We start from the raw sequence: 41,561 nt of genomic DNA, 5'->3' as shown, positions 1-41,561 counted from the left end.
GCCCCCTCACCCGTGCCCGGGGGCCCCGGCCCCGCCCCCCGGCCCGCACGCGCGGCGGGGGTGCAAAACCCCCGCCCCGGGGGGGGGGGGGGGGGGGGGGGGGGGGCGCCCCCCCGGCGGCGGCGCGGCAGGCGGACCGCCGGGAAGGCGCCGGCAGGATGGTGGGATGCAGCGTGTCGCCGTCGTCGTTCAGCCCGGGATCCGGAGTTTCGACCTCGCCGTCATCACCGAGGTGTGGGGACCGGACCGCACCGCTCTCGGGGTGCCCGGGTTCGAGCTGCGCCGGTGTGCCGTGGAGCCCGGGGCGATCCCGCTGCCCGGCGGGCTGAGCCTCGCCCCCGACCGGGGGCTCGACTGGCTGGCCTCGGCCGACCTGGTGGTCGTGCCCGCGCTGGCCGACCCGGAGGACCCGACGCCCGAGCCGGTGCTGGCCGCGCTGCGGGCTGCGCACGCGAGCCGCATACCCGTCGCGGCCCTCTGCGCCGGCGCGTTCGTCCTCGCCGAGGCGGGGTTGCTGGAGGGCCGCCGGGCGGTGACCCACTGGTCCCTGGCCCCGCGCCTCGCCGCCCGCCACCCCGGCGTGGTCGTGGAGGACGCGCCGCTGTACGTCGAGGACGGCGGGCTGTGGACCTCCGCCGGGGTGGCCTCCGGGATCGACCTCTGCCTGCACCTGGTGCGGCGGGCGCACGGCGCCGAGGCGGCCGCCGCCATCGCGCGGTCCATGGTGACGGGCCCCTTCCGCGCCGGCGAGCACGCCCAGTACCTGGACAGGCCCGTCCCGGCCGCGGACCGCACGGCCGAGGCGCTGGCCGCCGTACGGGAGCGGGCGCTGCGCTGCCTGGACCAGCCGCTGGACGTGGCCACCCTGGCCCGCTGGGCCGGCATGGCCCCCCGCACCTTCGCCCGCCACTTCGTCGCCGCCACCGGCACCACACCGCACCGCTGGCTGCTGGACCACCGGCTGGACGAGGCCCGCAAGCTCCTGGAGCGCACCGACCATTCGGTACCGGAGGTGGCCCGGCGGGCCGGTTTCGCCAGCGAGGTGACCTTCCGCCAGCACTTCACCTCGTACGTCGGTCTCGGTCCCCGCGCGTACCGTGCGGCCTCTGCGGCCGCAGCAGCCGCTCCAAACACCCGGGAGAGTGTTAGAAAGGGCTCATGACCGGACGTTTTGGTCGCCAGCCGACCGGGTGGGGCTCGCGCCTGTTCGCGCGCCCGTCCCGGTGGGGCCACAGCGTCGCCGCCCAGGTCTTCGCCCTCACGGCGGTGATCGTGCTGCTGCTGATCGCCGCGGCCGCGTCGGCCCTGGTGATCCAGGCCGGGTACGACAGCGAGCGGGACGCCCGCGACCGGTCCCTCGCCGCCGCCGAGGCATTCGCGCACGCCCCCGGTCTCCCGGCCGCCCTGGGGTCGCCCGATCCGACCGCCGTGCTCCAGCCGCTGGCCGATGCCGCGCGGATCGCCTCGGGGCTGGACTTCATCGCCGTCATGACCACGAGCGGGATCCGCTACACCGATTCGCGGCCCGAGCTGATCGGGCAGCGCGCCAGTGACATCGCCCGCGCCGCCGCCGGGGAGTCCTTCACCGAGACCTTCCGGGGCAAGCCCAGCGACGCCGTCCGGGCCGTCGTCCCGGTGCGCGACGCGAGCGGGAAGGTGGTCGGGCTGGTGGGCACCGGCATAGAGGTGCGGAACGTGTCCGACACCGTCGAGGGCCAGCTGCCCCTGCTGCTCGGCGCGGCGGCCGGCGCGCTGCTGCTCGGCACGGGCGGCGCCGCCCTGGTCAGCCGGCGGCTGCTGCGCCAGACCCGCGGGCTGGGCGCCGCCGAGATGACCCGGATGAACGAACACCACGAGGCCGTTCTGCACGCCGTCCGCGAGGGCGTGCTGATCATCGGCCCCGATCACCGTCTCGACCTGGCCAACGACGAGGCCCGTCGCCTCCTCGACCTGCCTCCCGACGCGGAGGGGCAGCACGTCGGGGAGCTCGGCCTCGACCCGCGCACCGCCGATCTGCTCGCCTCCGGCCGGGCCGCGACGGACGAGGTGCACCGAGCGGGCGACCTGCTGCTGGCCGTCAACGTACGGCCCACGAAGCCGTACCGGGGCCGGCCCACCGGTACCGTCACGACCCTGCGCGACTCCACCGAGCTCGCCGCGCTGTCCGGGCGGGCCGAGGAGGCCCGCAGCCGGCTCCAGCTGCTGTACGACGCCGGGGTGCGGATCGGCACGACCCTGGACGTGGTGCGCACCGCCGAGGAGCTGTCGGAGGTCGCCGTGCCCCGCTTCGCGGACTTCGTCACGGTGGAGCTGCTGGAACCCGTACTGCGCGGCGACGAACCGCTGGCCGGGGGCCTGTACACGGAGATGCGCCGGGCGGCGATCACGGGGGTGCGCGACGACTCGCCGCTGCAGCCGGTCGGCGACCTCATCCGGTTCGTCGTGCCGACGGCCCCGATGGCCGCGGCCCTGGACGCCGGGCACGCGGTGCTCGCATCGGATCTGCACGCCGCCATGGGCTGGCGGGCCGACGACACGGCCGGTACCCGGGTGGCCCTGGACTACGGGCTGCACTCGCTGATCTCCGTACCGCTCCAGGCTCGCGGCGTCGTCCTGGGCATGGCGAACTTCTGGCGGGCCGCCGACACCCCGGAGGCCTTCGACGAGGAGGACCTGTCCTTCGCCGAGGAGCTGGGGGCCCGCGCGGCCGTCTCCATCGACAACGCCCGCCGCTTCACCCGGGAGCACGCGACCGCCGTGACCCTCCAGCGCAGCCTGCTGCCCCGGGTGCTGCCCGACCAGAGCGCCGTCGACGTGGCCTTCCGCTATCTGCCGGCGCAGGCGGGGGTGGGCGGGGACTGGTTCGACGTGATCCCGCTGCCCGGGGCGCGGGTGGCCCTGGTGGTCGGCGACGTGGTCGGGCACGGGGTGCACGCGGCGGCGACCATGGGCCGGCTGCGGACCGCCGTGCACAACTTCTCCACCCTGGACCTGCCGCCCGACGAGTTGCTCGGCCACCTGGACGAGCTGATCAACCGGATCGACCAGACCGACAACGGGGGCGACGGGCAGACCGGTGACGGCTCCGGGGACGGCGAGGGCGAGGGGCTGGGCGAGCGGGCCGGGGTGACCGGCGCGACCTGCCTGTACGCGGTCTACGACCCGGTCTCCGGCTACTGCGTGATGGCCAGCGCCGGACACCCGGGGCCCGCGCTCGTCCACCCGGACGGGCGGGTGGAGTTCCCCGAGCTGCCCACCGGGCTCCCGCTCGGCGTGGGCGGCATGCCCTTCGAGTCCGCCGGGCTGGCGCTGCCGGAGGGCAGCCGGCTCGTGCTGTTCACCGACGGGCTCGTGGAGGACCGCGACCGGGACTTCGACACCGGGGTGCGGATCCTGGCCGAGATCCTCTCCCGGCCCGGCCGCGACCCCGACCAGGCCTGCTCCGACGTACTGGCCACGATGCTGTTCCCGGTGCCGAGCGACGACATCGCCCTGCTGATCGCGGACACCCGGCGGCTGGAGGCGGACCGGATCGCCGAATGGGAGGTGCCGGGTGAGGCCTCGGCCGTATCCCGGGTGCGCAACGCGGGCGCGGCGCAGCTCGCCGCCTGGGGCCTGGAGGACATCTCCTTCACCACCGAGCTGATCCTCAGCGAGCTGATCACCAACGCGATCCGGCACGGGAGCGCGCCCGTGCGCGTGCGCCTGCTGCGCGACCGCAGCCTGATCTGTGAGGTCTCCGACGGCAGCAGCACCTCACCGCACCTGCGGTACGCGGCCACCACCGACGAGGGCGGGCGCGGGCTGTTCCTCGTCGCTCAGTACGCGGAGCGGTGGGGCACCCGTTACACCGACCGGGGCAAGGTGATCTGGGCGGAGCTGCCGCTCACCGGGGCCAAGGAGCCCCCGGCGGCGCCGCTGGACCTGGACGCCCTGGAGGACCTCGCCTGGTGACCTGTCCGGGCCCTGGCGGGTCCGGTGGTCACAGCTGCCGCGTACGGGCCAGGAGTACCGCCACGTCGTCCTGCGGGGCCACTGGCAGCAGGCGGGCGAGGATCCTGTCGCAGAGCTCCTCCAGCGGCCGCTCGGCCCCGTGCAGGGCCGCCGCCAGCTGGGCCATGCCCTGGTCGAGGTCGCGGTCGCGGGCCTCGATGAGCCCGTCGGTGTAGAGCACGAGCAGGCTTCCCGGGGGCAGCCGCACCTCCTCGGTGCGGAAGTCCTGCCCGCCTCCGGGGCCCGTGCCGGTGCCCAGTGGAGTGCCGGGCGGGCCGTCGAGGAAGCCGATGGTCCCGTCCGCGGCCACCACGGCGGGCGGCGGGTGCCCGGCGCGGGCGATCACGCAGCCGCCCGTGACCGGGTCGTGGACGGCGTACACGCAGGTGGCCATCTCGTCCGCGCCCAGGTCGGCCACGACGGCGTCGAGCGAGCGCAGCAGCCGGTCCGGGGGCACGTCGTGGCGTGCGAGGGTCCGTACGGCGGTGCGCAGCTGGCCCATGACGGCGGCGGCGTGGATGCCGTGGCCCATGACGTCGCCGATGACCAGTCCGGTGCGCCCGCCGGGGAGCCGGATGGCGTCGAACCAGTCCCCGCCGACGTCGTGGTCGCTGGCGGGCAGGTAGCGCCCGGTGAGTTCGAGGCCGGCGACCTCGGGCAGCGCGCTGTTGGTGAGGCTGCGCTGGAGGGTGAGGGCGGCCCGGCGCTGGGCGGTGAACATGCGGGCGTTGTCGATGTTGAGGGCGGCGCGTGCGACCAGCTCGTCGATGAGTACGCAGTCCTCCTCGTCGAAGGGTTCGCGGGTGCGCAGCCGGGTCACGGCGACGGCGCCGAGCACCTTGCCGCGGGCGACGAGCGGGACCATCCGGGCCGAGCCGAGGGTCGCGAGGTACTCGCGCAGGGCTCCCGCGCGCGGGTCGGTGATCAGCGCGGGGACGTCGGAGGAGTACAGGGCCATGGGCCGGCCCTCGGTGATGACCCGCTCGTACACGCTGTCCACGGGGAGCTGGAAGGTCTGTCCGGCGGCGAGCTTCGCGGTGGGCGCGGTCGGGTCGGGGAAGATGGCGGCGAGGCGGCGCAGGACGCCCCGGGAGGATCCCGCGGCGGCGGTGTCGTCGGGGTCGAGCACGGCCACCAGCAGTTGTACGTCGGCCGAGTCGGCGAGCTGCGGTACGAGGACCTCCGCGATCTCCTGGGCGGTCTGGTGGAGGTCGAGGGTGGTGCCGATGCGGGTGCCGGCCTCGGCGAGCAGGGCGAAGCGGTGCCGGGCCCGGTCCGCGTCGGCCTGGGCCCGCTGGCCCTCGGTGATGTCGATGAGGGAGGCGATCAGGCCGAGGGGCCGGCCGGAGCCGTCGAGCAGCGGGGCGTAGGAGCAGGACCAGGTGTGGTCGTGGTCGGGGTCGGAGGGGGTCCGCCCGGTGCGGCGTACGTCGACGACGGCCGTGCCGCGGTCGAGGACCTGCCGCATCGTGGCCTCCAGCGCGGTCGCGTTGACCCCGGGCACCACTTCGGTGAGGCGCCGGCCGAGGTGGTCGGCGGCGGGGACGCCGTTCATCCGGGCCAGGGCGTCGTTGACCCGCAGGAAGCGCAGGTCGGGGCCGAGGGTGGCGAGGCCGATGGGCGACTGCGTGAAGAGGCTCTGGAGGGCTGCGAGCGAGTCGCGCATGTGGAGGACCTCGGAGGTCTCCACGGCGACGAGCATGGCGCCGGTGCGGCCTTCCGGGTCGGCGGCGGGGACGATCCACATCTCCATCGGGACGCGGTGCCCGTCGCGGTGGCGCACGGGCAGGGTGCCGATGACCGTCTCGCCGGCCTGGACGCGCCGGGTCAGCTGACCTGCGAGTTCGTGGTTGGCCTCGGGGACGAGCACCTGGGAGCCGATGCGGCCGATGATGTCCTCGGGGCGGTGTCCGAGCAGCTCCTGGGCGGCCAGTGACCACTCCACGACCCGTCCGTCGGCGTCCTCCCGCCACAGGGCGATCGGCAGCAGCTCGCGCAGCACGCCCGCGTACCCGACAGCCGCGGCCGGCTGGTCCGGCACCTCGCTCGCCGACTGGTACGTGTCCAATGCACCAACCTCACCCCGGGGGGCCCGATTCCTACCGATTCACCCTATCCGAGGCGTGGGCGGGGGGCTCTGTGTCGGTCGCCCCGGCGCACGGGCGCGGCTGTTCGGGTGGCACGGGGCGCGGCGGGCCGACGGGGAGGCTCCGGGCACGGTATGTCCGTGTCATGACCGCCGCCACGATCGTCTACGTCCACGGCAACGGGAACAAGGTCCGCAAGGAGCTGCTCAAGTCCCAGTGGGACCGGGCTCTGTTCGGCACCGACATGGGGAGCGCCTCGCGCATGGCCTATTGGGCCCCGCTGCGCTACGAGGACCCGCTGCCCGACGACGAGCCCGACCCCCTGGCCGGCGACCCGGAGCCGCTGGAGGAACTCGTGGCGCCCGCGCCGCCGACGACTCCCGAACAGTTCATCGAGCGCACGCTGGCCGAGGCGCGCCTGGAGTCCGGCCCGCTGCCGGAAGGCCCGGCGGACGGCGCCGGCGGGGCGGACGGGGGCCCGGCGGACGGCATCCCGGGGACCGGCGCGGGCGGGGATCCGCTGGCCGGGTGGCTCGCGAAGATGACGTACTCGGCGGAGACCCTCGACCGGAGCCCGGTCACCGGCGCCCCGGCGGACCTGAACGAGGCGTTCCCGCTGCCCGGCTTCCTGCGCACGCCGCTCTTCGAGCGGCTGGTGGCCCTCACCTTCAAGGACGTCCACGCGTACTTCTTCGGCGGGGTCGGCGAGGCGATGCGGGACGTCGTGCGCGCGGAGCTGGCGGCGGTGGACGAGGGGCCGCTCGTGGTGCTCGGGCACAGCCTCGGCACGATCATCGCGTACGAGGTGCTGCGCGAGGCCGGACGGGACGTCAGCCTGTTCGTCACCGTGGGCTCCCCGCTGGGCATCACGGAGATCCAGGACCTGCTGGCGCACCCACCGGCGGTTCCCGCGGGCGTGGCGGCCTGGTCGAACGCCTCGGACCTGCGGGACCTGGTGGCGCTGGACCACTGGCTGCGGCCCGAGTACGGACCGCCGGCCCTCGTCACCGACCACCTGGTGGTCAACGACAGCGGCAACCACCACGGCATCCGCCGGTACCTGGCCACCGAGCCCGTCCGCACGCAGGTCAGGGCTCTGTTCGGTCATCTTGCGACCCCTGGGGGCTGATGGAACCATGAGGGGTATCAGCAGTCCGTCTTCCCGCTCCGCAGTGGCGGCCGCGGCTGTGCAGGTGCGCTATGTCGCTCACCGATACCGAATGGGACCTCGTCACCGAATGGGTGCGGGACTACCTGTTCGTCGAGGGTGAACCGCGCCCCCGTCTCCTCCAGTTCGGCTTCTCCGGAGAGTTCGTGGGCGGCATCCGCTTCGGCGGATCGAGCAGCGAACACGCCGTGGCGCTGGTCCGGGCGGTCCGCAACGACGGCCTCGACGCGCAGTTGCGGCTGCTGGGCGCCCTGGGCCGGCTCGACTCGCTGACCTCGCTGCCCGCCGGCGAGGTGGTCGTGCGGCTCCGACGGCAGCTGGAGGACGCCGCGAAACCACACGAACCGCCCCGCGACCACTATCTGACGAGCGTGCTGCGGGGCGGGGCCGAGGTGTTCATCGACCGGGCCGATCTGCGCGCGGGCCTGCGGGAGTTCGTGGAGGATCCCGAGAAGACGGTGCTGGTGGTCGACGGCGACCCGGACAGCGGGCGCTCCTACACCTACGCCCTGATCCGGCACCTGGGCGGGCACTGCGGGTTCCGTCCGGCCAGGGTGACCCTGAGCCGCACCTCGACGGCCGAGCAGGTGGTCGAGCGGCTCGCCGAGTTCGTCGCGGACGCGCGGGGCGGCGTCTCACCGTTGAATCCGACACGGTTGAACGATCCACTGCCGTCGATCGAAGCGGCCGTGCACCGCATCGTCAGCCAGGCCACCGCCGCCGAGGAACGGTTCTGGCTGGTCCTGGACGAGTGCGACAAGCTCGACGTCAACTCCGACGTCTGGGACTGCATCGGCAAACTCGCCCTGACGGTCTACGAACACGCCCCGGTCGGCGGGCGGAGCGCGCCCCGGCTCGTGCTGCTCGGCTATTCCTCCACGATGCGCCAGCTCCCTTACGAGATCCGCAAGAACGAGGTGCGCAACACGGCCCGGGTCGCCGGGGCGGAGGACCTGCGGCAGTTCTTCGGCGAGTTCTTCGCCGAGGCCCCTCCCCCGCCCGGGCGGCCGCCCCCGGACGAGCCGGGGACCGCGGCCCTGGTGGAGGCGGCCGTACCCGCCGTACTGCGGGCGGGCGAAGGCCCCGGCCCCGACAGCTACATGCGCAAGGTGTGCACGGCGGCCGAGGAGGCGGTCCGCCTCTACCGCTCCCTCGCCCCCGGCGATGACTTCGCCGCGCTGCTGGGCGAGCGGCTCCCGGCCGCGGCCCGCGCTCCCGGGCCCGCTCCGGTGACGGACCTGCGCCGCGCGTACCGGGAGGCCGCCTGCCTGCTCGGCCGGTTCGACCCGGCGCGGCTGCTGCTGCCCGGCGAGGAGCGGCCCTCCGGGAAGGCCGTGCTGGAACTGGTCCGGGACTGCCGGGCGGCGGGCACCCGCTCCACGCTCGCCTGGACGCTCGATCCGGAGGTCCGCGACACCGCGCTGGGCGGACTGGCCGGTCCGCGGGCCGCGTACCTCGCGCTGCTGGCCAACGCCGAGCAGATCCCGCCCGGCCCGGGCCCGGAACGCACCGCCCTCGCCTACCTCGGCGGAGCGCCCCCGGACCTGTCCGGGCAGGGCGCGGACGAACTGCCGCACGTCCTGCGGGCGGTGCTGTGGCTCGCCCGGATCCCGGGCGTCACCGGCGTCCCCGAACCGGCCGTCGTGCAACGGCTGCTGGAGCGCGCGCGGCTGCTCCAGCCGTTGGAGCGGCTCGTCCGGGACTCCTTCCAGGGGCGCGCCGCCGAACTCGCCGAGCTGCGCGCCTACGTCGACTCCGCCCCCGGCGACTCGGAGGCCCCGGTACTGGTCCACGGGCTCGGCGGGATCGGCAAGAGCACCCTGCTGGCGAAGCTGCTCCTGGACAGCCTGCGCGATTCCCCGGCCCGGTTCCCCTTCGCCTACGCCGACTTCGAGCGGCCCACCCTCTCGGTCCGCGAACCGGCGACGCTGGTAGCGGAGATGGCCCGCCAGCTCGGCATCCAGTACCCCCGCCACCAGGAGGAGTTCAACGCGCTGGCCCGGGAGTGCGAGGAGACCGCCGGCACCCACCGCGCCGAACAGGGCGCGGTCGACGAGCTGTACGGGCTCTCCACCACACGGGCCACGCTGGGTCGGCTGTCCTCCTCGGGGGTGCACGCGCTGGCCTCCGCCCGCGAGGCGGATCTGGCGCGGCGCCTCGCGCTGCTGGTCGTACGGGCCGTGGAGAGCCCGCCCGGGCGGCCGGAGCCGCCGCTGGTGCTGGTCATCGACTCCTTCGAGGAGGCCCAGTACCGCGGCTCCCCCGAGCTGGGCCGGATGTGGGCCGTGCACTCCGCGCTGCGGGAGGTGCATCCGCGGCTGCGGACCATCGTCTCCGGCCGGCTCCCGGCGCCGCACCCGGCCCGCCCCGTGCAGCCGCGGACCATGGAGCTCGGCGACCTCGACCCGGCGGCCTCGGTGGCCCTGCTGGTGTCCTGCGGGGTCACCGACGGGCGGCTCGCCGAGGAGCTCGCCGAGCGGGTGGGCGGGCATCCCTTGAGCCTGAAGCTGGCCGCGCGGGCGGCGGCGGAGGCGGAGGGGGGCGCCGCGGCGGAGCCGGAGGCGCTGGGCGAGCTGATCGGGAGCCTGCCGGCCCGGCGCCGGCGCTTCTTCCGCAAGGTCGACCAGCTGCTCATCCAGGGGACCTTGTACGAGCGGATCCTGCGGAGGATCGGCGACGAGCGGGTCCGGGCGCTCGCCCAGGGCGGCCTGGCCCTGCGGACCATCACCCCCGAGCTGATCCGCGAGGTCCTGGCCGAGCCGTGCGGCCTGGGGACGCTCCCGGACGGGGAGGCCGAGCGGTTGTTCGGGCTGCTCGCCCGGCTCGACCTCGTGGAGGACACCGGTCCGGGCGCGCTGTGCCACCGCGCCGACCTTCGGGCGATCATGCTGCGGCTGGCCGACCGGGCCCGTACCGATCTGATGCGGGCGGTCGGGACGCGGGCGGTCGCGTACTACGCGGCCCGTGAGGGGCCGCGGGCGCGGGCCGAGGAGATCTACCACCGGCTGCGGCTGAACGAGAGCCCGCGCACGGTGGAGCAGCGCTGGCTGCCGGGCGTGGAGCGGTTCCTCGAAGGGGCCGACCAGGACATGACAGCGCGCTCCGCGGCCTACCTGACCGGGCATCTGGGCGGCCACACCCCGGACGAGGTGATCGCGGAAGCCGACCAGGAGGACTGGGAGCGGATCACCGCCCGGGAGGTCGAGGACCTGCTGTCGCAGGAGTACGCCGAGACGGCGGCCGCCCGGCTCGCGCAGCGCCGTCCGTGGACCCCGGGAAGCCCGCTGCACCCCCTGTGGGTGGAGACCCTGGACCGGCTGGGCCGCCGCGCCGAGGCACGGGAGGCCGCCGACGCGGCCGTGGACGGCGCCGACCGGGCGGGCTTCCCCGAACTCCAGATGGAGCTGCTCCTGCTGTCGGCGCGGCTCGCGGAGGAGGACGGCGACCTCGCGGCGGCCGACGCCGACCTGGTGGAGGCCGAGGAGATCGCCACGGGACTCGGCCGGGACTTCGAGGCGCTGGGCGCGCTGCTGGCCCGCGCTCGGCTGACGGACGACTCCGGGGAGCGTGACCCGGAGGTCGGCGGCCTGCTCGCCGAGCGGCTGGGGCGGCTGTCGGACACCGAGCTGGCGCGACAGCCCGCGCTGGTCCGGGCGGCGGCCGCCGAGGTCTCCGGGGAGCACCCGCGGGTCCTGGAGCGCACCCTGGACGTGGTGGGCCTGCCCGATGTGGAGGAGGGCGTGCTGGACACGCTCGCGGAGGCGATCGGCCGGGCCGTGGCCCGCAGGCCGGAGCTGCGCGGCACCCTGCTGGACCTGCTGGAGGAGGCCGTCGGCCCGCCGGACGGGCCGACGGTGCGGGCGAGCAGCGGCACGCACGCCGGGATGGCGGGCATCCTGCGCGAGGCCCGCAGGCTCGGCACGCTCGACCCGCTCGCGCGGCAGCTGCTGGACCTGGACGACCGCGGCGGCACCCTCGCGTCGGGGGTGGCCGCGGCGATGGGCTCGGGCACACCGGGCACGGCCCCGCCCACGCACACACCGGCATCCGCATCCGCACCCGCACCCGCGGAGCGGCACCCGCACGAAGGGAACGGCCACAGAGCGGCCTGAGGGACCATGAGCGACCCGTACCTCCCGCCGGACGACATCGTGCGGCTGCGCGACACCGCGGTGGAGCAGGGGCTGACCGATCCGACGCTGCGGAGGCTGTTGTTCGAGGGGATCCTGCCGAAGTACCGGGGTTCGCTGCCGCTGCTCGCCGCGCCCGGCCCGCAGGTCCAGTCGGACCTGAACGAGATGAACCGGGTCGAGCGGCTGATCGACGGCACCGTGCCGCTGGCCGTGTGGCTGCGCAACGCCGCCGACCAACTCACCGACGCCGCCGCGCGGGACCTCGTACTGGGGGCCCTGGACCGGGTGGTGCGCGACGCGGCCGGCGAGCCCGACGTGGCTCCGGACGTGCCGACCGGCGAGACCAAGGAGGAGATCGTCTTCCGGGACGACACGGTGCCGTTCGCGTTCCTCGGCGGCGGGGCGCTGGCCGGCGCCTCCGTGGCCCGGGTCAAGGTCCTGCCGTACGAGGGCGGGGCGCTGCTCCAGCCGGTGGCCCTGCCGCACAACGGCACGGGCTGGCTGATCGCCCCCGAGCTGCTCGTGACCAACCACCACGTGGTCAACGCCCGCAAGCGCACGGCCGAGGAGCGCCGGGTGGCCGACCCCGCGGACCTCCTGCTCCAGGCGCAGGGCTCCCGGTCCCGCTTCGACTACGTGGGCGAGGACGACCCGGACGCCGAGGAGGCCCGGGCGAGCGGACTCGTGGCCTGGGACGAGGGGCTCGACTACGCGGTGCTGCGGCTGACGGGGACACCGCCGCGGCCCTGCCTGCGCGTGGCCACCGAGCCGTTGGCGGTGTCGGCGGACACGCCCGTGGCCGTCAACATCATCCAGCACCCGGGCGGGGAGCCGAAGCGGATCGCGCTGCGCAACAACCTGGTGTTCGAGGCGGACGAGCGGGACGTGCGCTACTTCACCGACACCCGCGGCGGCTCCTCCGGCTCGCCCGTCCTGACCGACGACTGGACGGTGGTGGCCCTGCACCGCGGCACCCGGCGGGTCTCGGACGTCAGCTTCCAGGGCAAGAGCACGGCATTCGTGAACGTCGGCACGCAGCTGAGCGCGGTCATGGGTCACTTGCGGGAGAACTTCCCGGAGGTGCACGCCGAGATCACGGCGGCCCAGTCGGCGCTGACACGGCCTCAGGAGGTGTGAGATGCGCGGTGGATCACCGGTTGCGACCGGGCCCGAGCAGGTCTTCACGGAGGACCTGCGGGCCGTCGCGGAGCGCGTGCGCGGGCTGCTGGAGGCGGAGGTGCCCGAGTCCGAGGAGGAGCTGCCCGCGCGGGAGGCCGCGGCCGAGCAGATCGGCCGGGCGGCCCGGGAGGAGCGGGCGAAGGTGCTCGGGGCGGGGGTGCGCGGGCTGGAGAAGCTGGCCGCGGGCCGCGCCGACGACATCGACGAGGACGAGTACTTCGGCGTCGAGGCGATCGTGCTCCTCGAGGGCCGGCCGGCGATCCTCGTCCAGGGCCAGGACTTCGCCTCCCAGCAGGGCGACTGGGCGTTGCTGGACGGGCAGCGGCCCGGCATCCGGCAGTCGATCGCACGGGTCGGCCGGGTGGAGGTCTCCGGTCACGCCGGACTGGACTGGCTGGGCACCGGGTTCCTGGTGTCGCCGTTCGCCGTGATGACCAACCGGCACGTGGCGGCCGAGTTCGCGCACGCGGACGGCCGGGGCGGTTTCGTCTTCCGGCAGGGCATGGGCGCGCGGATCGACACCGCGGAGGAACTGGGCGCGCCCGCCGGCGACGGCTCGTTCGAGTTCGACGTCACCGAGGTGCTCGGCATCCACCAGGACGTCGACATGGCCCTGCTGCGGGTCTCCCCGGCGAGCGGGGGCGGGGGTCCGCTGCCCTCCCCGCTCGCGCTGGCCGCCGACGCGCCGCCGGATCTGGTCGGGCGGCCCGTGTACGTGGTCGGCTACCCGGCGGCGGACGGCCGGCGCAACGAACCGGCGGCCATGAGCCGCATCTTCATGGACGTCTACAACGTGAAGCGGCTCCAGCCCGGCACGGCGACGGCCTTCCTGCCCGACGAGGACGGGGCCGGGGCGGGGGCCGGGGTGCGGGCCGGGGCCGGGTTCACGATGACGCACGACTGCTCCACGCTCGGCGGCAACAGCGGCTCCCCGGTCTTCGACCTCGCCGACCACCGGGTGCTCGGCCTGCACTTCGGGGGCAGGTTCGGCTCCGCCAACTACGCCGTGCCGCTGTTCGAGCTGACGGACGACCCGCTGCTGGAGCGGGCCGAGGTCAACTGGGTGTGAGGGTCCCGCCGGGCCCGGTGGTTCAGCCCAGGGCGACGGGGGCCTGCACCAGCGAGCCGTACTCGGTCCAGGAGCCGTCGTAGTTCTTGACGTCCGGGTAGCCGAGCAGTTCGTGGAGGGCGAACCACGTGTGCGAGGAGCGCTCGCCGATCCGGCAGTAGGCGATGACCTCCCGGTCGGGGGTGATGCCCTTGCCCAGGTAGAGCATCCGCAGCTCGTCGGCGGACTTGAAGGTTCCGTCGTCGTTGGCGGCCTGCGCCCAGGGGACGTTGGCGGCCCCGGGGATGTGTCCGGGGACCTGGGCCTGTTCCTGCGGCAGGTGCGGTGGTGCCAGCTTCTCGCCGCGGTACTCCTCCGGCGAGCGGACGTCGACCATGTGGATCCCACTGCCGAGGCTCTCCAGCACCTCGGTGCGCAGCGCCCGGAACTGCGGGTTCTCCTGGCCCGTCACCGTGAAGTCGGTGGGTTCGTACGTCCGGACGTCCCGGGTCGTCTCCCGGCTCTCCAGCTCCCACTTCTTGCGTCCGCCGTCGAGCAGCTTGACCCGGTTGAAGCCGCGCAGCCGCATGATCCAGTAGGCGTACGCGGCGAACCAGTTGTTGTTGCCGCCGTACAGGACGACCGTCGTGTCGTAGCCGACCCCCGCGTCGGCGAGCAGCTTCCCGAGCGCCTCGCGGTCCAGGTAGTCCCGGCCCACGGCCGTGTGCAGGTCGGTGGTCCAGTTCCAGCCCACGGCGCCGGGTATGTGGCCCTGTTCGTAGGCGGTGGTGTCCTCGTCCACGTCGATGACCCGTACCGTCCGGTCGTCCAGGTGCGCGGCCAGCCACTCGGTGTCCACCAGTGTCTCCGGATGGGCGTATCCGCTGCCGCTCATGGTCCGCTCCTCTCGTGTCCGTCCCTCTCGTGTCCGTCCCTCTCGTGTCCGTTCCTCGCGTGTCCGTTCCTCGCGTGTCCGTCCCCCTCTCGCGGACGTTCCGTCCGTCATGCGTGGGGCTTCAGGTCCTGGACGCCGCCGCTGATCACCGCCGTCACGGGGATCCCGGCGCGGTCGAGCAGCCCGGCCGCGATCATCGCCCGGCGGCCGGTGCCGCACACCACGTAGACCTCCTGGTCCCGGGGCAACTCACCGAGCCTGTGCGGCAGTTCGACGAGGGGTACGCGGAGCGTGCCGGGGAGCCCGTCCTCCGGTCGGCCGGGGCGGACATCGAGCACTCGCCGGCCGTCGAGGCGACCGGCGAGTTCCGCGGCGGCCGCGGTCCGGAAGGTGCGCAGCGGGCGGCCGGCGTCCGCCCAGGCGGCGACGCCTCCCGCCAGGTATCCGGCGACGTCCTCGTAGCCGATCCGCAGGAGTTGGGTCATCGCCTCGCGGGCCGCGTCCTGCTCCGGCTCGGGCAGCACCAGGACCAGTCGGGTGCCGAAGGGCACGATCTCGCCGACCAGGCTCGCGAAGCGGTCGTCCAGCTCGTCGCAGAGCGAGTCGGGCAGGTGGGCGGCGGCGAACTCGGCGCGCCCGCGCCCGTCGACGATCTGCGCACCGCCCCCGGCCAGCCCCTCCACGACGGCCGGGGTGAGCGGCCGGGGCGCGGGCGGGCCGCCCAGCACGTGGGGTCCCCTGCGGTTGATCGGCGCCATGTGGCGGTAGTAGGCGGGGTACGGCGGCAGGCCCGTCAGCCTCCCGCGGACGAACTCCTCCTCGTCGCGGGCGGTCAGTACGGGGTTGGTACGCCGTTCCGCGCCGACGGTGCTGGTCCGCTCCCCCGCCACCGGCCCGGCCGCGCAGGAGCTGCCCGCGCCGTGCGTCGGGAGCACCCGGGTGTCGTCGGGCAGCAGGGCGAGGCGGCCGAGGGTGCGGAACTGGGCGCGCGCGAGTTCCTCCGTGTGCGCGGGGCCGGCGAGGTCGGTGCGGCCCGCGTTGCCGACGAGGAGGCTGCCTCCGGTGAAGACGGCGGTCGGCGGCCGGGCGGTGTCGTCGAAGACGAGGTACGAGGTGTGCTCGGCGGTGTGACCGGGGGTCTCCATGGCCCGCACGGTCACGTCGCCGACGGAGATCTCGTCGTCCTCGGCGAGCGCCAGGTGGTCGAAGGCGTACGGTGCGCGGGCCGGGCCGGCCACCGTGGCGCCGGTCGCCGCGCGGACCTCCAGGGCGCCGGAGACGTAGTCGTTGTGCACGTGCGTCTCCAGCACGTACCGGATCCGCACCCCCCTGGACGTACAGGACTCCAGCAGCTCCCAGCTGTCGCGTTGCGGGTCGACCAGGGCGGCCTCGTCACCGCTGACGAGGAGATAGCTGGTGTCGCCGAGCGACGCGGTGGTCATGACCTCGATCTCGCTCATATCCCTCACCGCCCCGGGGCGGACTCGTCCGGCCCCTGATCGGGTTCCCGGTTCGCTAGACCACGACCACTTCGACCGAGGCCACCGGGTTGCAGCCGTAGCCGCGGGCGTTCCACGGCGCGCGCGGCGGCTGGGTGTCGCCGTGCTCGTCGGTGGCGCGGGCCAGCAGCCGGTACGGGCCGGGGCGCTGGGGGGTCCACCGGTAGGACCAGCCGGTCCAGGCGTAGGGTCCGGGCGGCGGCTCCAGTACGGCGTCGTTCCAGTCCCGGTCGCCGAGCCGGCCGAGGTCGCCCAGTCCGCCGCCGGGGGCGTCGTCGCCCTCGTACGCGGCCCTGACCTCGACCCGGCGCACGGACACGCCGTCGCCGGACCAGGCCCGGCCGCGGACGAGCGTCTCGTGGCCGCGGCGCACGGCGGCGTCGGGTTCGGGTTCGGTGATGAGGGACTTGACCCTGACGGTGGTGACGGGGCCTTCGGGGGTGCCGCGCGAGGCGGTGTAGACGTACTCCTCGGCCTGGAAGACCCCGGCGAACGGTTCGGTCACGGCCCGTGCCCCCACCAGCCACTTCACGTCGGCGACCGCGTACCGGCCGGGGACGACCAGGCGGACCGGGGCGCCGTGCTCGGGCGCGAGGGGCTCGCCGTTCATGTGGGTGACGAGGAGCGTGTCGGGGTGCAGGGCCGCGGCGAGGGGGAGGCTGCGTTCGAAGGGGGTGGGCAGCCCGTGCACGGTGCCGGAGTCGGCCCCGGTGAAGACGATCTCCACGGTGGCCGGGCTGATCCCGGCGCGGGCGGCGAGGGCACGGAAGGGGACGCCCGTGAAGTGCGCGCACCCCACGGCCCCCAGGCTCCAGGGCAGGCCCGGCGGGCGGGGGGTCATCAGGGCACGGCCGTTGCCCGCGCACTCCAGGACGGCGTCGAATTCCCTGCGCTCCAGCCCGAGCAGCTCCTCGTAGCCGATCTCGAAGGGCGTGGCGACCGCGCCGCCGAGGCGCATGCGCCACCGCTGGGGCGTGGTCTGCGGGATGCCGAAGTGGTCGCGTACGAAGAACGCCCCCGCCGGCGTGACGGGCTCGATCAGGGCGGCGGGCGGTGTCTGCGCGTTGTACGGCTCGGACGTGACCGTTTCGGGTGCCCAGGCGGTGGCTCCGGGTCCGCGGGAAATCGACCATGCGGTCATGGCAGCACCTTCGTTCGGGCTCGTTTCCGAGCACGACGCAGATCTCTTTCAGCTTACGTCCGGGAACCTCTTGACTCTGGACAAATAGGGAGGAAACTCATCTTTACACCGGATCACCGGAAAGAGCCGCAGCCGCCCTCTGAAGACGTTCAGAGGCCCGCGTGACCCTTGTCCAGGCTCTGGCCAGGCCCCCGGCGGACCGCGTTCGACCATGGGAGCCACCTGCGACGGCGGATGGCTCGTGGATCGACGCGACCGCCGGGGACTGTCTTGTTCGGGGACCGCGGGCGACCGGCACGGCGTCGGCCGCCCCGCCGCCCCGGGCCGCGGGGCGGCCGAGGCCGTGAACCCGGAACCCGGAACCCGGGGCCCGAGGCCTACGGCATGACGGCGGCGATGCCCTGCGCCAGGCGCGGGATCCGGTCCCCGGGGAGGCCCGCGATGTTGACGCGCCCCGAGGTCGTTCCGTAGATCGCGAACTCCCTGCGCAGCGCCAGCATCTGCGGCGGCGTGAGCGGCAGCATCGAGAACATGCCCTTCTGCCGCGCCAGCATCCGCGCCTCCGCGCCCCGGCCCAGCGCGCTGAGGTGCGCGGTCAGCACGGCCCGGTTGGCCGTGATGCGGCCCCGCATGAGCTCCAGTTCGGCCCGCCAGGCGGCCCGCAGCCCGGCGTCCTCCAGGATCGTGGTCACCACGGCCGCGCCGTGCTCGGGCGGCATCGAGTACTGCGTGCGGGCGGCGTTCTGCAGGGCGGTCTCGGCGTGCCGCGCGGCACCGGCCGAGGCGCCGAGCACGATGGCGCAGCCGACGCGGTCGCTGTAGAGGCCGAAGTTCTTCGAGCAGCTGACGGCGATCAGCATCTCCGGCACGCGCGCCGCAAGCATCCGGGTGGGCAGCAAGTCGGCCTCCAGCCCGTCGCCGAGCCCGTGGTAGGCGAGGTCGACGAAGGGCACCCAGCCGCCGCTGACCGCGGATTCGGCGAGCGCCTCCCAGTCGTCGAGCAGCGGGTCGACCCCGGTAGGGTTGTGGCAGGAGCCCTGGAGCAGGACGACGTCGTCACGACCCGCGCCGGCGAGCTCCCGCAGCACGCCCTCGGTGTCGAAGGCGCCCTCGGCGTCGCGCCAGCCGTACGTGCGCACCTTCAGTCCGGCGGCCTCCAGGATGGGCCGGTGGTTGACGTAGGCGGGGTCGCTGATCCACACCGTGGTGCCCGGCCGGGTCCGGCAGATCAGGTCGGCCAGCAGGCGAAGGGCGCCGGAACCGGCGACGGTCTGCACGGCGGCGGCCCGCTCGGCGGGGCCCCCGGCGCCCAGGACCATCGTCAGCAGGGCCCGGTTGAAGGCTGTGTTGCCGGACAGCCCCCGGTACTCCTTGGAGGCGGAGCGCTCCGCCAGCCGGATCTCGGCCTCCCGTACGGCGGCCATGACGGGCGTGCGCCCCGATTCGTCGCGGTAGACGCCGAGTACGAGGTTGAGGCGCTCGGGGCGCTCGTCGGCTCCGAACTCGTCGGTGAGGACCCACAGCGGGTCGGCGGGCGGCGGCGGGAGGAGCTCAAGCATCTGCGGGAACCTTGTGTCGTGGGCGGCGGTTGGCGAGGACGACGCCGGTGGTGATGAGCGGGACGCCGACGAGGACGGCGGGGGTCGGCGACTCGCCGAGTACGGGGATGGCGAGCAGGACGACGGCGACGGGGCTGAGGCTGCCGACGACGGAGCTGCGCTCGGCACCGAGGCGGCGGATGGCGAAGGCGTACAGCAGGCCGGCGCACAGTCCGACCCCGAGGCCCTGTACGACGAGGAACGTCGCGATGTCGGAGCCGGCCGCGTGCGCGAGGCCCGTCGGAAGCACCCCGGTCAGGACGAGGAGCCCGATGACCGCGAAGGAGGGCAGGCACAGCAGGCCGATCGACCCGACGGGATCGAGGTCGACCTCCTTGAGCCCGACCGTGTACAGCGCCCACAGCCCGCTGGCCACCAGCAGGATGCCGGAGCCGGCCAGTACGTCGGTGTCCACGGGGACCACGTAGCGCCAGACGAGGGCGGCCACGCCCGCCGCGATCAGCACCAGCCCGGCCGCCTGCGTGCCACGGGGCACGGTGCGCCCGCGGGCGATCATGAGCGCGGAGACGAAGAGCGGGACCATCCCGGGGACGATCGAGCCGACGAACGCGGCGGAGGTCAGGGCGCCGCCGTGCATCGCGGCAAGGAAGAAGGGCACCCCGGCGCCGCACACGATCTTGATCGCGGCGCCCGGCCGGACCGCAGCGATGCGGTGCCTGCGCCGCCACAGGGCGGGGGCCAGCACGACGAGGGGGACGCCGAAGCGGAGCAGGGCGGCGTCGGCCGGCAGCAGGGAGGAGGCGCTGAGCGCGCGGGCGCTGAGCGCGAAGGCGGCCCAGATCGCCACGGTCACGAGCAGGGCGGCCATTCCCTGGGCCTGCGGGGAGAGCCGGAGACGGCCGGCCGCCGCGGGGTGTGCGGCGGCGGCCGTGGTGTCGATGGCGACCAAGGGTGGCGGCTCCAGCTTCAGGGGCTCGTACGCGTACGGGTTCTCCGTACCCCCGCAACGCTAGGGCCTGGGCCGGGGCAGTCGATTGCCAGTTCTGCTCCCCGGACATACGTTTGGGGCAGAATCTGCCAAGGAACGCCAAGGAGCGCCGAGGAGTGGCCATGGACGCGGTCGATCTGCAGATCATCCGGGAATTGCAGGCCGACGGACGGCTCTCCAACCAGGACCTCGCCGACCGTGTGCGCCTCTCCCCCTCACCCTGCCTGCGCCGGGTCCGGCGGCTGGAGGAGGCGGGCCTCATCCGCGGCTACACGGCCATGGTCGACCAGGTCGCCTTCGGACTGCCGATCACCGTCTTCGTCCGGATCCGACTGGAACGCCACACGGCGGACGCCGTCCGCGCCTTCGAGGAGCACGTCCACGTCATCGAGCACATCCAGGACTGCTACCTGATGGCGGGCAGCAGCGACTACCTGCTCCGGATCGTCATCGAGGACCTGGAGGCGTACGAGTCCCTGGTGCGCGACCGGATCCACGCCATCCCCGGCATCGCCTCGATCGAGTCGAGCTTCGCGTACGGCAGCGTGAAGCAGTCCCGGACCTACCCCCGGCCCACGCCGGGCGCCTCCGCCCGCCGCCTCTGAGGCCCGGGCGCCCACGCCCCACCCCACCCCGCCCCGCCCCGAGCGGATCGCCCTTCGACGGTCCGCTCGCAGGCGTGCCCGCAGCGAGCCGCCGCATCCTACTCACGAGTACCGCATCTGCAAGGTAATTTCGCGGAATCCGTCTTACCTGCTCGCTTATCTGACTGATACATTCCGCAAGCGCAATCCGCAGCCTCCCGTCCGGGGCACCACCACCTCCGAATGAGGGAAGTCAATGCGAAAGATGCTCCTTCGGCGTCCTGTCGCCGGAAAAGCCCTGGTCCTGGGCGCCCTGCTGGCCCTGGCCGTACCCGGCTCCGCCTACGCCAACACGGTCGGCGTGACGGTCAAGACCCCCGGCGCCACCTCCGGCCCCGCGTCCACGTTCGCCGAGATCTCGACCAACGCCCACTGCAGCAGCGGCCTGATCTCCGGCGGCGGGATCAACCAGGCCATCGGCACCGGCACTTCGTCGAACGGCAACAAGATCAACGGCACCTCGCCGAGCCCCGACGGCAGCACCGAGTACACCGGCTCCACCGGTGTCGTCGGCACCGACGTGGCCTACTGGCTCGGCATCGGCGGCAGCGGCGGCGCGGTGAACGCCTCCTTCTCCAGCACCCCGTACGCCATGTGCTTCACCAGCAACCTGATCAACCACACCCAGGTGGTCATGAACAAGGTCGCCGGACCCACCACCGCGAGCACCGTCGGCCTGGTGACCGCGACCTGCCCCGCCAACACCCGGCTGCTCGGCGGCGGAGCCCGCATCACCCCGGCCAGTGTCGGCAGCCTGAAGCCGATCGCGAGCTTCCCCACCTTCAACGACTCCGCCCACGCCTACGGCCAGAAGGCCGCGGCCGACGGGGAGACCAACCCCGACTCCTGGAGCGCCGTCGGCTGGAACGGCGGCGGTGGCGACAGTGGCAACACCACCTACGCCTACGCCATCTGCAGCGGCAACAACATCGACATCAGCGGCACGACCGTGAAGGTGCGGTTCAGCGAGGTGAGCGGTCCGACCGCGGGCACCGCCGGTCTGACCACGAGCGTCGGCTGCGGCCAGAACGACGGAAAGCTGGTCAGCGGCGGCGCCGCGATCAGCGGAGGCTCCGTCACGACCACGAACTTCACCGGTCCGGGCTCCCAGGGCGACCACCTCAACGGCAGCTACCCCAGCGACTCGGGCGGCAACCCGGTCTCGGACGGGACCACCACGGCCTCGTACTGGTCGGCCTTCAGCCACACCGGCGCGCCCTCCTCGCCCAACACCTACACCGACGTCTGGGCGCTGTGCGCCAACGACGGCGTCTGAGCCTTCTCCCCCCGGCACTCCGTGTGCCTCATGTGTCTTCGTTTGGACCCCAGTTGAACATCTTCAGATCCAAGTCAGTGATGGCGGCCGGCGCGACCGGCCTCCTGGCGGCCACCCTCGGCGCACTCCCCGCCAACGCCGATGAGGCGGCCCCGGCGTCGCCCTGCGGCACCGGTGGCGTCTTCGCCTCGGCCACACCCACCTGCACCTACTCCGCCGTCGGCACGGACACCTTCACCGTCCCGGACGGGGTGACCTCGGTGACGGTCGACCTCTTCGGCGCCGAGGGCGGCAGCGCGGCCGGCTTCGTCTCCCCCGCTCCCCCGAACGACGGTGCCCCCGGCGGTCGGGGCGGCGAGACCCGCGCGAACCTGGCCGTCACCCCGGGCCAGAGCCTCCAGATCACCGTCGGCGGAATCGGTAGCTCGGGCACCTCCCGGCACGGCGAGTTCGCCCGGCCCGGCGGCACCGGCCACGGATCCGGCGGCGGCGGAGCCCACGGCGGCGGCGGTTCCGGCGGCGGCGCCACCGACCTGCGTACGGGCGCCTTCGGCGGGACCGACCGGATCCTGGTGGCCGGCGGCGGCGGTGGCGCGGGCAACGGCGGACCGCTGCTGGGCGGCGGCAACGGCGGCGGGCTCGAAGCGGAACCGGGCGGCCAGGGCGGCGGCCCGGCGGGCTCCGGTCTGCCGGGCGGTGGCGGAACCCAGTCCGCCCACGGCGCGGGCGGCCCCCGCAACAACTCCGTCGGCGCCCCGGGAGCCCCGGGCAGCGACATCGACTCCTGGGGCAGCAAGCCCAACCCCGGGAGCGGTGGCTCCGGTGGCAACGGCGGTATGGGCGGCAACGGCGGCGGCGGTGGCGGCGGCGGCTGGTTCGCCGGCGGCGGCGGCTCCGGCGGCGGCCGGCCCGGCAACTTCTACGGAGCCGGCGGTGGCGGCGGAAGCAGCTTCGCCGCGCCGACGGCCACCGACGTCTCCCTGCTCAAGGGCGTCAACCGCGGCAACGGCAAGGCGGTCGTCTCCTTCCGCTACGGAACCTCGGTCACCGTGACCCCGGACGAGACGGCGCCGCTGTTCGGCCACGAGGTCTCCTTCACCGCCACCGTCGGCTCGGCGAACCCGGCCGCACCCGCCCCGAGCGGAAAGGTCGTGTTCTCCGACGGGGTGACCCGCCTGGCGAGCGTGCCGCTCGACGGGGGCAAGGCGACCTTCCGTACGTCCGCGTTCCAGCCCGGCGAGCACCGGATCACCGCGGCCTACGAGGGCGACGACAGCCACACCCCGAGTGCGACGGCGGAGCCCGCCGCCGTCACGGTCGGCTTCAGCGAACCCTGCATCACCACGGAGCACGTCGGCGCCCTGACCGTCGCCGCGGGTCAGGCGCTCTGCATCGCCTCCGGCGGCAGCCAGACCGGGCCGGTCACGGTCCGGCCCGGCGGCTCGCTGGCCGTCTCGGACGCCCGTATCGCCGGTCCGTTCTCCTCCGAGGGCGCTGCCGCCCTGACCGTGTGCCAGTCCCGGCTGACCGGGCCGGTCACCGTCCAGGGCAGCACCGGGTACGTCCTGTTCGGCTCGGACCGCGAAGCTGCGGCCTGCCCCGGCAACACGGTCGAGGGCCCGCTGACCGTCGAGGGCAACACCGGCGGCATGACGGCTTCGGCCACGACCGTCACCGGCGCGGTCCGGGTCAACGGCAACAGCGGCAGCGGGCTCCTGCCCGAGGACGCCGTGCCGGCCTTCCGGGCGAACAGCGTCACCGGTCCGCTGCGCTGCGAGGGCAACGCACCGGCCCTCGACCACACGGGGACCCTGGTCCAGGGTCCCCGGACGGGACAGTGCCGCTGAGCGGTCACTCACCGCTGATCGGCCACCCGGCGCTGGGCGTTCACTTCGCGCCCAGCGCCACCAGGCCGTTCGTGCCCGCGCCGTACACCCGGCCGGCGCCCGCCCAGACGGGGACCGAGCCGTACGTCAGGGAGGGGTTCAGCACGTACTTCCAACGGGCCTTGCCGTCCTCGGCGTTCAGGGCCCACAGGTGGCCGCCGGAGTTGAGGTAGACGGTGTCGTCCGCGCTCAGGAGGGTGAGGGTGCCGGAGATCTGGTGCTCGATGTTGCCCGCCCAGCGGACGGCACCGGTGGCGGCGTCGAAGGCGTAGACGACGATGCCGACGGTGGTGAGGCCCTCGATGGCCTGCATCCCGGCGACGGCCACGGGGCTGCCCATGCCCGCGGCGTAGACGGTCTTCCCGTCCGGGCTCGCCACCACGGTCCCGAAGAGGGTCTTGGGAGCTCGCCAGCCGATCTGGCCGTTGGCCTGGTCGATGGCGTACAACCCGTCGGTCATGTGGAGGAAATAGCCGCCGGCGGAGGAGAGCGGCCCGTCGTTCAGCCGGCCCCGGGCGTCCTGCACCATCTGGTCGATCGTCGTCGCGCCGGCGCCCGGAGAGGGCTGCTCCCAGGCGACTTTCCCCTCACCGGCCGTCTCGATGCCCGCGATCTTGGCAGGGCTGCCGTCACTGTTGGCCGTCACCCACATCAGCCGCGTCCCGGAGGACGGCAGGAACGCCCTTCCCTGGCTGTACTTCACGTCCGGGTCCGAGAGCCGTACCTTCCAGGTGACCTTCCGCTCGGCCGGGTCCACCGCCCAGATCGTGGGTCCGCTCCGGAACTCGTAGCGTTTCGACGGCTCGGCGGAGGGGTTCACGGTGGTGGAGGACGTCGTGCCGGTGATGTAGATCTTCCCGCCGAGCATGCCCAGCACCGACACGCTGACCGCTGTTTCGCCCGGCACGAGCGACGACTGCTGGGGGTTCAGGGACAGGGTCCAGGCGTCGGCTCCGGTGTCCAGACGGATGGCCCGCAGGACCGACTCCCGTCCGCTCGCACCGCCCGTCACCACGGTGTACGCCGTGCCGTCGGCAACGGTCGCGACGAGGGCCACGAGACCTGCGAGCGGCCCCTCTGAGGTGAGGGCCACCGGACCCCAGACGGGAAGACCGGTCCGGCCGACGGCCCAGACGTTCTTGGCGCTGAGCGCGAGGACCGTCTCACCCTCGCCGGTGATCTGCGCGAGGGGCTCGGTGACCGGCGCCGTCCACAGCGGGGTCGCCGTCACGTCGGTTCCGAGCGGGCGCGCCGGGTCGGTCAGGGCGTGCCCGGACTTCTTCGCGTCACCCGGCCCGGCGGAGCGTCCGCGGGTGAGCCACAGCCCCAGCCCCGTGCCGCCGCCCGCCAGCACCACGGCCCCGCCGGCCACGCCGAGCAGCAGCGCGCGACGGCCGGGTCGGCCGGATTCGCCGTCCCGGGGGCCGGACTGCGGGCCGGACAGCGGGCCGGACAGCGGGCCGGGCTCCGGCCCGGACGGCGTTCCCGGCGGCATGTCCCGCAGCGGATCCGGCGGCGTTCCCGGCGGCGGCCCGGGCGGGGAGGACGGGACGGGCGGTGGGAGGGGCAGGGCCCGCGGGGGCGGGGCCGGAGCCACCTCGGGGGCCATGACCGCCGCGGCCGCCTCGATGGCCGCGGTCAAGGCGGGCGGGAGCCACGCTCCCGCCGGGGGCGGGGCCGCGCCCCGTTCGACGTACGCGACGACCTCGCGCGGAGTGGGCCGGTCGGCGGGGTCCTTCGCGAGGCACCCGGCGACCAGGGGCCGTAAGTCCTCCGGGACCGACGACAGGTCCGGCTCCTCCCGCACCACCCGCCGCAGGACGTCCACGGTCCGCCCGCCGTCGAACGGTCCCACGCCGCGCGCGGCGAAGGCGAGCGTCGTCCCGAGCGAGAACACGTCGCTCGCCGGGCCGACCCGACCGGCCGTGGCCTGTTCCGGGGACATGTAGCCCGGAGTTCCGAGGACGGTACCGGCGGCGGTGAGCACGGTCCCGTCCGCCGCCCGTGCGATCCCGAAGTCGATGACGTGCGGGCCGTCGAGCGCGAGCAGCACGTTGCCCGGTTTGAGGTCCCGGTGGGTCAGGCCCGCCGCGTGGATCGACTCCAGGGCTTCGGCGATCCCGGCGGCGAGCGCCCGTAACGCGGGCCGGGGCAACGGGCCCGCGAGGGCCACGGCCCGGCCGAGCGGGATGCCCGGGACGTACGCGGTCGCCATCCAGGGCGCCGGGTCCTCGGGGTCCGCGTCGACGACGGGGGCCGTGAAGGCGCCCGAGACGGCCCGCGCGGCCGTCACCTCGGCGCGGAACCTGGCCCGGAAGCCCGGGTCGGCGGCCAGTTCCGGCCGCACCAGTTTCACGGCGACCGTCCGACCGCCGGGCGAACGCCCCAGGTACACGGCGCCCATGCCCCCGGCGCCCAGTCTGCCGAGGAGGGTGTACGGGCCGACCCTGGGCGGATCCGTTGGACCCAGCGGGTCCAACGGGTGCGGCGGGTGCGGCGGGTGCGGCGTCTCCGGCGGGTTCGTCATCAGGATCCGTTCGCGTGCAGCGCGACGACCGTCGTCGTGTTCGGATTGGTGAGGCAGAGCCGGCCGTCGCCGGCGCTCCAGGCCAGGTTCACTGGATCGTTCCCTTTCCAACCGGTGTACTTCCAGCGGGGTTTGCCGTTCGAGGCGTCGAAGGACCAGAGCACGCAGTCCGCTCCCATCCGGTACACGTTGCCGTCGGAGTACAGCAGCCGGGCGCCGAGCGGGGCGGAGCCCGGGGCGTCGGCGGGCAGCGGCGTCCGCCACCTGGTCCTGCCGGTCGCGGCCTCCGAAGCGGCCAGTGAGAGGCCGCCGTCCGCGTCGCGCCACAGGGCGTAGACGACGGTGCCCTGTTCGTCGGTGGCGATGCCGTCCCCCCGGGCGGACGCCGCGACGGCCGAGGCTCCCGGCACCTGCCACGCCTGCTCTCCCGTCGCCGGGTCCAGGCCGGACATCACGCCCTGCGCGTCGACGAGCACGGCGTACCGCGCGGTGGCGGCGAGCGCACCCGGCCCGATCCGCTTGGACCAGGCGACGGCGCCCTTCGCGTCGAGCGCGACCAGCCGCTCGGGACCCGCGTACAGGACGCCGTCCCCGGAGTACGGCAGGGCTTGGAAGAGGGGCCGGGTCTCGGCCGTGCGGTACCAGGCGGTGGCGCGGGATCCGAGGTCCAGGGCCCACACGCCGTACCCCTCGGCGGCGGCACCGTTCGCGGGTGTCCGGGAGATCGCGTACGCGCGGCCGCCGCGCACCCCGCAGAAGGCGGAGGTCCCCGAGCCTTGCGCCTCGTTCAGGACGGCGGTCCAGGGGTCCTTGCCGTCGGCCATCCGGATGCCGAGCACGGCGGTCCTGGGGGGTGCTCCGGCCGCGCCCGCGATCGTGCCGCCCAGGTGGAGGCGGCCTCCGTCCACCGCGGCCGCGCTCCCCGGGTTGGGCCCGGTGACGGAGAAGGCGATGCCGTGGTCGTCGCCGTTCACGGTCCACTTGACGTGGCCCTGGTCGTCGAGGCCCCGGACCTGGCGCAGCATCACGCAGGCGACCGTGCCGTTCGCCGAGAACACCTGGGGACACGCGGCGGGCATGCGTGCCTGGAGGGCCAGCCTCGCGTCGAGGACGTCGTCCGCGGAGGGGCGCCGCGCGGTGGATCCCCCGGCCCGCTTGGACGGTTCCCGGTTCAGTGCCCACACCGTGCCCGCCACCGACCCGGCGAGGAGGGCCCCGCCCGCCAGGCCCAGGATGAGCCCGCGGCGGCTCGGGCCCCGGTCGTCCTCCGGCGGATCGGGTGGGGCGCCGGGGCCACCGGGGAGGACTTCCGTCGGGCCGGTGAGCGGCAGGGTCGGTGCGGGTGCGGGCAGCGCCGTGAGGGCCGCCCGCAGCGCGAGGACGTCGGCCGCCACCGGCCCCGGCAGCCAGCTCCGCTCGGGGCCGGGCCGGTCGGCGCGCGCGACGTGGGCGACGATCTCGTGCGGGGCGGGCCGGTCGCCGGGCTCCTTGGCCAGGCAGCGCCCGATCAGCGGCCGCAGGCTCGTGGGTACGGCGGACAGGTCCGGCTCTTCGTGGACGATCCGGTACAGGACGGCCGCCCCGGCCCCGTCGCCGAAGGGGCTCGTGCCGCTCGCCGCGAACGCGACCGTGGAGCCGAGGGAGAACACGTCGCTCGCCGGGGTGAGGTGATGCCCCGTCGCCTGTTCCGGGGACATGTAGGGCGCCGAGCCGACCACGGAGCCGGCCGAGGTGAGGACCGTGCCCTCGGCGGCGCGGGCGATGCCGAAGTCGATGACGTGGGGGCCGTCCAGGGCCAGCAGGACGTTCGCCGGCTTCAGGTCCCGGTGGATCACCCCGGCGCCGTGCACCGAGACCAGCGCCTCGGCGAGGCCCGCCGTCAGCATGCGGAGCGCGGCCCCGGGCAGCGGGCCGTGCGCGACGACCGCCCTGTGCAGTGAGGGGCCCACGACGAACGCCGTGGCCATCCAGGGGACTTCGGCGTCCGGATCGGCGTCCACCACGGGGGCCGTGAACGCCCCGGACACCCGCCTGGCCGCCGCCACCTCCCGCTGGAACCGGTCCCGGAACTCGGTGTCCCCGGCCAGTTCGGGCCGTACGACCTTCACCGCGACGGTCCGGCCGCCGGCGGACCGCCCGAGGTACACCGTGCCCATCCCGCCCGACCCCAGCCGTCCGGCCAGCGCGTAGGGCCCGATGCGTAACGGATCGGCGGCACCGAGTGGTTCCATCAGTCGAATCCCCTCCCCCTGAGGCCCTCAGGCTACGACGGCCGGGCCGTGCATCCCTTGGCGTCGGGATGACCACTTCCCGCTTCTCCACACCGTGAACACAGACCGGCGGGTGGAGGGCGGGACGGAAGGGGCTCGCCGCATCGGTCGCCTCGGCCCGCGTCGGCCCGTACGTGGTGTTCGACCGTCGCGACCGGCCCGGCCGCCCCAGGCGCGATGCGGCCGGTCAGCACTGCCCCTGTTCCTCCCTGGCGGCGCGCAGACCGAGCACGATGATGCGCAGGCCGTGCTCGAAGCCCGCGTCGCCGTCCGCGGAGAGCAGGGTGCCCACCACCTGGGCTGCCAGCGGGAACCGTTCGGCGTCGACGCTCCCGGCGACCCGCTCGGGCGAGTAGGGATTGTCGCCTCCGTACGCCGCGCCGGCATGGGCCTGTTCCTCGATGGTGTGGCCGATGGTGTAGTGCAGGAGCGCCGGGAGGCCGCGTGCGGCCTCGCTCAGGCCGAATCCCGCCTCGCCCAGGGTCTGCAGCACGAGCTCCACCGACTGGTACACGGCCGGGTGGTTCACATAGGTACCGGCGAGGACGCGGGCGCCGTCCCGGTGGCTCAGCATCACCTGACGCAGGTGGCGTGCCCAGTCGGCGATCCAGTCCTCCCAGGTCGTGGGATCGACTCGCGGAGTGAGCTTCTCCGCCGCCTCGACGTAGACCAGGGTGGCCATGGCATCGAGCAGTTGCTGCTTGTTCTTGATGTGCCAATAGAGGGTGGGGGCTCGAACGCCGAGCTCCTGCGCGACCACGCGCATGCTGAGCCCGTCGAGACCGACGTCGTCGAGCAGCCGCAACGCCGTTCGGGCGATCACCTCGGAGTTGATCTTCATCTCGTCCACTCTCCCCCCTCTCCGTCACTTGACACTCTAACACCGTTAGAGGCAGTCTCTAACGGTGTTAGAGACCAGGCCTTGGACGAGGGGGAACTCGGATGAGCGACACGAGGACGAACACGGACGTGGTGATCGCGGGCGCAGGACCGACCGGCCTGATGCTCGCCTGCGAACTGCGACTGGCGGGCGTCGACGTGGTCATCGTCGACCGGCTCCCGGAGCGCACCGGCGAATCGCGCGCCGGCGGTCTGCACGCCCGGACGATGGAGGTACTGGACCAGCGAGGCGGCCTGGACCGCTTCATGCGGGCCGGCACGCAGCGGCCGATCGGCCATTTCTCCGGGCTGTGGCTGGACTTCGACGGGCTCGAGAGCACGTACCCGAGGTCGCTGGCGCTCATGCAGTCGGCCGTCGAGCGGCTGCTGGAGGAGTGGGCCGAGGATCTGGGCACACACGTGCGCTGGTCGTCGGAGGTGACCGGGATCCGTCAGGACGCCTCCGGCATCGACATCGAAACGAGTGGGCCGCGAGCCGCCGGGCCGCCGCTGCGCGCCCGCTACCTGGTCGGCTGCGACGGCGGACGCAGCACGGTGCGCAAGCTCGCGGGCATCGGCTTCCCCGGCACCCCGGCGACGTTGACCGCGCTGCTGGGCGACGTCGAACTCGCCGATCCCCCGGCCGAACCGCTCTTCATGCAGCGGCGAGCCGGGGGCGACTTCTCGGTGTTCGCCTGGGAGCCGGGCTGGTACCGGGTGATCACCACGGAGCACGACCGTGTCGCCGGCAAGGGGGAACCGGTGACGTTCGAGGGGTTGCGGGAGTCGCTGCTCAGGATCGCGGGCACCGACTTCGGCATGCACAGCCCTCGCTGGGTCTCCGGGTTCGGTGACGCGGCACGGCAGGCCGACCGGTACCGGAACGGCCGGGTGCTGCTGGCCGGTGACGCGGCGCACATCCACTTCCCGGCCGGCGGCCAGGGACTGAACCTGGGCGTGCAGGACGCGGTCAACCTGGGCTGGAAGCTCGCCTCGGTGATACGCGGCCGGACGCCGGAGACCCTCCTGGACAGCTACCACTCCGAGCGGCACCCCGTCGCGGCACGCGTCCTGCACAACACCCGGGCCCAGTCGGCGCTGACCCGGCCGGGCCCTCAGACCGACGCGCTGCGCGACGTGCTGGGTTCGCTCATCGCGTACGACGACGTGAACCGGCACCTGGGCGGAATGATCACCGCACTGGACGTCCGGTACCCCGCCGCCGACGGCCACCCCCTGGCGGGCCGCCGGGTGCCCGACGTCGAACTGAAGACCGGCGACGGCCTCACCCGCGTCTTCGAACTGCTGCGCACGGCACGCCCCGTGCTGCTCGACCTGTGCGGCAGCCCCCGACTGGCGGCGGCCTTCGCGGGCTGGGCCGACCGGGTCGACCTCGTCGAAGCCCGGTCCGCGGTCGAGCGCTGGCCCGTCTGGCCGGCCGACGAGAGCCCCGCCCCGGCGGCGCTCCTCGTCCGCCCGGACGGCCACGTCGCCTGGGCCTCGGATGCCGGCGCCACCCTCGACACCGCCGCGCTCCGCACCGCCCTCACCACGTGGTTCGGCCCGGCCGCGGCCGGCTGAACCGGCACGTGGGCGCCGGCCGCACGTCACGCACGGGGGCCACCACCGGCTCGGGTCAGGGCCGTTGGCGCGCGAACGCCTCGTAGGCCGCCTCGTCGAAGAGGACGAAGAGGACCTCCTCGACGGACGTCTCGGTGGCACGCACCGTCTCGATCGCGATGCGTGCTCCGTCGTCCATCGGCCAGCCGTAGATGCCCGTCGAGATCGCCGGGAAGGCCACCGTGCGGGCGCCCAGCTCGTCAGCCACCCGGAGCGACTCCCGGTAGCACGAGGCCAGGAGTTCGGAACGGTCCTCCTCCTTCGACCAGACCGGGCCGACGGTGTGGATGACGTGCGCGGCCGGGAGCCGGCCCGCGGTGGTGGCCACCGCCCGGCCCGTCGGCAGGCCCTTGCCGTAGTGCGAGCGCCGCAGGTCCTCGCAGGCCTCGAGGATCTCCGGGCCGCCGCGGCGGTGGATGGCACCGTCGACTCCACCGCCTCCGAGGAGGGAGGAGTTCGCGGCGTTGACGATCGCGTCCGCCTGCTGAGTGGTGATGTCCCCCTGGACCAGGGTCACGCGCACCATGATCGTTCCTTTCTCGTCCGCAGTCGTTCGCGGCTCGTTCGCGGCTCCTTCGCGGCTCAGGACGCGGCGCGCAGCCGGCGCCAGACCGCCTTGGCCGCGTTGTGGCCGGACATCCCGTGCACGCCCGGCCCCGGAGGGGTGGCCGAGGAGCACAGGAAGACCGCCGGGTGGGCCGTCGTGTACGGGGTGAGGGAGAGCTTGGGCCGCAGCAGGAGTTGGAGTCCCGCGGCGGAGCCGCAGGCGATGTCCCCGCCCACGTAGTTGGGGTTGCGGGCGGCGAGCTGCGGCGGCCCGGCGGTGGCGCGCGCCAGGACCCGATCACGGAAACCCGGTGCGAAGCGCTCCAGTTGGCGTTCGACGGCTTCGGTGAGGTCGCCGTCCCAGCCCGCGGGGACGTGTCCGTACGCCCAGAACACGTGCTTGCCGGCGGGCGCCCGGCCCGGGTCGACGAGGCTGGGTTGCGCCGTGATGAGGAAGGGGTTGCGGGGGGCCCGGCCGCCCGAGGCGAGTTGCAGGGCCGCGTCGATGTCCCGGCTGCCCGGGCCGACCTGGACGGTGCCGGCGCGGCGCGCCTCCTGCGCGGTCCACGGCACGGGGCCGTCCAGCGCGTAGTCGATCTTGAAGACGGAGGCGCCGTACTTGTATCCGTCGTACGCGCGCCCCAGGCGGGCGATCCGGGCCAGCGCGGTCGGCGAGGTGTCGAAGACGTACGCCCGGGCCGGCGGGAGGTCGTCGAGCCGCTTGACCTCGAAGCCGGTGTGGACCGTGCCGCCGAGGTCGCGCAGGTACGCGGCGAGCGCGTCGGAGATCGACTGCGAGCCACCGCGCGGCATCGGCCAGCCGTTCGCGTGGGCGGCGAGGGCGAAGACCATGCCGACGGCGCCGGTGGCGATCGCGCCGAGCGGGGCGATGGTGTGCGCGACGAGCCCGGCGAACAGCGCCCTCGCCCGGTCGTCGTGGAAGCGGCGCAGCAGCCAGGTGGCGGGCGGCAGCCCGGCGAGCCCGAACCGGGCGAGGGTGAGCGGATCGCGGGGCAGCGCGGTGCTCGGCAGGGACATGAAGTCCCGGGCGAGGGTGTCCCACTTGCCCAGGAACGGCTCGACGAGACGCCGGTACGTGCCCGCGTCGCGCGGCCCGAAGGACGCGGCGGTCTCCGCGACCGAGCGGGACAGCACGGCCGCCGTGCCGTCGTCGAAGGGGTGTGCCATGGGCAGCGGGGCGTGCAGCCACTCCAGCCCGTACCGCTTCAGCGGCATCGTCGCGAAGACCGGCGAGCCGACGCCGAGCGGGTGGACCGCCGAGCAGGGGTCGTGCCGGAAGCCCGGGAGGGTGAGCTCCTCGGTCCTGGCCCCGCCGCCGACCGTCTCCCCGGCTTCGAAGACGGCCACCGAGAAGCCGCGCCGGGCCAGTTCAACGGCGGCCGTCAGCCCGTTGGGCCCCGCCCCCACCACGACCGCATCGAGAATCGACGGCACTTGCGACTCCTTCGTCCGGCGGCGCCTGCGCCTCCAGGATATTGCGCCCGCTCCGGCCGCCGGGACTGCGGCGGCCCCGGCGGGCGGTGTGTGTACGGGCTATTCCGAGCGCAGCAGGTCCCGGATGCGGAAGGTGGTGGCCTCGTCGCGGCCGATCGCGAAGGGCAGCGCGTTGTCCCGGTCCACCCGGAAGGGGACCCCGTCGACGGTGCTGTGCGTCCCGCCTGCCTCGGTGACCAGCAGCAGGCCGGCCGCGTGGTCCCAGGCCGAGGGCCAGGTGAAGGCCAGCGCGTCCACCTCGCCGCGGGCCACCTTCAGGTACTCCAGGCCCGCCGAACCGCAGGGCCGGGCCGCGACCCCGGGCACGTCCAGCCGGGACAGGACGCGCCTCTGCTCGTCGGTGGTGTACAGCGGGTGGGCCACGGCGACGCGCAGGTCGGCGCCCGGCTCGGGTGAACCGCTGTGGATCCGCTCGCCGTTCACGTACGAGCCCTCCCCGCGCACGGCGGTGGCCAGCTCGTCCAGGGCGGGGGCGAAGGTCCAGGAGGCGAAGATCTCGCCGTGCTGGGCGAGCGCCACCAGGGTGCAGAAGGCGGGGTCGCCCTCGACGAACTGCCGCGTGCCGTCGACCGGATCCACGATCCACACGGGGGCGTCCCCGCGCAGCGCCCCGTACACGGTCGGGTCGGCGTGCACGGCTTCCTCGCCGACCACGACGGAGCCGGGCAGGAGCCGGGTGAGGGAGGCCGTCAGGTGCTCCTCGGCCTTCCGGTCGGCGACGGTCACCAGGTCGTGCGGGCCGCTCTTCTGGTCGACCTCGTGCTCGGCCAACTGCCGGAACCTCGGCGTGATCTCGACCGCCGCCGCCTTGCGGACGGCCTCTTCCACATCGGACAGGCGCTTGGCCAGGAACTCATTGATCATGCCCCCAGCAAAGCACGCCCGGACGACAATCCCCACCGCCGGTTCCGGCGGCCGCCCGGCCGCCGGGTGTACTCCGGGTGAACCGGCCGCCGCCGCCATGTCCATCGCCATCGCCCCGGCCGTCATCGCGGCCGTGACGGTGGCCGGCACCGTGGCCACCGTCCGTGAGGATCCGGACACCCTGCCGTTGGAGCGCCTGCGCCCCCGGCGTGCGGACGGTCCTCCAGCGGTGACGCACCGTGATGGGACGGGTCGGGCGGTCCTTCGGGGGGTATATCCCCCTCGAAGGCCACGACGGCCCCGATGCGCCGGGCAGGCGCCGGACCCGATCCGTCGGAGGATTCCCATGTCAGCCAGTTCCCGCGCAACCGCGGAGCCCGTCCATACCGTGTACAGCGCCATCGCCACGGACATCCCCGGTGATCCGCTCGGAGTGAGCACCTCCGAGGCCCGGACCCTGTCGGTCTCGCTGTTCCGGCGGCTGAACGAACTCACCGAGGGCACCGCCGAGTACTCGTACGTGCGCAACACGCTCGTCGAACTCAACCTCAGCCTGGTGAAGTACGCCGCCCGGCGGTTCCGGGGCCGCAGCGAGCCACTGGAGGACATCGTCCAGGTGGGCACGATCGGCCTGATCAAGGCCATCAACCGGTACGACGTCGAGCGCGGGGTCGAGTTCGCGACGTTCGCGCTGCCCACCGTCGTCGGAGAGATGAAGCGGTTCTTCCGTGACACCTCGTGGGCGGTGAAGGTTCCCAGGCGCATGCAGGAGCTGCGGCTCGACATCGCCAAGGCGCACGACGCCCTGGAGCAGCGGCTGGGCCGGCAGCCCACCGACCACGAGCTCGCGGAGCGCCTGGGCATCGACGACCACTCCGTGGTCGAGGGGCGCCGGGCCGCCAACGGATACACCGCGGGGTCCTTCGACAGGCCCACCGGCGACGAGCCTGAGGCCGGCACCTCACCGAACTCGCTCGGGGTCGAGGAACCCGCGTACGACCTGATCGAAAGCCTGGAGTCCCTCAAGCCGCTCCTCGCCGAACTCGGCGAACGCGACCGGCTGATCCTCTCGCTGCGCTTCGGGCAGGACCTCACCCAGGCGGAGATCGGCGACCGGCTCGGCGTCTCCCAGATGCAGGTGTCCCGGCTGCTCGGCCGGATCATGACGACGCTGCGGACCGGGCTGCTGACCGACGACGAGCCCGCGGCCGACGAGCCCGCGGCGGAGCCGGAGGGGTAGCTCAGTCGTCCTCCGGGATGCTCCGCCGGAGGGGTAGCTCAGTCGTCCTACGGGACGCTCCACCGGAGGGGTGGCTCAGTCGTCCTCCGGGACGCTCCGGCCGGGTACGGCGACCTCCAGCCATACGCGCTTCCCGCCGTCCAGCGGTTCCGCGCCCCAGCGCCGTGCCAGCCGGTCCACGATGAGCAGCCCGTGGCCGCCTGGCCGGGCGGGGTGCGTGTTGCGCCTGCGTACCGGGAGCACGGTGCTCCGGTCGGTCACCTCGATGCGCAGGCCGTCACCGGTGCGCAGGAGCACGAGCGAGCTGGGCCCGCCGCCGTGCAGGCGGGCGTTGGCCACCAGTTCGGACACCAGGAGGAGCACGTCTTCGGCGCACTCGTCGGCGTCCGCGTCATCGCCCCGGGCCGGCATCCACTCCCAGTCGGTCAGGGCGCTCCGGGTGAAGTCGAGGCACTGTGTGACGACGTTCTCGGCGTCGGGGCCCAGTACGAAGACCCGACTCCGTTCCGGTGAACGGCGCTCGCTCATGGTGCGCCTCCGCTAGGGGTGCCGCGCTGCCAGTGCCTCGGCGACGTCGGCGTACACGGGGAAGATCTCGTCGACTCCGGTGATGCGGAACATGCGCTCGACCGGCCGGCGCAGGCCCACCACCTCGATCGTGGTTCCGGCCCTCTCGGCGATGAGACGGCCCTGCAGCAGGACGTTCAGTCCCGTCGAATCGCAGAAGCCCACGTCGGAGAAGTCCACCAGCACCCGGCGTCCGCCGTCGGCGGGAACGGCTCCCAGCGCCTGCCTCAACGGCTCGGCCGTGTCGTGGTCCAGCTCGCCGACGAGCTTCAGGACGATGGCCCCGGGCAGCCGTCGCACCTCTACGGTGAACCGGTCGCCCTCCGCTGTGGAATCCATGGGGACCCCCTTCCGCACGTGGCTCCGTACGGCGCCTACCCGGGCCGGGGGCGCGCATTCGCGCCGGGCCCGGGCTCCTCGCGGCAGGGCCCGAGACGGGCCAGCGGGTGCCGTCCGGCCGTCAGTCGCGCAGCACGGGGATGATGTCCTGCCCGTACGCGTCGATCGTCGCCTCCTTCGCGTCGTGCATGTCGTAGACCGCGAACTGGTCCACTCCGAGGTCGCGCAGGGCCCGCAGCTTCTCGATGTGCGCCTCGGCCGGGCCCAGCAGGCAGAACCGGTCGACGATCTCGTCCGGGACGAAATCGGTGGACGGGTTCCCGGCGCGGCCGTGGTGGCTGTAGTCGTAGCCCTCGCGGGCCTTGATGTACTCGGTGAGCTCGTCGGGGACCATCGAGGAGTGCTCTCCGTAGCGGCCGACGAGATCGGCTACGTGGTTGCCGACCATCCCGCCGAACCAGCGGCACTGGTCGCGGGCGTGTTCGAGGTCCTCGCCGACGTACGCGGGGGCCGCCACGCAGATGGTGATCGCGTCCGGGTCGCGTCCCGCCTCGACCGCCGCCTGCCGGACCGACTTCACCATCCACTCGGTGAGGTAGAGGTCGGCGAGCTGGAGGATGAAGCCGTCCGCCTTCTGGCCCGCCAGGGCGAGGGCCTTCGGCCCGTACGCGGCCATCCAGACGGGCAGCTTCCCGTCCCGGATCCAGGGGATCCGGATGGGGTTGCCGTCGACCACGGCCTCGCGGCCCTCGGCCAGGTCCCGGATGACGTCGATGGCCTCGCCGAGCCGGGCCAGGGTGTTGGGTTTGCGCCCGGCGACCCGCATCGCCGAGTCGCCGCGCCCGATCCCGCAGACGGTGCGGTTGCCGAACATGTCGTTGAGGGTGGCGAAGGTGGAGGCGGTGACCTCCCAGGTGCGGGTGCCGGGGTTGGTGACCATGGGGCCGACGTGGAGCTTCTGGGTGTGCTCCAGGATCTGGCTGTAGATGGTGAACGGCTCCTGCCACAGCACGGCGGAGTCGAAGGTCCATCCGTAGCGGAAGCCGTTGCGCTCGGCGCGGCGCATGAGGCTGACCACCTGCGAGGCGGGCGGATCGGTTTGCAGGACGAGGCCGAAGTCCATGGGGTGGCTCCTTGCGGGTCCGAGCGGCTTACAGGTACTGACAGGTGGATCGGGGGATGTACGCCCCGTGGCCGGCCCGGCCGGTGAATTCGCGCCGGTCGATGACGAGTTCGCCGCGCGAGAGCACGGTGTCGACGCGTCCGGTGATCCGCTTGCCCTCGTACGCCGAGTAGTCCACGTTCATGTGGTGGGTCTCGGCGGAGATGACCTGCTCGGCGTGCGGATCGTAGAGGACGATGTCGGCGTCGGAACCCGGCGCGATGGTGCCCTTCTGCGGGTAGAGGCCGAACATCCGGGCAGGGGTCGCGCAGGCGATCTCGATCCAGCGGCGGCGGCCGATGTGCCCGTCGACGACCGCCTGGTGGAGGAGGTCCATGCGGTTCTCCACCCCCGGCAGCCCGTTCGGGATCTTGGAGAAGTCGCCCCGGCCCAGCTCCTTCTGACCGCGGAAGCAGAACGGGCAGTGGTCGGTGGAGACCACCTGGAGGTCGTTCGTGCGCAGCCCCCGCCACAACGCCGCCTGGTGCTCCCGCGGCCTCAGCGGGGTGGAGCAGACGTACTTGGCGCCCTGGAAGTCGGGCTCCGCGAGGTTGTCGGTGGACAGGAACAGGTACTGCGGGCAGGTCTCCCCGAAGACGGGCAGCCCCTTGTCGCGGGCGGCGGCCAGCTCGGCGACGGCCTCCTCCGCCGAGACGTGGACCACGTACAGCGGGGAACCGGCCACGCGGGCGAGCTGGATGGCGCGGTGCGTGGCCTCGGCCTCCAGGAGCACCTTGCGGACCTCGCCGTGGTGGCGGGGGTCGGTCTCCCCGCGCGCCAGGGCCTGTTCGACGAGGACGTCGATCGCGATGCCGTTCTCGGCGTGCATCATGATCAGCCCGCCGTTGCCGGAGGCCCGCTGCATGGCGCGCAGGATCTGCCCGTCGTCGCTGTAGAAGACGCCGGGGTAGGCCATGAACAGTTTGAAGGAGGTGACCCCCTCGCCGATGAGGAGGTCCATCTCCTTGAGGGTGCCCTCGTTGACGTCCGAGAGGATCATGTGGAAGGCGTAGTCGATCGCGCACTGCCCGTCCGCCTTGGCGTACCAGGTGTCGAGCCCCTCGCGCAGGGCGTGGCCCACGCTCTGCACGGCGAAGTCGACGATGGTGGTGGTGCCGCCCCAGGCGGCGGCCCGGGTGCCCGTCTCGAAGGTGTCCGAGGCGGAGGTCCCGCCGAAGGGCAGTTCCATGTGGGTGTGCGCGTCGACCCCGCCGGGGATGACGTACTTCCCGCTCGCGTCGAGCGTGCGGTCGGCCGTCCAGGCCTCGGCGGCCGCCGAGCCGTGTGCGGCGAGGGCCGCGACGCGGCCGTCCTCGATGAGGACGTCCGCGTGCAGTTCGTCGGCCGCGGTGACGACGAGGCCGCCGCGGATCAGGGTGCGGATGCTCATGTGCGGTGCGTCCCCCTCTACTGGATGCTGTGCAGGGCCTGTTCGAGGATGTCGGCGCCCTCTTCCGCCTCGGCGACGGTGAGGGAGAGCGGCGGCGCGATGCGCAGCACGCTGGTGTTGTGGCCGCCGCCCTTGCCGATCAGCAGGCCGCGTTCGCGGGCGGCCTCCTGTACGGCGCCGGCCGCGTCGGGGTCGGCCTGGTCGGTGCCGGGCCTGGTGAGTTCCAGGCCGGCCATCAGGCCCCGGCCGCGGACCTCCCGTACGGCGGGCACGTGCGCGGAGATCGCCCGCAGCCGCTCCAGGAGCAGGCCGCCGACGCGGCGGGCGTTGCCCTGGAGGTCGTGCTCCAGGAGGTAGGCGAGGTTGGCGACGCCCGCGGCCATGGTGACGGGTGAACCGCCGAAGGTGGAGATGGAGTTGGAGTCGACGCAGTTCATCACCTCGGCGCGGGCCACGACCCCGCCGATGGACATGCCGTTGCCGATGCCCTTGGCGAAGGTGAGGATGTCCGGCGGGCCGTTCTGGGCGTGGGCCTGCCAGCCCCAGAAGTGTTCGCCGGTACGGCCCCAGCCGGTCTGCACCTCGTCGCTGATCCACAGGATGCCGTGGCGGTCGAGGACCTCGCGGAAGGCCCCGTACAGGCCGTCGGGCGGGGAGGTGAAACCGCCGACGCCCTGGATCGGCTCGGCGATGAGGGCGGCCACTCCCCCGCGGGCCTGGCCCAGTACGTCTTCGAGGTCCGCGACGGCGGCGGCGGTGAAGGCGGCGTCGTCGAGGTGGGCGAGGGGGCCCCGGGTGCGGACCGCGCCGTGGACGTAGTACGTCTGGAGCGGCGAGAGGCTGGTCGGGGACCAGGCGCGGTTGCCGGTGATCGAGACGGTGGAGAAGGACCGGCCGTGGTAGCTGTTGCGCATCGCCAGGATCTGGTTGGAGCGGCGGTACGCCGTCGCGAGCAGCAGGGCGGTGTCGTTGGCCTCGGTGCCGGAGGTGGTGAAGAAGACCCGGGCGTCGGGGATCCCCGACAGGGCCGCCACCCGCTCGGCCAGCTCGATCATCGGCCGGTTGAGGTAGAGGGTGGAGGAGTGGATGATCCGCCCGGCCTGTTCGGAGACGGCCTTGGTGACCTCGGGCAGGGCGTGGGCGGTCATCGTCGTGAGGATGCCGCCGAAGAAGTCGAGGTAGCGGTTGCCGTCGGAGTCCCAGACGTGGCGGCCCTCGCCGTGGGTGAGCTCGATGGGGTGCTTGTAGTAGAGCGCGAGCCAGTCGGGCATGACGGTGCGGTGGCGGCTGTGGAGCGGGGTGGGGTTGGTCACGGCTGTACGAGCCCTCCGTAGGCGTCGGGGCGGCGGTCGCGGTAGAACGCCCACTGGGTGCGGACCTCTTCGATGAGGCCGAAGTCGAGGTCGCGGACGAGGAGTTCCTCCTCCTTGTCGCTGGCGACGTCGCCGACGAACTGGCCGCGCGGGTCGACGAAGTAGCTGGTCCCGTAGAAGTCGTTGTCGCCGTACTCCTCCTGGCCGACGCGGTTGATGGCGGCGACGAAGTACTCGTTGGCGACGGCGGAGGCGGGCTGCTCCAGCTGCCACAGGTACGCGGACAGGCCCCGGGAGGTGGCCGACGGGTTGTAGACCAGCTGCGCGCCCGCCAGGCCCAGTTGGCGCCATCCCTCCGGGAAGTGGCGGTCGTAGCAGATGTAGACGCCGACCTTGCCGACCGCGGTGTCGAAGACGGGCCAGCCGAGGTTTCCCGGGCGGAAGTAGTACTTCTCCCAGAATCCCTTGACCTGGGGGATGTGGTGCTTGCGGTACTTGCCGAGGTAGCTGCCGTCGGCGTCGATGACGGCGGCGGTGTTGTAGTAGAAGCCGGCGCTTTCGAGTTCGAAGACCGGGACGACGATGACCATGCCGGTCTCGCGGGCCAGGTCCTGCATGCGGCGGACGGTCGGACCGTCGGGGACTGCCTCGGCCCAGCGGTAGTGCTCGGGCTCCTGGACCTGGCAGAAGTAGGGGGCGTTGAACACCTCCTGGAAGCCGATGATCTGCGCGCCCTGGGCGGCGGCGCGGCGGGCGTGCTCCTCGTGTTTGGCGATCATCGAGTCGGTGTCTCCGGTCCAGGTGGCCTGGACCAGCGCGGCGCGGACGACTTGGGCCATGAGCTGCTCCTCGCGACGGGAACGCCGGTTCTACGCACGTAGACGATGTACGTAGGGAGTAGAACGTAGGCCTCGTCACAGCCTGGGGCAAGACCACCTTGCGCAGTTGGAGTAGTCGATCAAGTTACGTCACCACGCGGTCGTTTGCGGTCGCCGAGCGACCGGTTGACGGGCCGCTGAAGTGCGGGTGTGCCGGGAGCGGAGCGCGATGGGAGCACGCACCACGAAGGCACGGCGCGCGGCGGCGCGCGGCGACCGGTCCGGGCGGCGGGCCTGGGGCCTGTCGTCACGTTCCCGTCGTCGCCCGGAGCATCGCGGGGCAGAGGGGTGAAGGCAGGCCCTGGGCTCAGGCAAGGGCGACGCCGGACACCCGCAGGGCGTGGGACAGGTCGCGGTGATGGGCTCCGGACAGCGCGCGGGCCGCGCGCAGCAGGCGCGGGGCGAACCACTGCGGGTCCTGACGGGCCAGGGCGGCGGACTCCTCGGCGGTGTGCAGCCGGACGTAGGCGCCGAGCAGGGCCTGGGCCTCGCGGTCCCGGCCCGCGCCGCCGAGGGCGAGGGCGGCGTCGGCGATCTCGGCGGCGGGGCGGGCCGCGCCCTGGCGCAGCAGCAGGTCGCAGTCGGCCTCGCGGCCGGCCTCGCCGAGGGCGGCCGCCGCGGCGGCGAGGCGCTCGGGCGGGAGCGAGGCCGCCTCCCAGAGCAGGGTGGCCCAGTCGGCCGCGAGTCCGGCCCGGTGCAACTCGGCGGCCAGCGCGGGCAGTCGCCCGGCGGGCCAGGCCGCGGCCTCGCACAGCAGGGCGTGCGCCTCGCCGCTGCGGTGCTGCGCACGCAGCGCGAGCAGCGCCTCCACGACCCCCGGCACGGAACCCCCCGCGCCCACCCCTGCGTTCCCCCCGGGAACACCACCCGCCACGGGCTCACCCAGCCCTGCCGGAGCTCCTGCGGACGCCCCGGCGAACCCACCCACGACCGGCCCACCCCGCCCTGCCGGACC

The 41,561-nt window shown here is 73.8% G+C and carries 30 protein-coding genes; 11 read left to right on the top strand and 19 right to left on the bottom strand.

Annotation, left to right across the window (positions count from 1 at the left end):
• Positions 1 to 166 precede the first annotated feature (166 nt).
• Both ACIQ5Y_RS31300 and ACIQ5Y_RS31295 read left to right on the top strand, forming a co-directional pair.
• Positions 167 to 1,162, top strand: a complete 996-nt coding sequence (locus ACIQ5Y_RS31300; protein ID WP_403887923.1) for a GlxA family transcriptional regulator — start codon at positions 167 to 169, stop codon at positions 1,160 to 1,162.
• Complete coding sequence (locus ACIQ5Y_RS31295) at positions 1,159 to 3,954, top strand: SpoIIE family protein phosphatase (protein WP_403887920.1); 2,796 nt, start codon at positions 1,159 to 1,161, stop codon at positions 3,952 to 3,954. Before ACIQ5Y_RS31300 ends, ACIQ5Y_RS31295 begins: the two co-directional genes overlap by 4 nt.
• 28 nt (positions 3,955 to 3,982) lie before the next feature.
• On the opposite strand, the gene ACIQ5Y_RS31290 is transcribed toward ACIQ5Y_RS31295, so the two are convergent.
• Positions 3,983 to 6,061 carry a SpoIIE family protein phosphatase gene (locus tag ACIQ5Y_RS31290; RefSeq protein ID WP_403887917.1) on the bottom strand — a complete coding sequence of 693 codons (2,079 nt, stop codon included), beginning with the start codon at positions 6,059 to 6,061 and terminating at the stop codon, positions 3,983 to 3,985.
• A gap of 164 nt (positions 6,062 to 6,225) precedes the next feature.
• Here ACIQ5Y_RS31290 and ACIQ5Y_RS31285 point away from each other — a divergent pair, with 164 nt between their 5' ends.
• The 4 genes from ACIQ5Y_RS31285 to ACIQ5Y_RS31270 all read left to right on the top strand — a co-directional run bounded on the left by ACIQ5Y_RS31285 (position 6,226) and on the right by ACIQ5Y_RS31270 (position 13,629).
• On the top strand, positions 6,226 to 7,209 hold the full coding sequence (locus ACIQ5Y_RS31285) for a hypothetical protein (RefSeq protein ID WP_403887915.1): 984 nt from the start codon (positions 6,226 to 6,228) through the stop codon (positions 7,207 to 7,209).
• Between the two features lie 71 nt (positions 7,210 to 7,280).
• Positions 7,281 to 11,360, top strand: coding sequence for an AAA family ATPase (locus ACIQ5Y_RS31280; protein WP_403887912.1), 4,080 nt, complete (start codon positions 7,281 to 7,283; stop codon positions 11,358 to 11,360).
• Positions 11,361 to 11,366: 6 nt separating this feature from the next.
• Entirely contained in the window at positions 11,367 to 12,518 is a 1,152-nt protein-coding gene (locus tag ACIQ5Y_RS31275; protein ID WP_403887909.1) for a trypsin-like peptidase domain-containing protein, read from the top strand.
• Position 12,519: 1 nt separating this feature from the next.
• Complete coding sequence (locus tag ACIQ5Y_RS31270; protein ID WP_403887906.1) at positions 12,520 to 13,629, top strand: trypsin-like serine peptidase; 1,110 nt, start codon at positions 12,520 to 12,522, stop codon at positions 13,627 to 13,629.
• Between the two features lie 22 nt (positions 13,630 to 13,651).
• On the opposite strand, the gene ACIQ5Y_RS31265 is transcribed toward ACIQ5Y_RS31270, so the two are convergent.
• The 5 genes from ACIQ5Y_RS31265 to ACIQ5Y_RS31245 form a co-directional block, all read right to left on the bottom strand.
• A complete protein-coding gene (locus ACIQ5Y_RS31265) occupies positions 13,652 to 14,503 on the bottom strand; it encodes a sulfurtransferase (protein WP_403887903.1) in 852 nt (283 codons plus the stop codon).
• 107 nt (positions 14,504 to 14,610) lie between these two features.
• Positions 14,611 to 15,963, bottom strand: coding sequence for a rhodanese-like domain-containing protein (locus tag ACIQ5Y_RS31260; RefSeq protein ID WP_403887900.1), 1,353 nt, complete (start codon positions 15,961 to 15,963; stop codon positions 14,611 to 14,613).
• Positions 15,964 to 16,018: 55 nt separating this feature from the next.
• Complete coding sequence (locus ACIQ5Y_RS31255) at positions 16,019 to 17,143, bottom strand: sulfite oxidase (RefSeq protein WP_403887897.1); 1,125 nt, start codon at positions 17,141 to 17,143, stop codon at positions 16,019 to 16,021.
• Between the two features lie 377 nt (positions 17,144 to 17,520).
• Positions 17,521 to 18,702, bottom strand: coding sequence for an aromatic amino acid transaminase (locus ACIQ5Y_RS31250; RefSeq protein WP_403887894.1), 1,182 nt, complete (start codon positions 18,700 to 18,702; stop codon positions 17,521 to 17,523).
• Positions 18,695 to 19,651: a DMT family transporter gene (locus ACIQ5Y_RS31245; RefSeq protein ID WP_403887891.1), complete on the bottom strand. Its 957-nt coding sequence runs from the start codon at positions 19,649 to 19,651 to the stop codon at positions 18,695 to 18,697. The genes ACIQ5Y_RS31250 and ACIQ5Y_RS31245 overlap by 8 nt, the downstream gene beginning before the upstream one ends.
• Before the next feature lie 161 nt (positions 19,652 to 19,812).
• Between ACIQ5Y_RS31245 and ACIQ5Y_RS31240 the strand changes: the two genes are divergently transcribed.
• The 3 genes from ACIQ5Y_RS31240 to ACIQ5Y_RS31230 all read left to right on the top strand — a co-directional run bounded on the left by ACIQ5Y_RS31240 (position 19,813) and on the right by ACIQ5Y_RS31230 (position 23,457).
• Positions 19,813 to 20,295 carry an Lrp/AsnC family transcriptional regulator gene (locus ACIQ5Y_RS31240; protein ID WP_384588867.1) on the top strand — a complete coding sequence of 161 codons (483 nt, stop codon included), beginning with the start codon at positions 19,813 to 19,815 and terminating at the stop codon, positions 20,293 to 20,295.
• A gap of 235 nt (positions 20,296 to 20,530) precedes the next feature.
• Positions 20,531 to 21,610 (top strand): hypothetical protein, encoded by a 1,080-nt coding sequence (locus tag ACIQ5Y_RS31235; RefSeq protein ID WP_403887888.1) that lies wholly within the window; start codon positions 20,531 to 20,533, stop codon positions 21,608 to 21,610.
• A gap of 53 nt (positions 21,611 to 21,663) precedes the next feature.
• A complete protein-coding gene (locus ACIQ5Y_RS31230; RefSeq protein WP_403887885.1) occupies positions 21,664 to 23,457 on the top strand; it encodes an Ig-like domain-containing protein in 1,794 nt (597 codons plus the stop codon).
• A 40-nt stretch (positions 23,458 to 23,497) separates the two neighbouring features.
• Here ACIQ5Y_RS31230 and ACIQ5Y_RS31225 read toward each other — a convergent pair whose 3' ends face one another.
• The 3 genes from ACIQ5Y_RS31225 to ACIQ5Y_RS31215 form a co-directional block, all read right to left on the bottom strand.
• A complete protein-coding gene (locus ACIQ5Y_RS31225) occupies positions 23,498 to 26,023 on the bottom strand; it encodes a protein kinase (RefSeq protein ID WP_403887882.1) in 2,526 nt (841 codons plus the stop codon).
• Entirely contained in the window at positions 26,023 to 28,254 is a 2,232-nt protein-coding gene (locus ACIQ5Y_RS31220) for a PQQ-binding-like beta-propeller repeat protein (RefSeq protein WP_403887879.1), read from the bottom strand. The genes ACIQ5Y_RS31225 and ACIQ5Y_RS31220 overlap by 1 nt, the downstream gene beginning before the upstream one ends.
• 226 nt (positions 28,255 to 28,480) lie before the next feature.
• Positions 28,481 to 29,134: a TetR/AcrR family transcriptional regulator C-terminal domain-containing protein gene (locus ACIQ5Y_RS31215; protein ID WP_403887941.1), complete on the bottom strand. Its 654-nt coding sequence runs from the start codon at positions 29,132 to 29,134 to the stop codon at positions 28,481 to 28,483.
• A gap of 101 nt (positions 29,135 to 29,235) precedes the next feature.
• Between ACIQ5Y_RS31215 and ACIQ5Y_RS31210 the strand changes: the two genes are divergently transcribed.
• Complete coding sequence (locus ACIQ5Y_RS31210; protein WP_403887877.1) at positions 29,236 to 30,753, top strand: FAD-dependent monooxygenase; 1,518 nt, start codon at positions 29,236 to 29,238, stop codon at positions 30,751 to 30,753.
• 55 nt (positions 30,754 to 30,808) lie between these two features.
• Here ACIQ5Y_RS31210 and ACIQ5Y_RS31205 read toward each other — a convergent pair whose 3' ends face one another.
• The 3 genes from ACIQ5Y_RS31205 to ACIQ5Y_RS31195 all read right to left on the bottom strand — a co-directional run bounded on the left by ACIQ5Y_RS31205 (position 30,809) and on the right by ACIQ5Y_RS31195 (position 33,717).
• Positions 30,809 to 31,318 (bottom strand): O-acetyl-ADP-ribose deacetylase, encoded by a 510-nt coding sequence (locus ACIQ5Y_RS31205; protein WP_403887874.1) that lies wholly within the window; start codon positions 31,316 to 31,318, stop codon positions 30,809 to 30,811.
• A 56-nt stretch (positions 31,319 to 31,374) separates the two neighbouring features.
• Positions 31,375 to 32,793 carry a phytoene desaturase family protein gene (locus tag ACIQ5Y_RS31200; protein ID WP_403887871.1) on the bottom strand — a complete coding sequence of 473 codons (1,419 nt, stop codon included), beginning with the start codon at positions 32,791 to 32,793 and terminating at the stop codon, positions 31,375 to 31,377.
• A gap of 99 nt (positions 32,794 to 32,892) precedes the next feature.
• Entirely contained in the window at positions 32,893 to 33,717 is an 825-nt protein-coding gene (locus ACIQ5Y_RS31195; protein WP_403887868.1) for an inositol monophosphatase family protein, read from the bottom strand.
• A 346-nt stretch (positions 33,718 to 34,063) separates the two neighbouring features.
• On the opposite strand from ACIQ5Y_RS31195, the gene ACIQ5Y_RS31190 reads away from it, so the two are divergent.
• Positions 34,064 to 34,957, top strand: a complete 894-nt coding sequence (locus ACIQ5Y_RS31190; RefSeq protein ID WP_403887866.1) for a SigB/SigF/SigG family RNA polymerase sigma factor — start codon at positions 34,064 to 34,066, stop codon at positions 34,955 to 34,957.
• A 75-nt stretch (positions 34,958 to 35,032) separates the two neighbouring features.
• On the opposite strand, the gene ACIQ5Y_RS31185 is transcribed toward ACIQ5Y_RS31190, so the two are convergent.
• From ACIQ5Y_RS31185 to ACIQ5Y_RS31155, 7 genes are all read right to left on the bottom strand, one after another.
• Positions 35,033 to 35,485 carry an ATP-binding protein gene (locus tag ACIQ5Y_RS31185; protein WP_403887863.1) on the bottom strand — a complete coding sequence of 151 codons (453 nt, stop codon included), beginning with the start codon at positions 35,483 to 35,485 and terminating at the stop codon, positions 35,033 to 35,035.
• Between the two features lie 12 nt (positions 35,486 to 35,497).
• Complete coding sequence (locus ACIQ5Y_RS31180; RefSeq protein ID WP_403887860.1) at positions 35,498 to 35,863, bottom strand: STAS domain-containing protein; 366 nt, start codon at positions 35,861 to 35,863, stop codon at positions 35,498 to 35,500.
• 121 nt (positions 35,864 to 35,984) lie between these two features.
• A complete protein-coding gene (locus ACIQ5Y_RS31175) occupies positions 35,985 to 36,986 on the bottom strand; it encodes a TIGR03842 family LLM class F420-dependent oxidoreductase (protein ID WP_403887857.1) in 1,002 nt (333 codons plus the stop codon).
• A 28-nt stretch (positions 36,987 to 37,014) separates the two neighbouring features.
• Positions 37,015 to 38,415 (bottom strand): dihydropyrimidinase, encoded by a 1,401-nt coding sequence (gene hydA / locus ACIQ5Y_RS31170; protein WP_403887854.1) that lies wholly within the window; start codon positions 38,413 to 38,415, stop codon positions 37,015 to 37,017.
• A 17-nt stretch (positions 38,416 to 38,432) separates the two neighbouring features.
• On the bottom strand, positions 38,433 to 39,686 hold the full coding sequence (locus ACIQ5Y_RS31165) for an aspartate aminotransferase family protein (protein WP_403887939.1): 1,254 nt from the start codon (positions 39,684 to 39,686) through the stop codon (positions 38,433 to 38,435).
• A 38-nt stretch (positions 39,687 to 39,724) separates the two neighbouring features.
• On the bottom strand, positions 39,725 to 40,567 hold the full coding sequence (locus ACIQ5Y_RS31160) for a nitrilase-related carbon-nitrogen hydrolase (protein WP_403887851.1): 843 nt from the start codon (positions 40,565 to 40,567) through the stop codon (positions 39,725 to 39,727).
• Positions 40,568 to 40,913: 346 nt separating this feature from the next.
• Positions 40,914 to 41,429 carry a hypothetical protein gene (locus tag ACIQ5Y_RS31155; protein WP_403887849.1) on the bottom strand — a complete coding sequence of 172 codons (516 nt, stop codon included), beginning with the start codon at positions 41,427 to 41,429 and terminating at the stop codon, positions 40,914 to 40,916.
• Positions 41,430 to 41,561: the final 132 nt, after the last annotated feature.

The organism is Streptomyces sp. NPDC096339, from assembly GCF_044762985.1.
GTDB lineage: Bacteria > Actinomycetota > Actinomycetes > Streptomycetales > Streptomycetaceae > Streptomyces.
This window is presented reverse-complemented; position numbering and strand designations above follow the sequence as displayed.

Coding starts and splice junctions, on each gene's coding strand:
- ACIQ5Y_RS31300 (WP_403887923.1), top strand. CDS start 167: ATGCAGCGTGTCGCCGTCGTCGTTCAGCCCGGGATCCGGAGTTTCGAC.
- ACIQ5Y_RS31295 (WP_403887920.1), top strand. CDS start 1,159: ATGACCGGACGTTTTGGTCGCCAGCCGACCGGGTGGGGCTCGCGCCTG.
- ACIQ5Y_RS31285 (WP_403887915.1), top strand. CDS start 6,226: ATGACCGCCGCCACGATCGTCTACGTCCACGGCAACGGGAACAAGGTC.
- ACIQ5Y_RS31280 (WP_403887912.1), top strand. CDS start 7,281: ATGTCGCTCACCGATACCGAATGGGACCTCGTCACCGAATGGGTGCGG.
- ACIQ5Y_RS31275 (WP_403887909.1), top strand. CDS start 11,367: ATGAGCGACCCGTACCTCCCGCCGGACGACATCGTGCGGCTGCGCGAC.
- ACIQ5Y_RS31270 (WP_403887906.1), top strand. CDS start 12,520: ATGCGCGGTGGATCACCGGTTGCGACCGGGCCCGAGCAGGTCTTCACG.
- ACIQ5Y_RS31265 (WP_403887903.1), bottom strand. CDS start 14,503: ATGAGCGGCAGCGGATACGCCCATCCGGAGACACTGGTGGACACCGAG.
- ACIQ5Y_RS31260 (WP_403887900.1), bottom strand. CDS start 15,963: ATGAGCGAGATCGAGGTCATGACCACCGCGTCGCTCGGCGACACCAGC.
- ACIQ5Y_RS31255 (WP_403887897.1), bottom strand. CDS start 17,143: ATGACCGCATGGTCGATTTCCCGCGGACCCGGAGCCACCGCCTGGGCA.
- ACIQ5Y_RS31250 (WP_403887894.1), bottom strand. CDS start 18,702: ATGCTTGAGCTCCTCCCGCCGCCGCCCGCCGACCCGCTGTGGGTCCTC.
- ACIQ5Y_RS31240 (WP_384588867.1), top strand. CDS start 19,813: ATGGACGCGGTCGATCTGCAGATCATCCGGGAATTGCAGGCCGACGGA.
- ACIQ5Y_RS31235 (WP_403887888.1), top strand. CDS start 20,531: ATGCGAAAGATGCTCCTTCGGCGTCCTGTCGCCGGAAAAGCCCTGGTC.
- ACIQ5Y_RS31225 (WP_403887882.1), bottom strand. CDS start 26,023: ATGACGAACCCGCCGGAGACGCCGCACCCGCCGCACCCGCCGCACCCG.
- ACIQ5Y_RS31220 (WP_403887879.1), bottom strand. CDS start 28,254: ATGGAACCACTCGGTGCCGCCGATCCGTTACGCATCGGGCCCTACGCG.
- ACIQ5Y_RS31215 (WP_403887941.1), bottom strand. CDS start 29,134: ATGAAGATCAACTCCGAGGTGATCGCCCGAACGGCGTTGCGGCTGCTC.
- ACIQ5Y_RS31210 (WP_403887877.1), top strand. CDS start 29,236: ATGAGCGACACGAGGACGAACACGGACGTGGTGATCGCGGGCGCAGGA.
- ACIQ5Y_RS31205 (WP_403887874.1), bottom strand. CDS start 31,318: ATGGTGCGCGTGACCCTGGTCCAGGGGGACATCACCACTCAGCAGGCG.
- ACIQ5Y_RS31195 (WP_403887868.1), bottom strand. CDS start 33,717: ATGATCAATGAGTTCCTGGCCAAGCGCCTGTCCGATGTGGAAGAGGCC.
- ACIQ5Y_RS31190 (WP_403887866.1), top strand. CDS start 34,064: ATGTCAGCCAGTTCCCGCGCAACCGCGGAGCCCGTCCATACCGTGTAC.
- ACIQ5Y_RS31185 (WP_403887863.1), bottom strand. CDS start 35,485: ATGAGCGAGCGCCGTTCACCGGAACGGAGTCGGGTCTTCGTACTGGGC.
- ACIQ5Y_RS31180 (WP_403887860.1), bottom strand. CDS start 35,863: ATGGATTCCACAGCGGAGGGCGACCGGTTCACCGTAGAGGTGCGACGG.
- ACIQ5Y_RS31175 (WP_403887857.1), bottom strand. CDS start 36,986: ATGGACTTCGGCCTCGTCCTGCAAACCGATCCGCCCGCCTCGCAGGTG.
- hydA (WP_403887854.1), bottom strand. CDS start 38,415: ATGAGCATCCGCACCCTGATCCGCGGCGGCCTCGTCGTCACCGCGGCC.
- ACIQ5Y_RS31165 (WP_403887939.1), bottom strand. CDS start 39,686: ATGCCCGACTGGCTCGCGCTCTACTACAAGCACCCCATCGAGCTCACC.
- ACIQ5Y_RS31160 (WP_403887851.1), bottom strand. CDS start 40,567: ATGGCCCAAGTCGTCCGCGCCGCGCTGGTCCAGGCCACCTGGACCGGA.